Annotated in this window: 49 protein-coding genes and 1 pseudogene (2 of these 50 running past the window's edge); 25 read left to right on the forward strand and 25 right to left on the reverse strand. The window is 70.6% G+C overall.

Annotation, left to right across the window (positions count from 1 at the left end):
- Both ACSHXN_RS07680 and ACSHXN_RS07685 read right to left on the reverse strand, forming a co-directional pair.
- Positions 1–299, reverse strand: the start of a protein-coding gene (locus ACSHXN_RS07680; protein WP_356114796.1) for an IclR family transcriptional regulator. 460 nt of this gene lie to the left of the window's left edge; 299 of the gene's 759 nt are visible here — the first part of the coding sequence; it begins with the start codon at positions 297–299; the stop codon falls past the left edge of the window.
- Positions 300–392: 93 nt separating this feature from the next.
- Positions 393–860, reverse strand: a complete 468-nt coding sequence (locus tag ACSHXN_RS07685) for a MarR family winged helix-turn-helix transcriptional regulator (protein WP_355139815.1) — start codon at positions 858–860, stop codon at positions 393–395.
- A 211-nt stretch (positions 861–1,071) separates the two neighbouring features.
- On the opposite strand from ACSHXN_RS07685, the gene ACSHXN_RS07690 reads away from it, so the two are divergent.
- The 8 genes from ACSHXN_RS07690 to ACSHXN_RS07725 all read left to right on the forward strand — a co-directional run bounded on the left by ACSHXN_RS07690 (position 1,072) and on the right by ACSHXN_RS07725 (position 7,322).
- Positions 1,072–1,854, forward strand: a complete 783-nt coding sequence (locus ACSHXN_RS07690; protein WP_438302836.1) for a CoA transferase subunit A — start codon at positions 1,072–1,074, stop codon at positions 1,852–1,854.
- A complete protein-coding gene (locus ACSHXN_RS07695; RefSeq protein WP_438302837.1) occupies positions 1,854–2,498 on the forward strand; it encodes a CoA transferase subunit B in 645 nt (214 codons plus the stop codon). Before ACSHXN_RS07690 ends, ACSHXN_RS07695 begins: the two co-directional genes overlap by 1 nt.
- Positions 2,495–2,620: a hypothetical protein gene (locus tag ACSHXN_RS07700; protein ID WP_355139707.1), complete on the forward strand. Its 126-nt coding sequence runs from the start codon at positions 2,495–2,497 to the stop codon at positions 2,618–2,620. The genes ACSHXN_RS07695 and ACSHXN_RS07700 overlap by 4 nt, the downstream gene beginning before the upstream one ends.
- Positions 2,621–2,628: 8 nt before the next feature.
- A complete protein-coding gene (gene pcaH / locus ACSHXN_RS07705; RefSeq protein WP_355139709.1) occupies positions 2,629–3,402 on the forward strand; it encodes a protocatechuate 3,4-dioxygenase subunit beta in 774 nt (257 codons plus the stop codon).
- Positions 3,403–3,408: 6 nt separating this feature from the next.
- On the forward strand, positions 3,409–4,014 hold the full coding sequence (gene pcaG / locus ACSHXN_RS07710; RefSeq protein WP_355139711.1) for a protocatechuate 3,4-dioxygenase subunit alpha: 606 nt from the start codon (positions 3,409–3,411) through the stop codon (positions 4,012–4,014).
- A complete protein-coding gene (pcaB, locus tag ACSHXN_RS07715; protein WP_438302838.1) occupies positions 4,011–5,342 on the forward strand; it encodes a 3-carboxy-cis,cis-muconate cycloisomerase in 1,332 nt (443 codons plus the stop codon). The genes pcaG and pcaB overlap by 4 nt, the downstream gene beginning before the upstream one ends.
- A gap of 5 nt (positions 5,343–5,347) precedes the next feature.
- The gene (gene pcaDC / locus ACSHXN_RS07720) at positions 5,348–6,466 is read left to right on the forward strand and encodes a bifunctional 3-oxoadipate enol-lactonase/4-carboxymuconolactone decarboxylase PcaDC (RefSeq protein WP_438306439.1); all 1,119 of its coding nucleotides are present in this window, start codon (positions 5,348–5,350) and stop codon (positions 6,464–6,466) included.
- A 64-nt stretch (positions 6,467–6,530) separates the two neighbouring features.
- Positions 6,531–7,322 carry an SDR family NAD(P)-dependent oxidoreductase gene (locus ACSHXN_RS07725; protein ID WP_355139717.1) on the forward strand — a complete coding sequence of 264 codons (792 nt, stop codon included), beginning with the start codon at positions 6,531–6,533 and terminating at the stop codon, positions 7,320–7,322.
- 7 nt (positions 7,323–7,329) lie between these two features.
- On the opposite strand, the gene ACSHXN_RS07730 is transcribed toward ACSHXN_RS07725, so the two are convergent.
- On the reverse strand, positions 7,330–10,017 hold the full coding sequence (locus ACSHXN_RS07730; RefSeq protein WP_438302839.1) for an ATP-binding protein: 2,688 nt from the start codon (positions 10,015–10,017) through the stop codon (positions 7,330–7,332).
- A 656-nt stretch (positions 10,018–10,673) separates the two neighbouring features.
- Here ACSHXN_RS07730 and ACSHXN_RS07735 point away from each other — a divergent pair.
- Positions 10,674–11,726 carry a DUF2510 domain-containing protein gene (locus tag ACSHXN_RS07735; protein WP_438302840.1) on the forward strand — a complete coding sequence of 351 codons (1,053 nt, stop codon included), beginning with the start codon at positions 10,674–10,676 and terminating at the stop codon, positions 11,724–11,726.
- A 162-nt stretch (positions 11,727–11,888) separates the two neighbouring features.
- On the opposite strand, the gene ACSHXN_RS07740 is transcribed toward ACSHXN_RS07735, so the two are convergent.
- A complete protein-coding gene (locus ACSHXN_RS07740; RefSeq protein ID WP_355139723.1) occupies positions 11,889–12,503 on the reverse strand; it encodes a TetR/AcrR family transcriptional regulator in 615 nt (204 codons plus the stop codon).
- Positions 12,504–12,706: 203 nt separating this feature from the next.
- On the opposite strand from ACSHXN_RS07740, the gene ACSHXN_RS07745 reads away from it, so the two are divergent.
- Entirely contained in the window at positions 12,707–13,534 is an 828-nt protein-coding gene (locus ACSHXN_RS07745) for a phosphatase PAP2 family protein (RefSeq protein WP_355139724.1), read from the forward strand.
- Positions 13,531–14,523: a DMT family transporter gene (locus tag ACSHXN_RS07750; RefSeq protein ID WP_355139726.1), complete on the forward strand. Its 993-nt coding sequence runs from the start codon at positions 13,531–13,533 to the stop codon at positions 14,521–14,523. The genes ACSHXN_RS07745 and ACSHXN_RS07750 overlap by 4 nt, the downstream gene beginning before the upstream one ends.
- Positions 14,524–14,591: 68 nt before the next feature.
- Here ACSHXN_RS07750 and ACSHXN_RS07755 read toward each other — a convergent pair whose 3' ends face one another.
- From ACSHXN_RS07755 to ACSHXN_RS07765, 3 genes are all read right to left on the reverse strand, one after another.
- The gene (locus ACSHXN_RS07755; RefSeq protein ID WP_356111384.1) at positions 14,592–15,422 is read right to left on the reverse strand and encodes a phospholipid scramblase-related protein; all 831 of its coding nucleotides are present in this window, start codon (positions 15,420–15,422) and stop codon (positions 14,592–14,594) included.
- 85 nt (positions 15,423–15,507) lie between these two features.
- Positions 15,508–17,559, reverse strand: a complete 2,052-nt coding sequence (locus ACSHXN_RS07760) for a phosphocholine-specific phospholipase C (protein WP_355139730.1) — start codon at positions 17,557–17,559, stop codon at positions 15,508–15,510.
- An 821-nt stretch (positions 17,560–18,380) separates the two neighbouring features.
- Positions 18,381–19,040: a hypothetical protein gene (locus ACSHXN_RS07765; RefSeq protein ID WP_355139732.1), complete on the reverse strand. Its 660-nt coding sequence runs from the start codon at positions 19,038–19,040 to the stop codon at positions 18,381–18,383.
- 506 nt (positions 19,041–19,546) lie between these two features.
- On the opposite strand from ACSHXN_RS07765, the pseudogene ACSHXN_RS07770 reads away from it, so the two are divergent.
- Positions 19,547–19,978: pseudogene (locus tag ACSHXN_RS07770) on the forward strand (hypothetical protein); the annotation flags it as partial.
- A 143-nt stretch (positions 19,979–20,121) separates the two neighbouring features.
- Here ACSHXN_RS07770 and ACSHXN_RS07775 read toward each other — a convergent pair.
- From ACSHXN_RS07775 to ACSHXN_RS07825, 11 genes are all read right to left on the reverse strand, one after another.
- The gene (locus ACSHXN_RS07775) at positions 20,122–21,282 is read right to left on the reverse strand and encodes a HoxN/HupN/NixA family nickel/cobalt transporter (protein ID WP_355139734.1); all 1,161 of its coding nucleotides are present in this window, start codon (positions 21,280–21,282) and stop codon (positions 20,122–20,124) included.
- Between the two features lie 200 nt (positions 21,283–21,482).
- Entirely contained in the window at positions 21,483–23,660 is a 2,178-nt protein-coding gene (locus ACSHXN_RS07780) for a discoidin domain-containing protein (RefSeq protein ID WP_438302841.1), read from the reverse strand.
- Positions 23,661–23,719: 59 nt separating this feature from the next.
- A complete protein-coding gene (locus ACSHXN_RS07785) occupies positions 23,720–25,327 on the reverse strand; it encodes a glycoside hydrolase family 13 protein (RefSeq protein ID WP_438302842.1) in 1,608 nt (535 codons plus the stop codon).
- A gap of 36 nt (positions 25,328–25,363) precedes the next feature.
- The gene (locus ACSHXN_RS07790; RefSeq protein WP_355139740.1) at positions 25,364–26,239 is read right to left on the reverse strand and encodes a carbohydrate ABC transporter permease; all 876 of its coding nucleotides are present in this window, start codon (positions 26,237–26,239) and stop codon (positions 25,364–25,366) included.
- Positions 26,236–27,192: a carbohydrate ABC transporter permease gene (locus ACSHXN_RS07795; protein ID WP_438302843.1), complete on the reverse strand. Its 957-nt coding sequence runs from the start codon at positions 27,190–27,192 to the stop codon at positions 26,236–26,238. The genes ACSHXN_RS07790 and ACSHXN_RS07795 overlap by 4 nt, the downstream gene beginning before the upstream one ends.
- Positions 27,193–27,197: 5 nt before the next feature.
- Positions 27,198–28,544 (reverse strand): ABC transporter substrate-binding protein, encoded by a 1,347-nt coding sequence (locus ACSHXN_RS07800; RefSeq protein WP_355139744.1) that lies wholly within the window; start codon positions 28,542–28,544, stop codon positions 27,198–27,200.
- A 110-nt stretch (positions 28,545–28,654) separates the two neighbouring features.
- Positions 28,655–29,653 carry a LacI family DNA-binding transcriptional regulator gene (locus ACSHXN_RS07805; RefSeq protein WP_355139746.1) on the reverse strand — a complete coding sequence of 333 codons (999 nt, stop codon included), beginning with the start codon at positions 29,651–29,653 and terminating at the stop codon, positions 28,655–28,657.
- Between the two features lie 144 nt (positions 29,654–29,797).
- Positions 29,798–30,613, reverse strand: coding sequence for an ABC transporter permease (locus ACSHXN_RS07810; RefSeq protein ID WP_331264096.1), 816 nt, complete (start codon positions 30,611–30,613; stop codon positions 29,798–29,800).
- 15 nt (positions 30,614–30,628) lie between these two features.
- Complete coding sequence (locus tag ACSHXN_RS07815; RefSeq protein WP_355139749.1) at positions 30,629–31,519, reverse strand: ABC transporter permease; 891 nt, start codon at positions 31,517–31,519, stop codon at positions 30,629–30,631.
- 9 nt (positions 31,520–31,528) lie between these two features.
- Positions 31,529–32,728, reverse strand: a complete 1,200-nt coding sequence (locus ACSHXN_RS07820) for an ABC transporter substrate-binding protein (RefSeq protein WP_383358708.1) — start codon at positions 32,726–32,728, stop codon at positions 31,529–31,531.
- Between the two features lie 41 nt (positions 32,729–32,769).
- Positions 32,770–33,807: an ABC transporter ATP-binding protein gene (locus ACSHXN_RS07825; protein WP_355139753.1), complete on the reverse strand. Its 1,038-nt coding sequence runs from the start codon at positions 33,805–33,807 to the stop codon at positions 32,770–32,772.
- 113 nt (positions 33,808–33,920) lie between these two features.
- On the opposite strand from ACSHXN_RS07825, the gene ACSHXN_RS07830 reads away from it, so the two are divergent.
- Together ACSHXN_RS07830 and ACSHXN_RS07835 are read left to right on the forward strand one after the other, a co-directional pair.
- The gene (locus ACSHXN_RS07830; RefSeq protein WP_383358709.1) at positions 33,921–34,658 is read left to right on the forward strand and encodes a FadR/GntR family transcriptional regulator; all 738 of its coding nucleotides are present in this window, start codon (positions 33,921–33,923) and stop codon (positions 34,656–34,658) included.
- Between the two features lie 38 nt (positions 34,659–34,696).
- Positions 34,697–35,452, forward strand: a complete 756-nt coding sequence (locus ACSHXN_RS07835; RefSeq protein ID WP_355799184.1) for a cache domain-containing protein — start codon at positions 34,697–34,699, stop codon at positions 35,450–35,452.
- A 125-nt stretch (positions 35,453–35,577) separates the two neighbouring features.
- Here the strand turns inward: ACSHXN_RS07835 and ACSHXN_RS07840 are convergent, their stop codons facing one another.
- Positions 35,578–36,246, reverse strand: coding sequence for an MmyB family transcriptional regulator (locus tag ACSHXN_RS07840; RefSeq protein ID WP_438302844.1), 669 nt, complete (start codon positions 36,244–36,246; stop codon positions 35,578–35,580).
- A gap of 221 nt (positions 36,247–36,467) precedes the next feature.
- Here ACSHXN_RS07840 and ACSHXN_RS07845 point away from each other — a divergent pair, with 221 nt between their 5' ends.
- From ACSHXN_RS07845 to ACSHXN_RS07865, 5 genes are all read left to right on the forward strand, one after another.
- Positions 36,468–37,124, forward strand: a complete 657-nt coding sequence (locus ACSHXN_RS07845) for a helix-turn-helix domain-containing protein (RefSeq protein ID WP_355139761.1) — start codon at positions 36,468–36,470, stop codon at positions 37,122–37,124.
- Positions 37,125–37,156: 32 nt separating this feature from the next.
- On the forward strand, positions 37,157–37,687 hold the full coding sequence (locus ACSHXN_RS07850) for a toxin-antitoxin system, toxin component (RefSeq protein WP_355139809.1): 531 nt from the start codon (positions 37,157–37,159) through the stop codon (positions 37,685–37,687).
- A 20-nt stretch (positions 37,688–37,707) separates the two neighbouring features.
- A complete protein-coding gene (locus ACSHXN_RS07855) occupies positions 37,708–38,916 on the forward strand; it encodes an MAB_1171c family putative transporter (RefSeq protein WP_438302845.1) in 1,209 nt (402 codons plus the stop codon).
- Positions 38,900–40,387: an NAD(P)/FAD-dependent oxidoreductase gene (locus tag ACSHXN_RS07860; protein WP_355139765.1), complete on the forward strand. Its 1,488-nt coding sequence runs from the start codon at positions 38,900–38,902 to the stop codon at positions 40,385–40,387. The genes ACSHXN_RS07855 and ACSHXN_RS07860 overlap by 17 nt, the downstream gene beginning before the upstream one ends.
- Before the next feature lie 305 nt (positions 40,388–40,692).
- Positions 40,693–40,917 carry a hypothetical protein gene (locus ACSHXN_RS07865; RefSeq protein ID WP_355139767.1) on the forward strand — a complete coding sequence of 75 codons (225 nt, stop codon included), beginning with the start codon at positions 40,693–40,695 and terminating at the stop codon, positions 40,915–40,917.
- 1 nt (position 40,918) lies between these two features.
- On the opposite strand, the gene ACSHXN_RS07870 is transcribed toward ACSHXN_RS07865, so the two are convergent.
- Positions 40,919–41,602, reverse strand: coding sequence for a 4'-phosphopantetheinyl transferase family protein (locus ACSHXN_RS07870; protein WP_355139769.1), 684 nt, complete (start codon positions 41,600–41,602; stop codon positions 40,919–40,921).
- Positions 41,547–42,455 (reverse strand): metallophosphoesterase family protein, encoded by a 909-nt coding sequence (locus tag ACSHXN_RS07875; RefSeq protein WP_355139771.1) that lies wholly within the window; start codon positions 42,453–42,455, stop codon positions 41,547–41,549. Before ACSHXN_RS07875 ends, ACSHXN_RS07870 begins: the two co-directional genes overlap by 56 nt.
- A gap of 332 nt (positions 42,456–42,787) precedes the next feature.
- On the opposite strand from ACSHXN_RS07875, the gene ACSHXN_RS07880 reads away from it, so the two are divergent.
- Entirely contained in the window at positions 42,788–43,915 is a 1,128-nt protein-coding gene (locus ACSHXN_RS07880) for an ATP-grasp domain-containing protein (RefSeq protein ID WP_355139773.1), read from the forward strand.
- A gap of 193 nt (positions 43,916–44,108) precedes the next feature.
- Complete coding sequence (locus tag ACSHXN_RS07885) at positions 44,109–45,794, forward strand: carbohydrate binding domain-containing protein (protein ID WP_356111370.1); 1,686 nt, start codon at positions 44,109–44,111, stop codon at positions 45,792–45,794.
- Between the two features lie 50 nt (positions 45,795–45,844).
- Here ACSHXN_RS07885 and ACSHXN_RS07890 read toward each other — a convergent pair whose 3' ends face one another.
- From ACSHXN_RS07890 to ACSHXN_RS07905, 4 genes are read right to left on the reverse strand one after another with little or no spacing between them, the layout of a single operon-like run.
- A complete protein-coding gene (locus tag ACSHXN_RS07890; RefSeq protein ID WP_355799172.1) occupies positions 45,845–47,095 on the reverse strand; it encodes an alpha-L-fucosidase in 1,251 nt (416 codons plus the stop codon).
- A 3-nt stretch (positions 47,096–47,098) separates the two neighbouring features.
- Positions 47,099–50,152: an alpha-mannosidase gene (locus ACSHXN_RS07895; RefSeq protein ID WP_438302846.1), complete on the reverse strand. Its 3,054-nt coding sequence runs from the start codon at positions 50,150–50,152 to the stop codon at positions 47,099–47,101.
- Positions 50,153–50,189: 37 nt separating this feature from the next.
- Positions 50,190–51,530 carry a 6-phospho-beta-glucosidase gene (locus tag ACSHXN_RS07900; protein WP_355139781.1) on the reverse strand — a complete coding sequence of 447 codons (1,341 nt, stop codon included), beginning with the start codon at positions 51,528–51,530 and terminating at the stop codon, positions 50,190–50,192.
- Complete coding sequence (locus tag ACSHXN_RS07905; RefSeq protein WP_355139783.1) at positions 51,527–52,291, reverse strand: DeoR/GlpR family DNA-binding transcription regulator; 765 nt, start codon at positions 52,289–52,291, stop codon at positions 51,527–51,529. Before ACSHXN_RS07905 ends, ACSHXN_RS07900 begins: the two co-directional genes overlap by 4 nt.
- A gap of 128 nt (positions 52,292–52,419) precedes the next feature.
- Between ACSHXN_RS07905 and ACSHXN_RS07910 the strand changes: the two genes are divergently transcribed.
- The 4 genes in view from ACSHXN_RS07910 to ACSHXN_RS07925 are tightly spaced (at most 48 nt apart) and all read left to right on the forward strand, a layout consistent with a single transcriptional unit that may run on beyond the window.
- A complete protein-coding gene (locus ACSHXN_RS07910; protein ID WP_355139785.1) occupies positions 52,420–53,469 on the forward strand; it encodes a carbohydrate kinase family protein in 1,050 nt (349 codons plus the stop codon).
- Positions 53,470–53,517: 48 nt separating this feature from the next.
- On the forward strand, positions 53,518–54,804 hold the full coding sequence (locus ACSHXN_RS07915; RefSeq protein ID WP_355139787.1) for an ABC transporter substrate-binding protein: 1,287 nt from the start codon (positions 53,518–53,520) through the stop codon (positions 54,802–54,804).
- Positions 54,804–55,766, forward strand: coding sequence for a carbohydrate ABC transporter permease (locus ACSHXN_RS07920; protein ID WP_438302847.1), 963 nt, complete (start codon positions 54,804–54,806; stop codon positions 55,764–55,766). Before ACSHXN_RS07915 ends, ACSHXN_RS07920 begins: the two co-directional genes overlap by 1 nt.
- Positions 55,767–55,780: 14 nt before the next feature.
- Positions 55,781–56,522: the 5' portion of a carbohydrate ABC transporter permease gene (locus ACSHXN_RS07925; RefSeq protein WP_355139791.1), read on the forward strand. It continues 122 nt past the right edge of the window; 742 of the gene's 864 nt are visible here — the first part of the coding sequence; it begins with the start codon at positions 55,781–55,783; its stop codon lies beyond the right edge, outside the window.

The raw sequence follows: 56,522 nt of genomic DNA on the forward strand, positions 1-56,522 counted from the left end.
TCGGCGGCCAGTTCCCGCAGGATCACCCCGGCCGCGGGCGGCAGCCGCCAGGCCTGCTCGGCCAGCCGCGACCAGCGCAGCAGAGCGGGACCCGCCAGATGGCGGCCGCGTTCGTCGAGCCAGAGCAGCCCGTTGAGCCGAAGCGTCCCCAGCAGACGGAGCACGGTGGTCTTGGGAAGCCCCGACGCGGTGGCGATCTCACGGATCGACAGGGCGGGACGGCCTTCGTCGAAGAGCTGGAGGATGTCGATCGCCCGCTGCACGGTTCTCATCCCGACGCGTTCCGACTCGGCCGCCATCGCTGATCCTCTCGATCCGGGACCGCACCACGGCCCGGCTGGACCCCCTTGCACCTGCACGGTACTGCCCGGCGGTCCGCCGGGCGGACTTCGTCAGGCTTCCGCCGTGGTGAGGGGTGTCGCCGGGTTGCGCAGCCCCTCGGCGGCCTCCGAGACGCGCCGGATGAGGTCGAAGAACACGGACTGCTCCTCGGCGGAGAGAGGGGCGAGGAAGACCTGGTTCATCCGCGCCGTGCGCACGATCAGCCTGCGGTGCGTCCGCACCCCTTCGTCCGTGAGCCGCAGCAGGGAACGACGGCCGTCCTGCGGGTCGCGGACCTTGTCCAGGAGGGCCCGGCGGCTCAGCCGGCTGACCACCTCGGCGACGGTGGACCGGTCGAGACCCACACGCTCCCCCACGGTGCGCTGATCGAGCCCGGGCTCGGCGACAAGCGTGTTGAGGACCGCGAACTGCGGCGAGGTGATCTCCTCGGAGACCATCGTGTTCCACAGCAGGTAGTGCGCCTGCTGCAACCGCCGGGCCAGATGCCCCGGATGGGTGGAGAGATCCACCGCGGCCATGTGCACTCCCCTGATCGTTTTGATTCGTGCACTGAACGATAGCCGGTGATACGACGGCCGTCCCACCTCCGGTCGGAGCAGCATCATGTGTCCCATCCAGGGCCTTGACTCCTCTCTACCGACGGTGGCAGCGTGAGAGCCACCTCGCAGAAATACTCCGTGTGCTGATTAATTACGGGTCGGATCGCCAGGAAGAGATGAGGCTTCGCGGATGGACAAGGTGGTGGCCACGGCCTTGGAGGCGGTGGCCGATGTGCCGGACGGTGCGTCGCTGGCGGTCGGCGGGTTCGGGTTGAGCGGTGTTCCGAACGTGCTGATCCAGGCGCTGTTCGAGCGGGGTGTCGGCGGCCTGTCGGTCGTCTCCAACAACTGCGGGGCCATGGACTCGGGTCTCGCGGTACTGCTGGCGGCCGGACGGATCGCACGGGTCACCGGTTCCTACATCGGGGCGAACAAGGAGTTCGCACGCCAGTACCTCGCCGGGGAACTGGAGGTCGAGCTGATCCCGCAGGGCACCCTCGCCGAACGCATGCGGGCCGGCGGAGCGGGCATCCCCGCCTTCTACACCCCCGCAGGCGTGGGCACACAGGTCGCGGACGGCGGACTGCCCTGGCGCTACGACGGCAACGGCGGCATCGCCCTGGCCTCACCCCCCAAGGAAGTGCGCGCCTTCGACGGAGTGGAGTACGTACTGGAACGCGGGATCCGCACGGACTACGCACTGGTACGGGCAGCGCGCGGCGACCGCCACGGGAACCTGGTGTTCAACAGGTCCGCCCGCAACTTCAACCCCCCGGCCGCCATGGCCGGCAGGGTCACCGTCGCCGAGGTCGAAGAACTCGTCGAACCGGGCACGATCGATCCGGACGCGGTGCACCTGCCGGGCATCTTCGTCCAGCGGGTGGTGGCCCTCACCCCCGAACAGGCCCTGGACAAGAAGGTGGAACGGCGCACGGTCTCCGCGCCCTCGACACCGGGGACGGTGAACGGCTGATGGCCTGGACACGCGAGGAGATGGCCGCCCGGGCCGCGCAGGAACTCAGGGACGGTCAGTACGTCAACCTCGGCATCGGACTGCCCACCCTGATCCCCAACCACCTCCCCCGAGGAGTGGAGGTGGTCCTGGAATCGGAGAACGGCATCCTGGGCACCGGCCCCTACCCCACCGAGGACCAGGTCGACCCGGACCTGATCAACGCCGGAAAGGAGACCGTCACAGTCCTGCCCGGCGCCTCCTACTTCGACTCGGCACTGTCCTTCGGCATGATCCGCGGCGGCCACATCGACGTCGCGGTGCTGGGCGCCATGCAGGTCTCCGCCCACGGAGACCTGGCCAACTGGGCCATACCCGGAAAGCTGGTCACCGGGATCGGCGGCGCGATGGACCTCGTCCACGGAGCCCGCACCGTCATCGTCGTCATGACCCACACCGCCAAGGACGGCGCACCGAAGATCCTCAACCAGTGCTCCCTGCCGCTGACCGGCAAACGCTGCGTGAACCGCGTCATCACCGACCTCGCCGTCCTCGACATCACCCAGGACGGACTCCTCCTCGCCGAAACCGCCCCGGGCGTGAGCATCGACGAGATCAACGCCAAGACCGGCGCCGAGGTGGCTGTGGCGAAGGAGCTCGCGTGACGGGCGGCGGCGACGCCACCGGCGGGCACAAGCGCACCGCCGCCCGGCCGTCCGCCCGCCGCGACGCCGGCATCGCCTGCCCGTGCATCGGTATGGGCCGCACGCCCGCACCCGGACGCTAGGACTCCACATGGCTCTCACCCAGCACGACATCGACGTCGAGATCGCGGCCGAACACGCCGCCTACGAGAAGCGCGTGGCCGAGGGCGCGCGCGTCGAGCACCACCCACGCCGCGACTACGCCCCGTACCGCTCCTCCGTGCTGCGCCACCCCCGGCAGCCGCCGATCACGATCGACGTCGGCCAGGACCCCGAGATGGTGGAGCTGTCCTCCCCGGCCTTCGGCGAGCGCGACATCACCGAGATCGACAACGACCTCACCCGTCATCACCGGGGCGAGCCCGTCGGCGAGCGGATCACCGTCTCCGGACGGCTGCTCGACCGCGCCGGGCACCCGGTTCGCGGCCAGCTCGTCGAGATCTGGCAGGCCAACTCCGCCGGCCGCTACGCGCACCGGCGCGAGCAGCACGACGCCCCGCTGGACCCCAACTTCACGGGCGTGGGCCGTACGCTCACCGACGACAGCGGCTTCTACCGCTTCACCACCGTCCAGCCCGGGCCCTACCCCTGGCGCAACCATGTGAACGCCTGGCGCCCGGCGCACATCCACTTCTCGCTCTTCGGGAACGCCTTCACCCAGCGGCTCGTGACGCAGATGTACTTCCCGAACGACCCGCTCTTCCCGTACGACCCGATCCTGCAGTCCGTGACCGACGACGCCGCCCGGCAGCGGCTGATCGCGACGTACGACCACAGCCTCTCGGTGCCCGAGTTCTCCCTCGGTTACCACTGGGACATCGTGCTCGACGGCCCGAACGCCACCTGGATCGAGGAAGGACGCTGACCTGCCATGACGAACATCGACACGAGCAGGCCGGACGACGTGCTGCCCACCCCCTCGCACACGGTCGGCCCCTTCTACGGATACGCGCTGCCGTTCCCGGGCGGTGGTGAGATCGCGCCGCACGGCCGTCCGGACGCCATCACGCTCCAGGGATACGTCCTCGACGGCGAGGGCCGCCCGCTGCCGGACGCCCTCGTGGAACTGTGGGGACCCGATCCGCAGGGCAGGCTCCCCACCGTCGACGGCTCGATGCGGCGCGACCCGGCGACGGGTGGCCATCTGGGCCGCAACGGCGTGGAGTTCACCGGCTGGGGCCGGGTCCAGACCGATGCGAACGGCCATTGGCACGCCCGTACGCTGCGCCCCGGCGCACGCGGTCGCAGCGCCCCGTACATCAGTGTGTGCGTGTTCGCGCGGGGACTGCTCACGCACCTGTTCACCCGGATCCACCTGCCGGACGACGGGGCGGCGCTCGCCGCGGACCCGCTGCTCTCCCGGCTCGACGAGAAGCGCCGCGACACGCTGATCGCCGTGGCCGAGGGCAACGGCACGTACCGTTTCGACATCCGTCTTCAAGGCGAAGGCGAGACGGTCTTCCTGGAGTTCCAGTGACATCCGACCCCTCCGACACCGGCCTGCTCGCCCCCGGGTGGGCCGGCTCCTCCGCCGCGGACGCGACGAGCGACACCGCTTATCTGCGGGCCATGCTCGACGCGGAGGTCGCGCTGACCAGGGCTCTGGCCTCGTCGGGCCTGGCTCCCGAGGCGGCGGCCGCAGCGGTGGCCGAGGCCGCGCGCGCGGACCGCTTCGACGTGCGCTCCCTCGCCCGGCGCGCCCGGGCCGGCGGAAACCCGGTCATCCCCCTGGTCGCCGATCTGACCGAGGCGGTGGGCGCGGAGCACGGGCCCTACGTGCACCGGGGAGCGACCAGCCAGGACATCCTGGACACGGCGACGATGCTGGTCGCCGTGCGCACGCTCGACCCGGTCCTGGCCGACCTCGAGCGCACCCAGACGGCGCTGGCCCGGCTCGCCGTGCGCCACCGGGACACGGTCATGCCCGGGCGGACGCTCACCCAGCACGCCGTGCCCACCACGTTCGGGCTGAAGGCGGCCGGCTGGCGGTCGCTGATGCTGGACGCCCGGGACCGCCTGCGCACCGTCCGGGACGGGCTGCCCGCCCAACTCGGGGGTGCGGCCGGCACCCTGGCGGCGTTCACCGCGTACGGAGCGGACGATCCGCGGGCGCTCACGGCCGCGTACGCACGAGAACTCCGGCTCGCCGACCCGGTGCTGCCGTGGCACAGCCTGCGTACTCCGATCGCCGATCTCGCGGGCGGCCTCGCCCTCACGGCCGGCGCCCTCGGCAAGCTCGCCACGGACGTCCTGACCCTCAGCCGCACCGAGATCGCCGAGGTGGGCGAGGCCGCGGGCGGCGGATCCTCCGCGATGCCGCACAAGGCGAACCCCGTGCGGGCGACGCTGATCGCAGCGGCGGCCCGACGGGCGCCGCAACTGGCCGCAACACTGTACGGATCGCTGACCGCCGAGGACGAACGTCCCGCCGGGGCCTGGCACGCCGAGTGGGAGCCGCTGCGCGATCTGCTGCGGCTGGTCGGCGGCGCCGCCCGCGACGGGGCCGAACTCGCCGAGGGCCTGCGGGTGGACGAGGAGGCCATGCGCCGGCATCTGGCCCTCACTCACGGACTGATCGTCTCGGAGCGGCTGGCGGCCGAGCTGACTCCGCTGCTGGGCCGGGCCCGCGCCAAAGAACTGCTCAGCGAGATCGCCCGGCGCGCCCACACCGAGAGCCGAAGCCTCACCGAACTACTGTCCGAGGAAGCCGAGTTGAAGGAACTCGACCTCGAGGGTCCGACCGACCCGGCCCAGTACACCGGCTCTGCCGGATCCCTCACCGACCGTGCCCTGGAGCGTTCGTGACCGACATGCTGCCGCACCACCGTGCCGAGGGCGCCCCCACCGCTCCCCCGCTGCTCCTCGGGCCGTCACTCGGCACCTCCTACGCCCTGTGGGACAGGGTCGCGCCCGAACTGTCCGCCGATCACCGGGTGATCCGCTGGGATCTGCCCGGACACGGCGGTTCGGCGCCGGACCTCATCGGTCCCGGGGCGACGGTCGCCGACCTCGCGGGGCTGGTGCTGGCGCTCGCGGACGCCCTGGGCGTGGAGCGGTTCGCATACGCCGGGGTGTCACTGGGTGGTGCGGTGGGGCTGCAGCTCGCCGTGCACCACCCCGAACGGATCTCGTCGCTGGCCGTGCTCTGCTCGTCCGCGCACTTCAACGGCGCGCGGCCGTGGGAGGAGCGGGCCGCCCTGGTGCGCCGGGAGGGCCTGGCCCCGGTCGCGGCCACCGCCGAAGCCCGCTGGTTCACGGACGGGTTCACCGTGCCACGGCTCGTGCAGGACCACCGCGACGCCGACCCTGCCGCGTACGCCGCCTGCTGCGACGCACTGGCCGCCTTCGACATCCGTGACCGGCTGGCGTCGATCACCGCGCCGACGCTGCTGATCGCGGGCCGGAAGGACCCCGCGACACCACCGGCCCATCTCCGGGAGATCGCGGACGCGGTGCCCGGCGCCGCGCTGGTCGAGATTCCGGGGGCCTCGCACCTGGCGCCCGCGCAGTGCCCGAAAGCCGTCCTGACGGCGCTGCGGGCACACTTCTCGGGAGCCTCCGGATACGGCATGCAGGCGCGCCGCGAGGTCCTCGGCGACGCCCATGTGGACCGGGCGCAGACGCGTCAGACGCCCTTCACCGCCCGGTTCCAGGACTTCATCTCGCGCTACGCCTGGGGCGAGATCTGGACGGACCCCACGCTCTCGCGCCGGGAACGCAGCATGATCACACTGACCGCGCTCGTCGCCCACGGGCACCTCGACGAGCTGGCCATGCATGTCACGGCGGCCCGGCGCAACGGGCTGACACCGCAGGAGATCGGCGCGGTACTGCTGCAGACGGCCATCTACTGTGGCGTTCCGGCGGCGAACTCCGCGTTCGCGGTGGCGCAGCGGGTGCTCGCGGAGGAGGACTCACCCCAAGGGTGACCCTGCCGGTCGTAGCTTCAGCAGTGCCACTCACCCACCGCGTGACGGTGCCTAGGCTGAACGCATGTCCACTGTTCTGATCACCGGTGCCACCTCGGGTCTCGGCCGGTACGTCGCCTTCGAGCTGGTCCGCTCGGGGCACCTCGTGCTGGCCCACGGACGGGACGCGGCCCGCACCGAACGGCTCGTCGAGGAGCTGCGCACCGAGGGCGAGGCGCAGGGTTTTGTCGCGGACCTGGCCTCGCTCGCCGAGGTGCGGCGACTCGGCACGGAGGTGAGCGTGGCCCACCCCCGCCTCGACGTCCTGATCAACAACGCGGGTCTGGGCGGCGGTCCGCGCGGCTCGGATCGCGAGATCAGCGCCGACGGCCACGAACTGCGGCTCGCCGTCAACTACCTGGCGCCCGTTGTGCTCACCCGTGCACTGCTGCCGGTCCTACGGGCGAGCGCCCCCGCCCGGATCGTCAATGTGGGCTCCGCGGGCCAGGAGCCGCTGGACTTCGACGACCCGGAGCTGACACGCGGTTACAGCGGCCTGTCGGCGTACTGCCGCAGCAAGTTCGCCCTGGCCGCGTACACGTTCACACTGGCCGAGGAGCTGCGCGGCAGCGGTGTCTCGGTCAACGTCCTGCACCCGGCGACCTACATGGACACCGCGATGGTCCGTGAGGGCGGCATCACCCCGTGGAACAGCGTCGCCGACGGCGCACCCGGGGTGCTGGCCCTGGCGACCCGGGACGCGGGCACCGGCGGCTACTTCGACGGTACCCGTCCGGCACGGGCCCATGAGCGTGCGTACGACAGGCAGACGCGGAAGCGTCTGGAGAGCGTGACCGGTCAGCTGCTCGCACTGTGACGGGCGGTCAGCGCAGTCCCCTGCCGTGGTCCAGCACCTCCTGCGCCCGCGCCGCCAGCCCATCGGCGCCGCACGACCGCGCCAGTGTCAGTCCACGGTTGAGCTCGGCCACCGACTTCGCGGCGATCCCGTACTCGACCCGGGCCGCCGCGTGCTCGTAGGCGCAGGGTGAGGACTCCAGATAGGTCACCGCCTGGGCGTGCAGCGCCACCGAGCGCGGGCCCGTCTCCAGGGCGGCGGCGACCCTGAGTGCCTCGCCGATCGCCGTGTCGGTGCCGAGGAGCTCCGCCTGCTGCCGTGCTGTCGCGGCCAGTTCGGCCGCGCGGTGCGGGTCGTCGGAGACCAGCGCACGGGCGAGGTCGCCCGCCCAGGGGGCCAGCACCGGATTGCGGCCACGTCCGGCGCAGGCCTTCTCGGCGGCCTCCAGTTCGTTGACGCCTTCCTTGGTCCGGCCCACGGCGATCAGCAGCCGGCCGCGCACGGAGCGGGTGTCGGGCAGCACGATCGTGGACGGGTAGGGCGGGGCGAAGCCGTAGCGCTCCGCGATCGACCAGGCCTCGTCCACATGTCCGCGGGCGAGCAGCGTGTCGACGAGCCCACAGGTCGACGACCAGTACAGGGGCAGTCCGCGGCCGACGCGCTCGGCGAGGCGCAGTGACTCGCGCAGGGACGCCTCCGCGTCCCGCAGACGGCCCCGCCTGCGATGGGCGAGCCCGACATAGGCATGGGCCAGGGAGAGGTGACCGCCGCTCCAGCCGGCCGTCTCGTAGGCGCGCAGGGCCTCGGTGAACAGGCTCTCGGCACGGTCGAGGCGGTCCGTGTAGGCATAGGCGCTGCCCAGCATCAGGAGCGGTTCGATGCCCCAGGCGCTGTCGGTCCAGCCGAGTCCGGGGGCCAGCCGGCCGTTGACGAGGGCGCGGTCGCACACCTCCACGACCTCCTCGGCGCTCTCGCCGTGGGTCATCGCGTCGAAGCCGCGCAGGATGAGCAGGGCGCGCTCGGAGTTGTCCCGCCCGGTGCAGGTGGCGGCGAGTTCGGCCAGTTCCCGGGAGCGGGCCGGGGAGTCCTCCTCCGCCGCGTGGATGCCCTCCCACATGTAGTGCACCGCCTGCAGGCGCAGGCGTGCGGGGCCGTGCTCGAGCCGGGCGGCCTCCTCGTCGACGGTGCGAATGGCCTCGTCCAGCTGGTCGTTGTGCAGCAGCGCCTGGGACAGCCGGTAGACGGCGCTCACCCGGTCGTCGCCCTCCAGGCCCGGCATGGCGAGTGCCGCCTGGAGGTACTCGATGGTGGTGGAGGGCGAGGTCAGCAGTGTGGCGCAGCCCAGTTCGTAGAGCACATGAGGGTGGACCTCGGGCAGCGGAGGCTCCAGCAGCGCCCGCTCGAGACAGCGGCGGGCGGCCTCGGGGGCGCCGACCGCGAGGTGCTCGCGCGCGGCCTCGCGCATCTGCTCGACGAGTACCTCGTCGTCGTCCGGATGGACCTCGAGGAGGTGGCGGGAGGCGGCCGCCGCACCGAGCCCCGAGTCGGTGACGACCTGTGCGGCGATGCCGTGCATCGCGGTGCGCAGTCCGTCGGGGATCGACCGGTACACGGCGCTGGCGATCAGCGGGTGCACGAACTCCAGCTCGCCGCCGTCCGCCTGGCGGTTGGCCGCATCCGGCTCGGTCAGGATGCGGGCCGCGCCGAGGAGTTCGGCGCAGCGCACCGCCTCCGCGGGACGCATCGTGGCGAGGCGGGCCACCAGGTCCACGGTGATGCCGGTGCCGAGGATGGCCGCGGCCCAGGCGAACCGGGTGGCCTCGATGCCGAGGCCTTCGAGCCGGGCCACCAGGCCGTGGCCGCGGGCCGAGCGGTTCAGGCCGCGCAGTTCGGCGGCGGACGACTCGACCGGTTCGAGCTGGCTGTCCTGCACCTTGGCGAGGAGTTCGACCGTCTCGTAGGGGTTGCCCCCGGTCACCGCCCACACCTCGCGGCAGAACGGGGCGTCGGCGTGCCCGCCGACGGTGGCCCGGGTGAGTCCCGCGGCCGCATCGGGGGTGAGCGCCGTCAGGGTGGTGAGCGGGAGGCGGGCGGCCGCGGCGATCGTCTCCAGATGGCGTTCGCTCTCGCCGGAGACCTCTCCCGGGCGGCGGGCGACGACAACGAGGACACGCAGTTCGTCGAGGCGCTCGCAGAAGGCAGCGAGCCAGTGGAGGGTCTCCTGGTCGGCCCAGTGCGCGTCGTCGATGAGCAGGACCAGCGGCCATTCCCGCTTGGCGAGCCGGGAGACGGCCGCGACCAGCCCGTCGCACACGCCCTGCGGGTCGGCCTGGCGCTCACCGGGGTCGGTTATCCCGAGGGCGGGGCCAGCGACCTCGTACCAGTCGCCCAGGTACTCGCGCGCCTCCTCCGGCATCAGGGAGACGAGCGCGGGCTGCAGCAACTGCCGTACGACATTGAACGGGACGGACGTGACGGTCTCGCCGCCGCGCGCCGACCACACTGTGCACCCGCGGCGTTCGGCGATGCGGCGTGTCTCGGCGAGGAGCGCGGTCTTGCCGATGCCGGCCTCCCCGCCGAACATCAACAGGCTCCCCATCTCCGTCGGCGAGGAATCGTCGCGCAGGGCGTCGATCGCCTCGGTGACGACGGCGAGTTCCGCGTCGCGTTCCCACAGGGAAGCCGAGGGGGCCCCGCCGGGCCCTGCCTCCGTCATCCCGGTACCTCCCCAGATCGCCCAAACGACGTACAGGCATCGAGCCTAGTCTCCCGCGGGCCCCGACGGAGCCAGGTCGTGACACCTGTTGCCGTGACGGGTGACGCGGGGTGTCCGGCGGCGACGCAGATGGCCGTCGACCAGGTCCGATGAAAGTTATTGACAGTAAAGCCCGTTGGAAATGAAGCAAACCTTCCCACGGGGTCACGGCATCCGAAAGGCCCGTGCACGATCGTCTTCGCCCGCGAGCCGGCCACGCGCGCGGCAGGGCAGGGGCATTCCCGAACGGCCCTGGTCTCCGGTGAGTCGAGCAGCTCGGCCGAGGGCGTCGGAATCGTTGTCCGCGACCGGTCCGCCGGCGTGATCGGGGCCCGGTTCCGCACCTCCGAGGACTGCGGCGCGGCCCCGGGAGGCGGGATGCGTCCGCCCTCTTCGCACTCGCGTTCTCCCTCGGGCGTCCGGAATCGGGCCCCCGGCCGGCCGCTCGACCGGACCGGGGACCGTACGGCGCGGCGGCATTCGATCGGGCGACGCCGGCGTTCAGGATGGGAAGGGCACGCTCGCCGCGCTCGTGCCGCAGTCCGGCGGCCCGCCGGTTCGCGGCGGACGGGGGACGCTCTCATCCGTCTTTCACGCATGCCTCATACGGTGGGTCCATGACGCAGGTGACTCCTCCCGGGTGGTACCCCGACCCGGGGCAGACAAGTGACGCGCCCGCCACCGAGCGCTGGTGGGACGGATCGGCATGGACGGACCGGACCCGCCTCGCGGAGCCGCCCGCCGCGTGGGGTCCGCCGACGGTCGTCGCCCAGCCGGGCGCCCCGTTCGGCGCCGGGCCGTATCCGGGCGCCGCACCCGCCCCCGCACGGCGCGGCGTGCGCACCGCGGTGGCCGTCGCGGCGGCGATCCTGGTCCTCGCGGGAGTCGGTGGCGGCGTGTACGCGCTCACTGCGCACGACGGCGGCAGCGGCAACACGGCGAGCTCCGAGGGCCCGGGCGGACAGAGCGACCGCGGCGGCCCCTTCGGCGGCCAGGGAGGTCCCTTCGGGGACCAGGGTGGATCCGGTGGTTCGGGCGGTTCCGGGGGCTCCGGGGGCTCCGGGGGCTCCGGGGGCTCCGGGGGCTCCGGCGGGCAGACGCCCGCACCCGGCGAGTCCGGCGGGCCGCGGATCGAGGACGGATACGCGCTCGACCCGTTCAACGGCATCAGCATCCCGGTGCCGGACGGCTGGAGCGGCGGGATGATCGACGGAGGCGCGACCGTCCAGTCCAAGGGCGAGTACAAGTGCCCCGGTGACCCGTCGAAGACGTGCAGTACCGGAGGGGCGTACTCGGCGTCCGCCGACGCACAGGGGCTGGCGGCCGCCACGGCCGAGGCCGCGGCGAAGCAGGACATCGCCAAGAACGCCGAGGAGTCCTACGGCGGCAAGTCCTACGGCGGGATCACCTCGCACCAGGTGCTGGCCTCCAAGGCGGTGACCGTGGCCGGTCAGCAGGGCTACATGGTCCGCTGGAAGGCGATCACCAAGAACGGCGCGGACGGCTACGTCGAGTCCCTGGTCTTCCCCTCGCCGGCCGACGCCAAGCATCTGGTCGTCGTCCGTTTCGGCATAGACGTGGGGGCGAACGCACCCGCGCCCTCCGTTCTCGACCAGATCGCCAAGGGCATCAAGTCCGCCTCGGCGAGCGGCAACGGGCAGAACGCCTGAGCCGCTCGGCCTCCCCGCCCGGCCGGATGCCGAGCGGCCGGGTGGGGTTCCCCTCCGCTCAAGGGGAACCCCACCCGGCCGGGGTGGTGCGCCGCCCCCGTCCCCACGGTGCGGCGCGAACAGGCCGTCGTCCGGTCATCCCGCGGACGACGACCTGGGTCTTCAGGTCAGTCCGAGCCCCGGGAGCATCACCGCGTCCACGAAGCGTGTGAGATATTCCTCGTCCGCGTGCCGCCCCTCGAGGATCGGACGCAGTCGCAGCAGGCCCAGCAGCTGCGCGGGGATGTACTCCAGCGCCGGATGGCCGGCCGGCACCTCCCCGCGTTCCACACCGCGCCTGACGATCTCCTGCAGGGCCCTGACCTCGGGCTCCACGAGGGTTTCCCGCAGCGCCTGGGCGAGTTCCCGGTCCTGCATGACGGCGGGACCGAGGGCCTGGAACAGCGCGCTGTCGCGACGCGACCACTCCGCGGCTGCCTGCGCCGCGGCACGCAGGTCCCCGGCGAAGGAGCCGGTGTCGATGCCCGAGATCCGCACGCAGCGGGTGGCTCTGAGGGCGGCCGCCACGAACTGGGGCTTCGTCTTCCACTGCCGGTACAGCGTCGACTTGCTGCACCGGGTGCTGGCGGCCACGCCCTCCATGGTGACGGCCTCGTAGCCGCAACGGCGGATCTGCTCGAGAACGGCGTCGAAGAACTCCCGCTCCCGTTCGGGCGTGATCTTGGAACGGCGCGAGGCGGCAACCATGTCCGGTGCATCCGCTGCCTGCGACGTCATGACGTGGCTCCTCGGTCGTGGCCCCGGCCCGTGGGCCGCTTCACACCAGTATATCGATACGCCAGTGTACCGGTACGGGAGCGTATCGGTACACTGGCGTATCGATGAGCCTTGGACAGGACCCACTCGTCTGTCGAGTGGACCCTTTCCTGGGCTCACCACGCACCACCCCACGCACGTACCGTCAGCAAAGGGGCCGGGGGATGCATTCCCGTACCGAGCCTGAAGGAGACGGAGCCGCCGCGATACGGCGGCCTCCCCTCATCCGCGAGCTCCTGTTGGTCGCAGGACTCTTCCTCGTCTACAAGTTCGGCCGTCAGTTGGCGAACGGCCACACGGCCGAGGCCTTCCACAACGCGCACCGGGTCTGGCACTGGGAGCGCTCCCTCCATCTCCCGGGCGAGAGCGACGTGCAGTCCGTGCTGCTGCACGGCGACACCCTCGTCCGCGCCGCGAACACCTATTACGTCCTCATCCACTTCACGGCCACCGCGGTCTTCCTGGCCTGGCTCTACCTGCGGCGCCCGGGTCACTACCTGTGGGCCCGCCGCATCCTCGCCCTGCTGACCGGGGCGGCGCTGGCACTGCACCTCACGTTTCCGCTCGCCCCTCCGCGGATGCTCGACGTGGCCGATCTGGTGGACACCGGTCAGGCGTACGGGCCGACCGTGTACGGGGCGACGCCGGCGACCGACTCGATGGCCAACCAGTTCGCCGCCATGCCCTCACTGCACTTCGGCTGGGCGCTGATGGTCGCGATCGGACTGATCGCGGCGACCCGGTCCCGCTGGCGATGGCTGTGGCTGCTGCATCCGCTGCTCACCCTGGTGGTGATCGTCGGCACGGCGAACCACTACTGGCTGGACGCCGTCGTCGCCGCCCTGCTGCTCTGCCTCGCGCTGAACGTGGTCCACGCCCCGTCGCCGACCTCGCGGGGAACGACCGGAGCGGTGCCGCGTCCCGTGCCGTCGCCGCGGCGGGTCGGGCCCACGAGGGCCGACGGCCCCGGCCTGGTGGGAGCCGGCCGATGAGCGCCACGGTCCTCGCCGTTGTCCTGTCCCTTTTCTCCGCCGTCGCGTACGCGGCCGCCGCCGTCGCCCAGGAGCGGCTCGCCGCGCGCACCTCAGGCGCCGGTGTGCTGCGGCTGCTGCGGCACTCCGCCTGGTGGTGGTCGGTCGTGCTGAACGCCTCCGCCGCGCTGCTGCACGTCGCCGCCCTCAAGTTCGGTCCGCTGACGCTGGTCCAGCCGCTGGGCGCGCTCACGCTGGTGGCGGCGGTGCCGCTGGGCGCGCGGGCCGCGGGCCGCAGGGTCAGTGCGATGGAGTGGCGGGGCACGGCGCTCACTCTGATGGGTCTCTCGGCACTGCTGGTGACGGCGTCCGGGCCCGAACCCGACGACCTGCTGAGCCCGCCGCAGGCGCTGGCCGTGGCGGGCACCACCGCCGCCCTGATCGGTCTGCTGACCCTGCCGGGCTCCCGGAGCCGCCCCGTCGGCGGGACCGCCGCCGGCTCCCGTACCGGGCTTCGGCACGCGACCGCGTCGGGCTTCGCCTCCGGCGTCGCCTCGGCGCTCACCCAGACGGTGACGGTGGCGGCGACGGACCGCTCGGGATCGCTGCTCAGCCCGCAGGTCGTCGTGGTCGCGCTGCTGGTGGCGGCGTTCGCGACAGGCGGTCTGCTGCTGTCGCAGACGGCGTACCGGGGTGGTCTCGGCGGACCGCTCGCCCTGGTGACCCTCGCCAACCCCGTGGCCGCGGCGGTGATCGGGCTCTCCCTGCTGGGCGAACGCCTCCAGGGCGGAGTGGCGGGCGTGCTCCTCGCACTGGCCGGCGCGGCGCTCGCCTCGTGGGGTGTGGTGGCGCTGTCGCGGTCGACACCCGACCCCGTCGTGGCGCCTCCGGACGAGGACCATCCGGTGGCGGCGGTGCTCGCCCTGGAATCCCTGGTGGTCCCCTACGAAGGCCCCCTGGTACCGAAGCAACCCGCGCCCGCGCCGCCGGAGCACCTGACGGCGATGTGAGACGAACGGCGGCCGGAGCGTGTGTGCACGCTCCGGCCGCCGTTGTGGTCCGTTACCGCCCGGGAGGCTCAGCCGAACCCGCGGGAGTCCTGCTTCAGTGCCGTGTCCACGGTCAGCGCGGTGGCCACGACCAGGCTCAGCAGGGGCTCGGGCAGCTGGTAGTGGATCTGCAGGACGTAGTTGTCCGCGGTCGTGAACATCGTCTTCGCCAAGCCCTCCCAGGTCTTCGTGATCCGGGCGACCTCGTTCTCGGCGTGGTCGACGATCGCGAAGTTCCAGGCGCGCCAGTTCTCCGCCTTGATCGCGCCGACCTGCTGGCCGTTCGCGTTCATCGCGAAGTTGATCTTTCCGATCATGTTCTGCTGGACGATCTCACCCACGGGCTGTCCGTCCGGACGCTCCACGACCACCCGGGACTTCAGGAACTTCGCGGGCCGGATCAGCACGAGCTGCGGCTGCCCGTGGGCGTCCCTGATCTCCAGCTTGTGCGTCAGGAACTGGTCGACACTGGAGACGAAGCGCAGGGCCTTCTTCAGCACGCTCTGCCCGATCTCGGTGACCGAGCCGATCTGGTTGCCGTTCTGGTCGAAGACGCTGTACTCGTTCGTCAGCTCGATCAGTTTGGCCTTCTGGTTCACCACCAGCACCGGTTCGGTGAACAGCGTGCCGCCGCCGGAGCCGCTCGCGGCGACTCCGGCCTGCTGCTGCACCTGACGCTGTACGCGCGGGTCCGGCGCCGCGGCCTGCTGCTGCTGCGCGTACGCCTGCTGCGGCACCTGGCCCTGGCCCTCGGCCTGGGTGTGCTGGGTCCACTGGGCGCCGTCCCAGTACCGCAGGGTCCGGGGCGCGCCGTGCGGGTCCGGGTACCAGCCCGCAGGAGTGTTCGATTGCGTGGTCACCGGGGCACACTACCCCGAGCACGCCGGTACCCGGCGAGCCCCCCGCAACACCGGACCCATGCCGCGTACGGCATCCGCCCCATGCCTACTTCGCGGCGATCGCGGGATCGCTCACGCCCGGCTGCCCGTTCTCGACGTGACCGGCGAGACGGCGCAGGAAGGAAGGGTCGGCGTCGGACGTGACGGTCAGGTCGTACCAGCGCCGGCTCGCCTTCAGGCCGACGGTGTACTTCACGGTGCCGTGGGAGCGCACCGTGAACGTCTTCGCCTTGCCGCCGTATCCGTCCCCGACCTTCAGCTTCACCGTGCGGGAGCCCTTGTTCACCAGGGTCAGCTCGACGTCGTCGCCGGTGTACCGCGCGCTGACCTCGGGACCCTCCTGCTTGCCGGGGCCCTTGAAGACGCGCAGGAAGCCGTTCGGCCCGTGCACGGTCAGGTCGTAGGACCCTCCGGAGTACGCGGAGTTCCACGTGTCCGACAGCGTCTTGCCGGCTGCGGTGGTGTAGGTCCAGGGGCCGTCGGTGCGGTTGCCGGAGGTGACGAGGAACGCGGCACCCGCGTGCGCACCGGAGGCGAACGTCAGCGTGAACGTTCCGGCGCCGGGGTCCGAGGATCCCGTCACGACGGGCGCGTACCCGAGCGGCCGGGTGGGCCGCTGGCCGCGCTCCTGCTTGGGCAGGGCCGAGTCGGCGGGCGGGGTCGGCACGAAGTCGGGGTGGCGGTCGCGGTCCGGCGGCTCGTAGCCGTCCGTGGCCGGCAGCGACACCGGCTTGGTGTCCTTGCGCGAGAAGTCGAACGCCGAGGTCAGGTCACCGCAGACGGCACGCCGCCAGGGTGAGATGTTCGGCTCGTGGACGCCGAAACGGCTTTCCATGAACCGGATCACGGACGTGTGGTCGAACGTCTCGGAGCAGACGTAACCGCCCTTGCTCCACGGCGAGACGACAAGCATCGGCACGCGCTGGCCGAGTCCGTAGGGACCGGCGACATGGGAGGCATCGCCCGCGAGGACGTCCGGGCCGGGGTCGACCGTGGACTTGCCCTGCGCCGCGGAGGCCGGCGGGAACGGCGGGACCAGGTGGTCGAAGAAGCCGTCGTTCTCGTCGTACGTGATGAACAGAGCCGTCTTGGCCCACACCTGCGGGTCGGAGGTGAGCGCGTCGAGGACCTGGGAGACGTACCAGGCGCCGTAGTTCGCGGGCCAGTTGGGGTGCTCGGTGAAGGCCTCGGGGGCGACGACCCAGGAGATCTGCGGCAGCTTGCCGCCCTTGACGTCCGCCTTGAGCCGGTCGAAGAAGCCCTCGCCCTTGCGGGCGTCGGTGCCGGTACGGGCCTTGTCGTACAGCGGGTCGCCCGGCTCGGCGTTGCGGTACTGGTTGAAGTACAGCAGCGAGTTGTCGCCGTAGTTGCCCCGGTAGGCGTCCTCGATCCAGCCCCAGCCACCGGCCGCGTCCAGGCCGTCACCGACGTCCTGGTAGATCTTCCAGGAGACCCCCGCCTTCTCCAGGCGCTCGGGGTAGGTGGTCCAGCCGTAACCCGCCTCGTCGTTGCCGAGGACCGGGCCGCCGCCCTTGCCGTCGTTGCCCGTGTAACCCGTCCACATGTAGTAGCGGTTCGGGTCGGTGGAGCCGATGAACGAGCAGTGGTACGCGTCGCAGATGGTGAAGGCGTCGGCGAGCGCGTAGTGGAAGGGTATGTCCTCACGCTTCAGGTACGCCATCGTCGTCGAGGACTTGGCGGGCACCCACTTGTCGTACTTGCCCCCGTTGAAGGCGGCGTGGCCGTCGTTCCAGCCGTGCGGGAGGTCCTGGATGAAGGCAAGGCCCAGGTCGTCGGCGTCGGGCCGGAAGGGGAGGATGTCCTTCGACCCGTCCGACTGGTGCCACACCGACTTGCCGTTCGGCAGCGTCACCGGTCGCGGGTCGCCGAAGCCGCGAACGCCTCGGAGCGTGCCGAAGTAGTGGTCGAAGGAGCGGTTCTCCTGCATCAGGACGACGATGTGCTCGACGTCCTCGATCGTGCCGGAGCGGTGGTGCGCGGGAAGGGCCGCCGCGCGCTCGATGCTGTTGGACAGCGCGGTGAACGCGGCGGTACCGCCTGCGAGTTGGAGGAATCGGCGCCGGTTGACTTCGGACATGACTGAACGACCTCTCATCCTGGTGCGGATGGCCGGAACATGAGGAAACGTGTGCGCAGCGAGTGTTCCAAGGGCAACAAACGTCAAGGAAGGGTTCGATGGCGCGCATGTGAAAGTCGCCGGTACAAGTGGTGTTCCTGTGCGCAGCGCAGGCCACAGCAGTAGCCGTTCGCCGCAGGTCACAGAGTTGAATGCGCCCGCGGGAACGACGACTTGTCCGGAGAGGTTGCCGCCGCGCCCCGCCCACGGACGGCACGGTCCTGTACTACGTCGACCTGGACACCCCCCATGCGCTCCGCGTGTTCGTGGAGCTGCGGGATCGCGCGAGCCGGCGTACGACGGAAAGCCCTCCGGGCGCCGTCCGTCGAGCCGCCGACGACGGCGGACGCGTCGTCAGATGTCATGGCGCGGAAGCCGTCGACGACACTGCGGGGGCTGCGGATCGCAGCGCGCCCCGGGCGCTCTCGCGGCGGCCGGTGATACGAGGCGGCGGCAGATCGCCGACCGTCCGGCCCGGCGTTTCGCGGCCCGGTCGTTTCCGCCGGGTGACGAGGGGTCGGCCGGCGCCTCACCTCCGTTGCCGGTGGCCGGAGCGGTCGACGGACTGCACTCCCCGAAATACGGCCGGAAGGTCAAGGAGAACGCGTACCTGACGTGGGCGGGAGAGGCGAGCGCGGAACTCGGCTCCTACGGCGTGGGGGCGACACCCGTGCCCGGTGCGACGGCGCGGCCGTTCCCGTCGCGAGGATCGAGCGACGCCCCGCGCTCACTCAGGATGTCCAGGCCCTGCCGCGGCACTCAGGCGGCCTCGTGGGCACCGTTCAGGCGCTGACCGCCTCGGTCCGGATGTCCTCGCGGACATGGCCCATCAGCTCGTCCAGGTCACCGACGGCGGGGTCGAGCTCCTCGGCCCGCGGCGCCGCCTTCTGGAGCCATGCCGCCGTGGCGAGGGCCAACTCGACGGCCTCTTTCCGCCTGCCGTCGCCGAGCAGCTCCTCGATCTTGAAGGAGATCCCCGCAAGGGTCTCGTCGTCCGTCTCCGGCACCAGGCTGTCCCTGAGGCCCGCCGGATAGGGCGTCCGCTGCCGGGACTCCCGGAGCGCGGTGACGACCGCGGTGTTCTCGCTGAACTGGTCGAGGAGGCCCATGAGGACGTACAGCCGCGCCACGAGCCGCGGCAGACCCGGGTGCCGGTCCAGCCAGGTCATCAGCTGGGTCTGTCCGCCGAGGTGCTCGATCAGCTCCGACATCGCCGAGGCGAGCGTGTTGGGCAGGACCCAGTGGAACGGCACCAGCCGCGCCACCTGGTCGGCGAGTTCCGACTCGTCCTGCCGGTCGGTCGAACCGGCGATGAAATCGCTGACCAGTACACGGTCCAGTCCGAAGCCGGGAGGCGCGGTCCTGTCGGTCGAGGAGTGGGACGAGTCGTGGCGCAGGCGCAGGACCTCGTCGGCGATCCTGCTCAGCAGTTTCTCGTGCATGCGTCCTCCCGGCGCGCCGTACGTTCCTCGTCGTTCCCGGTGGGTGTCCGCTCCCGGCGGCATGCCGTGGGGCGTGCGATCGACGGATGGAATGTCCCGAAACCTCCCTCAACACTGTGCCCCACCGACGCCCGGCGTGCGCGCCCGCCGGTCCGGGCGGGCTACGAAGGTCCCGGTCCGTCGGCAGTCGCGCGCGCCGGTGAGCGCCCGCTCACCGGCTGTCCGGACGGCCGTGTCCCGCTCCGCCCCGCCGTCGGCGCCCGCCTGCGGCCGGGCCGCGGTCATCCGGAACCCGGCCGCGGGCCGTGGCACGGGGCAGCACGTTCTCCGCCCGCGGTCGGTGCCGCGCCGTGGCCGGACGGTCCGCTCCACCATCCGCATGCCGGACACACCGACCGCAGCCCGTGCCGCCCCGCAGGGTGGCCCCCGCAGCGGTGAGCGGGAACGACCGCCGTCATACGCACGAGGCCCGACGAACACGCCGGCGAGTTGAAGGAGGCCCTGCCCTGACAGCACGCCCGGTGCCGGCCGGTCCCGTCGCCTGCCTCCTCCCGGCCAGGGCCGCCCCGGGCGCGCCCGGGGGCTTCGAGCCGCCGACCCTGCTGGACCGGCTGCTGACGGTGTACGTCGAGATGCTCGCCGATCTGCGCGCCGCCGGCGCCGAGTGGGTGCACGCTCGACGAGCCCGCACTCGTCCAGGACCGCGCTCCGGCCGAGCAGAACGCCGCCGCCCGCGCCCTTCGTGAACTGAGGCCGACGCACACCGCGCCCAGCCGTACGCCGAGCGCGCGACCGCCCAACGTGCCCATCTCGGCCTGCCGTTGCTGCCGACCACCACGATCGGCTCGTTCCCGCAGACCGGCGCACCGCGCACCGCACGTGCCGATCCGCGCGCGTGCCGCACCGACACGGCCGGCTACGAGGAGCGGATCAGGGCCGGCCCCGGGAGGTGCCCTGCTCGGCGAGTCGGCCAAGCTCCGCCTGCGCGACGACGGCACGCGCTGCGGGTCGGCCGCGTCCACCGGGTGGAGACGGTGGCGGAGGCTATCCGCAAGAACCCTGCGCCGGGCCGCGGCCGGCCCTATTCGGCGCCTTCCTCGGCCGGGGCGGGCCCCGCCAGGCCCGCGGTCCACTTCTCCTCGATACGGCCGACCTTCCACACCAGCAGGGCGACGGCCCAGGTGGCGAAGAACAGACCGACGATGACGTAGCCGATGACGTTCAGATCCAGGCCCGAGACCCAGTCCCAGAAGGCGCCGTGCAGACCCGCCTGGTCGGCGATCAGGCCGAGCAGTTCGACGGTGCCGATGATCAGTGCGACCGCGACGGACAGTCCGGTGATGGTGAGGTTGTAGTAGACCTTGCGGACCGGCTTGGAGAACGCCCAGCCGTAGGCGAAGTTCATGAACGAGCCGTCGATCGTGTCGAGCAGCGCCATGCCCGCCGCGAACAGGACCGGCAGGCACAGGATCGCGTACCAGGGCAGCCCGGACGCGGCGCCCGACCCGGCGAGCACGAGGAGCGCGATCTCGGTCGCCGTGTCGAAACCGAGGCCGAAGAGCAGGCCCAGGGGGTACATCTGCCAGGGTCTGGTGATGGACTTCATCAGCCGGCCCAGCAGACGGTTCATGAAGCCGCGGCTGTTGAGCTGCTCCTCCAGCGCGGCCTCGTCGAAGTGCCCGGACCGCATCCGCCGGAAGACCTTCCAGATCCCGGCCAGGACGAGCAGGTTGATGATCGCGATGACGTACAGGAAGGTGCCGGAGACGGTCGTACCGATCCAGCCGGTGACACCGTGCAGTTCGGATCCGTCGTTCTCGACCGGCCCGGCCAGCTCCCTCACACCCATGGACAGCAGGAAGGCCAGTGCGAAGACGACGCTGGAGTGCCCGAGGGAGAACCAGAAGCCGACCGACAGCGGGCGCTGCCCCTCACCCATCAGCTTGCGGGTCGTGTTGTCGATCGCGGCGATGTGGTCGGCGTCGAACGCGTGCCGCATACCGAGCGTGTAGGCGGTGACGCCGATGCCCACACCGAAGGTCTTGGTACCCAGGCTGTAGTGCTCGGGGGCGACGATCGCCACCAGCGTGAACCAGCCGATGACGTGCAACGCCACGATGAAGGCGGCCATCCCGCCCAGACGCGTCCATTCCCTGCGGGTCATCGACGTGCGTACGCGGCGCCACAGGATGCCCCGCCCGGCGGCCGGGCGGGCGGGAGCGGAACCAGGAGCGGTGGTCATGGGGGCGCGAGCCTTACTTCTCGGTGATCGACTGCTTTCAGTCGCACCCTCCAGGTTTCTGCGAATAAGTTGCAACAACAACATCAGGGCAGCAAAGCTCGCGCCAGACTTCGGTCAACGCCTCCTCAAGGACGCACACCCGGGTCGCTCCGCGCTTCGCCACCCTGCGGACCCGGACGGCGAAGCGCGGAGCGAGGGGATCACGAGGTCGAGTAGGCCTCCACCTCACTGAACTGGCCTGCGGGCCAGCCGGTGTTGGCCGTGACGGTCAGCCTCAGATAGCGCAGATCGGTGCCGGCGGGCAGGGTGACCGTGGCCGTGTTGCCGGTCGCCGGATCGAAGCGGTAGCCCTGCGGGCCCGCCACCGTCGAGTAGTTCGAGCCATCGGTGCTGCCGAGCACCGCGACGGTCTGGGTGCGGGCGCCCCACGCCGAGGACGGCGGCAGCTTCAGCACCAGCCGGCGCACGGCCCCGGCCGAGCCGAGATCCACCGTCCAGGACTGCGGGAAGGCGTTGTTGGCGGACTCCCAGTAGCTGTTGGCGTCCCCGTCCACCGCCTTGCCGGGGGTGTAGACGTCCTGGGATCCGGTCGCGGTGGCGGGGCGGCCCTTGGCCAGGTTGCGGTTCGGGTCCTGGGGCGGATTGCCCTGACCGGGCTGGGGCCAGGTCGAGCAGTCCGACCATGTGCTGTTCCAGCCGGAGTTGCCGCCTGCGTCGGTGAGCGCGAAGCTGCCGGAGCCGGACGGATAGGGGCAGTTGTAGATCCCGGCGGAACCGACACCGGAGGCGGTCACATTGCGGAAGACGGCCGCGCCCTGGGCCTCGGCCTGGATGACCACCGTGCCGGTGTTGCGCACGGTCGCGCCGTCCACGGTGACGTTCCTGACCGGGTACCCCTGCCCGCCGCCCGAGACGAACTCGAAGGCGCTGTAGGGGCTGTCGGTGATCGTCGTGTCGGTGATGGCGACCGTGGCGTTGATGGCGCTGTCGTAGGAGTCGACGCGCAGGGCGCTCATGGGGTGGTTCCAGTTGGGGTTCATGGCGCCGGTGCGGACGAGGGTGTTGCCATCGACCGTGATCGTGCCCGCCAGCGGGTTGAAGGGGTCGAGGAACTTCTGGTTGGAGATGGCGATACCGCTGCCGAGGGCGTTGGTGTCGGAGATCAGGTTGTTCCTCACGGCGATGTCGGTGCCACCGTAGATCGCGATGCCGTTGGCGAGGTTCGGCTGGGAGATGGTGTTGTTCTCGAAGCTGCTGTTGCTGTCCGGCGCGTACAGCGACCACATGGCCAGTGAGTCGTCGCCCTGGTTGCGCAGGAAGTTGTTGCGCACACGGACGCCCTTGGCGCTGCCGTTGAGGTTCAGGCCGTCCGCGGTGGTGTCCAGGATACGGTTGTTCTCGACGACGAGATTGTCGTTGTTGCCGGTCAGCCAGAGGCCCACCTTCAGGTGCTGGATCCACATGCCGGAGACCGACGAGTTCGGTCCGAGCGAGCCGTTGACGAAGTTGTCGGGGCTGGAGTCGACACGCTCGGTGACCTCGCCGACGACCGCGAAGTCCTTGATGTGGACGCCCCCGGACGAGCCGGACTGGTCGATGAAGCGGGAGGTGTGCACGACGGAGTACCAGCTGCCCGCACCCTGCAGGGTCACGTTCTGCACGCCGCCCAGCGACGAGGTCAGCCGGTAGTCGCCCGGCGGGATCCAGACCACTCCCCCCTGGGCTGCGGCGATGGCGTCCCGGAAGGCCTGGGTGGAGTCGCCCTGCCCGCTGGGGTCGGCACCCTTGGAGGTGACGGAGACCGATCCGGCCGGCTGGGCGGCGGCGGCCGCGACCTGTTCGAAGTCGGCGACGTCGACCGTGACCTGGGTGCCCGTCGACTCGAAGGCGATCCTGTCACCCGCTTGCACGTTCTGCCCGAGCAACAGCCGTGCGTTGTCGTAGAAGTGGTGGGTCTTCGAGCCGGGGATCCACCCGGTATCGATGTAGGAGTACTTGGAGGTGACCGCGAGGGTCCTGGACAGTCTCGTTCCGTTGACGTACACGTTCAGCGTGCCGGACTGACCATCGGGGACGCTGTAGGCGACGTTCACCGCGTTGGCCGCGCGCGGCACGGTGAACTCGACCCGCTGCCCGGCGCCGAGCCGCACGGCCTGGCGCCCGGACGCCTCGGAGGCGAGGGTGGCCTGGGTGTAGTCCGGGCCGATCCTGGTGCCGGTGGTGGCCGCCGACTCCGCCTCGACGGAGGTGAAGGGCAAAGTGGCGCCCGCGGCCGCGTGGGCCGCCGGGGCGAGCGAGACGAGCATGCCCGCGGCGAGGGCGACGGCCGCCCCCATTGCTGGCATGCGCCTGACATGTCTACGCGTGCTGCTGTGCATGTGCTGATCCCTTCATGGTGGGGGTACGGGGATAGCAGGGTGTGGTGCGGCACAGCGGCTCAGGCGCGCAGCCAGGCCGCCGTGTCCTGGGGCAGCCGGCCCTGGTCGTCCAGCGGACCGCTGGCGATGAGGACGCGGCTGTGCGGGGGAAGGTCGGCGGGCGTCGCGGCGAGGTTCACCAGGCAGTTCACGCCGTCGGCCCGGGTGAAGGCGAGAACGCCCTCGGGGGCGGGCAGCCAGGTCAGCGGGCCGTCCCCGAACACGGGGCGCAACCGGATCGCCTCCCGGTAGAGGGCGAGCATCGAGCCGCGGTCCCGGTGCTGGAGGTCGGCGGCGTACGCCGCCCAGTCGGTCGGCTGCGGCAGCCACGGCTCGTCCCGGGAGCCGAACCCGGCGTACGGGGCGTCGGCGGCCCAGGGCAGCGGGACCCGGCAGCCGTCGCGGCCGGGATCGGTGCCGCCCGAACGGAGGTACATCGGGTCCTGGATGCGGTCCGCGGGGACGTCGACCTCGGGCAGCCCCAGTTCCTCGCCCTGGTAGACGTAGACCGCGCCGGGCAGGGCCAGGGACAGCAGTGCGGCGGCCCGCGCCCGGCGGGTACCGAGCGCGAGGTCGGTGGGGGTGCCGAAGGCCTTGGTGGAGAAGTCGAAGCCGGTGTCCGTCCGTCCGTAGCGGGTGACCGTGCGGGTCACGTCGTGGTTGCACAGCACCCAGGTGGCCGGGGCGCCCACCGGGGCGTGCTCCGCGAGCGTCGTGTCGATCGACGTGCGCAGCCGCGCCGCGTCCCAGGGGCAGGACAGGAAGGAGAAGTTGAAGGCCGTGTGCAGTTCGTCGGGGCGGAGGTAGCGGGCGAAGCGCTCGGCGTCCGGCAGCCACACCTCGCCCACGAAGATTCCGTCGTAGTCGTCGGCCACGGCCCGCCAGGACCGGTAGATGTCGTGGAGTTCGTCGCGGTCCACGAGCGGGTTGGGGTCCCGGCCCTCGACGAAGTCCGGCAGTGCGGGATCCTTGGCGAGCAGGGCCGCCGAGTCGATGCGCACGCCCGCGACGCCGCGCTCGAACCAGAAGCGCAGGATGTCCTCGTGCTCCTGGCGGACGGCCGGGTGGGCCCAGTTGAGGTCCGGCTGCTCCGGCGTGAACAGGTGCAGGTACCAGTCGCCGTCGGGCAGCCGGGTCCACACGGGCTCGGTGGAGCCGGCGAACTGGGACGGCCAGTCGTTGGGCGGCAGCTCGCCGTCCGCGCCGCGTCCGCGCCGGAAGTGGAAGAGTTCGCGCTCCGGGCTGCCGGGTCCCGCGGCGAGGGCCGCCTGGAACCACGCGTGCTGGTCGGACACGTGGTTGGGCACGATGTCCACGATGGTGCGCAGGCCCAGCTCCCGCGCTTCGGCGATCAGTTTCTCCGCCTCGGCGAGCGTGCCGAAGGCGGGGTCGATGGCGCGGTAGTCGGCGACGTCGTAGCCGCCGTCCTTCATCGGTGACAGGTACCAGGGGTTGAACCACAGGGCGTCCACGCCGAGTTCGGCGAGGTACGGCAGCCTGGCGCGGACGCCCGCGAGGTCTCCAGTGCCGTCCCCGTCGCCGTCCGCAAAGCTGCGGACGTACACCTGGTAGATGACGGCGGAGCGCCACCAGTCCATGTCTTTCCGGGCAGGGGTGGGCTGTCCCACTGTGCTTGCCTTTCTGTCTCGGGGAGGAGGGCGGTGTCAGCCCTTCGTGCTGCCCGCGCTGATTCCGGCGATGATGTGCCGCTGGAAGACGAGGAACAGCGCGACCATGGGAATGCTGGCGATCACCATCGCGGCCACGAGCACGGTCAGCTGGATGTTCTGCGACAGCTGCACCAGGGCCACGCTGATCGGCTGCTTGTCGGTGTCGGAGAAGACCATCAGCGGCCACAGGAAGTCCTGCCACACCGCGACCAGCGCGAAGATCGAGACCACGCCGAGGACGGGTCGCGACATGGGCAGCACGATCGACCACAGGATGCGCAGCGGGCCGGCGCCGTCGATCTCCGCGGCCTCCAGGACGTCCCGTGGGATCTGGTCGAAGAACCGTTTGAGCAGGTAGAGGTTGAAGGCGTTGGCGACCGCCGGCAGCCAGATCGCGAGGGGGTCGTTCAGCAGGCTGGTGTGGAGCAGCGGCAGGTCCGCCACCGTCAGGTACTTGGGCACCACCAGCGCCTGGACCGGGACCATCAGGGTGGCGAGGATGCCGCCGAGGATCACCTTGCCGAAGGCGGGCCGCAGTTTGGACAGCGCATAGGCGGCGGCCGTGCAGAACACCAGCTGGAACAGCCAGGCGCCGGCGGCCTGGACGACCGTGTTCCACAGATGCTGCGGCAGCTGCATCAGGTCCCAGGCGTCGGTGTAGCCGCCCAGGTTCCAGTGCCGTGGGATCAGTGTGGGCGGGGTCTCGGCCACCTCGTCGGGCGACTTCATCGCGCCCGTCGTCATCCAGTACACGGGGAACAGGAAGGCGAGCGTGAACAGCGCGACGACGCCGGTGAACACGGTCCAGTACACCGCCCTGCCGCGCGGGCGGGCCAGGGCGGCCGGCGACACCAGGGTCCGGGTGCTCATGCGTCCTCCTCTCCGGAGCGGGTCAGCCGCAGGTAGAGGGCGGAGAAGAGGCCGAGCAGCACCAGCAGCATGACGCTCAGCGCACAGGCGCCGCCGAAGTCGTTGTAGAGGAAGGCGTACTTGTAGATCAGATAGAGCACGGTGACCGTGGCGTTCTCCGGGCCGCCGCCGGTGATCACGAACGGCTCGGTGAAGACCTGCATCGTCGCGATGATCTGCAGCAGCATCAGCATGAGGATGACGAACCGGGTCTGCGGGATCGTCACGTGCCGGATGCGCTGGAGGAGGTTCGCCCCGTCCAGTTCCGCGGCCTCGTACAGCTCGCCGGGGATGGACTGGAGCGCGGCCAGGTAGATCAGGACGGTGCCGCCCATGTTGGCCCAGGTCGCCACGAGCACCAGCGAGACCAGGGCGGTGTCGGCACCGTTGGTCCAGTTCGAGGTGGGCAGGTGCAGGAAGCGGAGCGCCTCGTTGGCGAGGCCGGCTCCCGGATCGTAGAACCACTTCCACAGCAGGGCGCTGACCACCGGCGGAATCATCACCGGCAGGTAGACCACGACCCGGAAGAGCGCCTTGGCGTGGCGCAGTTCGTTCAGGACGAGGGCCAGGACGAAGGGGACCGCGAAACCGATCAGCAGGGCCAGCAGCGTAAAGGTGAGGGTGTTGCGCCAGGCGGCGCCGAACTCCGGATCGTGCAGCACACGGGAGAAGTTGGCGGTGCCGACCCACTCGGGCGAGGAGCCCGGCGTGTACTTCTGGAAGGCGATCACGACCGCGCGGATCGCCGGGTACCAGGAGAACAGGGCGAAGCAGATCAGCCCGCCGAGGAGGAAGCCGTACGCGCGGGCCTGGTCCACGAGGCGGCGCCGCCTCCGGCCCCCTACCGGAGGCGGCGCCGGTACCGGGTGTACGGGGACCGCCGGGGCCGTCCTCCGTGCAGCCGTCTTGGTCATCGCCGTCAGCCCCGGGCCAGGATGCCGTCGATCTTGCCGGAGGCGTCCTTGAGGAGCTGGTCGATGTCGGCGTCCTTCTTGGTGAGGACGGCCGAGACGGCACCGTCGAGGACGGAGTAGATCTGCTGGGCGTTCGGCGGCTCGATCTTCATCTGGAGCGCCTGGTTGCCGTCGAGGAAGGACTGGTAGTTGTCGACCGGCACATTGGCGTTGGCCTTCTTGACCTCCTGGTCCTTGGCGTCGGCGGCGCCGGTGAACAGCCGTGGCTCCGGGAGACCGACCGGGGCGTTGTTCTGCTTGGCACGCGTGTAGTCGCCGAGGAAGCCCTTGCCGGGGGTGAGGAACATGTGGTCGAGCCACTTCAGTCCGGCCCGGATCTGCTCCGGGGTGGCCTTCTTGTTGAACATGTAGCCGTCCCCGCCGATCAGCGTGCCCTTGCCGCCGGGCATGGGGGCGATCGCGAGATCCTGGTAGTTGCCGCCCTTCTCCTTCACCAGGATCGGGATGTTGTCGGGGGCGGAGAGGTACATGCCGAGCTTCCCCGAACCCATCAGCTGCTGCACGTCGTTGATGACGAGGAGCTGCTTGCTGCCCATGGAGTTGTCGGTCCAGCGCATGTCGTGCAGGTTCTGCAGCACCGCGTGGCCCTCGGGGGTGTCGACGCTGGCCTTCTTGCCGTCGGCGCTGACGACGTCCCCGCCCTGCGAGTACAGCTCGGCGGTGAAGTGCCAGCCGCCCTGGTTCTGTGCGCTGTAGTCGGCGTAGCCCACGGTCCCGTTGCCGAGCGCGGCTATCTTCTTGGCGTCGGCGCGGACCTCCTCCCAGGTGGCCGGGGGCTTCTCGGGGTCGAGGCCGGCCCGCTCGAAGAGCTTCTTGTTGTAGATCAGCCCCATCGAGTACCCGGTGCGCGGGATGCCGTAGACCTTGCCGTCGACGGTGTAGATGTCCCGCAGCTGCTGCTGCAGGGTGTCGTAGCTCTTCAACTCCTTGACGTACGAGGTGATGTCGGCCGCCTGCCCGGTGTCGACGACGTGCTTGACGTCCGTGAAGTACGTGTAGAACACGTCCTCCATCTGGCCACCCGCGAGCTTGGCGTCGAAGGTCTTGGGGTCCTCGCAGGGGAACGCGTCATGGGCGACGACGTCGATGTCCGTGTTCTTCTTCTCGAAGGACGCGATGTCGTCCTCGAAGAACTTGCGGTCCACCTTGGCGCTCTTGGGCGGCTCGCAGTTGACCGTGATACGCGTCTTGCCGCTCGCCGAGTCGCCGTCTGATCCGCATGCGGACGCGGCGAGGGCGAGCGAACAGACGCTGAGCGCGGCGAGGGTACGTCGGATCCCGGTGCTTCTCATCGGTGGACCCCTTCGGGCAGGAGCGGTGGGCGCCGCACACTCAAGCACCGACAGCAGCAAGCCGCAAGATGTCGCGCAGAATCTGAAATTATTTGACAGTACACCGGATCTCAGTAACGCGGTGCTTGCGCAGTCGACCCCCTGACCACCAACTCGGGCTCGAACAGCAGCTCGTCAGCCGGGACGGAACTGCCCCCGATCTGCACGTTCAGCAATTCGACGGCGGCCTTCCCCATCGACTCGATCGGCTGCCGGACCGTGGTGAGAGGCGGTTCCGTGCAGTTCATCAGTGCCGAGTCGTCGTAGCCCACGACCGAGATCCGGGACGGGACGTCGAGGCCCCGGCGGCGGGCAGCCCGCACCACACCCAGCGCCAGCGGGTCGCTGGCGCAGATGAAGCCGGTGACCCCCCGGTCGATGAGCTTGGTCGCCGCCGCGTGTCCACCCTCGATGGAGAAGATGGTCCGGGCGACGAACTCGTCGGGCAGTTCCCCGGCGATCGCCCGTGCCGCCGCGAGTTTGCGCGCCGAGGGGACGTGGTCCCCGGGCCCGAGCACCAGCCCGATCCGCTCGTGCCCCAGCGAGGCGAGGTGGCGCCATGCCTGCTCGACGGCCACGGCGTCGTCGCAGGAGACGCCGGGGAAACCCAGGTGCTCGATCGCCGCGTTGACCAGCACCACCGGGATGTTCCGGTCCGCGAGCAGCCGGTAGTGGTCGTGCGGCGCGTCGGCCTGCGCGTACAGACCGCCGGCGAAGACGACGCCGGAGACCTGTTGTTGCAGCAGCAGCGCCACGTAGTCCGCCTCGGAGACGCCGCCCTTAGTCTGGGTGCACAGCACGGGAGTCAGCCCGAGTTGCGCCAGCGCACCCCCGATGACCTCGGCGAACGCCGGGAAGATGGGATTCTGCAGCTCCGGCAGGACGAGCCCGACCAGCCGGGACCGCTCCCCGCGCAACTGCGTGGGCCGCTCGTAGCCGAGTACGTCGAGTGCGGAGAGCACCGACTGCCGGGTGGCCTCGGAGACACCGGGCTTGCCGTTGAGCACCCGGCTGACCGTGGCCTCACTGACCCCGACCTTCTTCGCCACTTCAGCAAGTCGTCGCGTCATGCGCGCAAGAATAGCGCAAGAAATGCAAGCTGTTTGCGTTCAGGTGACATCCGGCATCCGCCGATCCGGCGACGGGCATCCCCGGCCGGGGCCGCGAGTGGCGGCCGGGGGACCGCGGCGCGGAACGCGCCGCACGTCGTCCGGCTAGATCCGGCTCTCCGTCGCCGTGTCCGCCGACAGGCGCTGGGCGATGTAGATCGGGATCACCGACAGCAGCACGAGCACCGCCGCCACCACGTTCACCACCGGGGCCTGTTGCGGCCTGGTCATGTTGTTGAAGATCCAGATCGGGAGGGTCTCGATGCCGGGTCCGGCCGTGAACGTGGTCACCACGATCTCGTCGAAGGACAGCGCGAAGGCCAGCAGCGCACCCGCGAACAGCGCCGAGCGCACCAGCGGGAAGGTGACGTCGACAAAGGCCCGGAACGAGTCGGCACCCAGGTCCATCGCCGCCTCCTCGTACGTGCCGGAGGTACGGCGCAGCCGCGCGACCACGTTGTTGAACACGACGACGATGCAGAACGTCGCGTGTCCGACGATCACGGTGAACAGCCCGAGGCCGACGCCGAGCGGCTCCAGCACCGTACCGAAGGCCGAGTTGAGCGCGATGCCGGTGACGATGCCGGGCAGTGCGATGGGCAGCACGACGACGAAGGAGAGCGCGTCGCGCCCGAAGAACCGGTGCCTGGCCACCGCGAACGCGATCAGCGTGCCGAGCACCAGCGCGATCGCCGTGGCCCCGAGACCCGCCTTCACCGAGACCCAGAGCGCGTTGCGGGCACCGGCGTTCTCCCAGGCCACCGACCACCAGTGGGCGGTCCAGCCGGGTGGCGGCCAACTCGCGCTGCGGTCGGGGTTGAAGGAGTTGACCAGGACGAGCGCGAGCGGAACGTAGATGACCGCGAAGCCTATTCCGGCGGCGATGCGCAGCGCGATACGCGCCGGGCGGGACAGTTGCATGACGAGGGACCTCTTCTAGAGGCTGCTGAGCGCGCCGGTGCGGCGCATCGCCAGCAGGTACAGCACGATGACCACCACCGGAACCGTGCCCAGGGCGGCGGCCATGGGCAGGTTGAGTTCGATGTTGGAGTAGACGAGGTTTCCGATCAGCTGGGTCTTGCCGCCGACGATCTGGACCGTGATGTAGTCGCCGAGGCTGAGGGAGAAGGTGAAGACCGAGCCGGCGGCGACCGAGGGCAGCACCATCGGCAGGACGACCGAGCGGAAGGTGCGCCCGGGCCGCGCTCCCAGATCGGCCGACGCGTCCATCAGGCCCGCGGGCAGTTGCTCGAGCGCCGTGTGGATCGGCAGGATCATGTACGGCAGCCAGAGGTAGGTGAGCGTCATGACCGTGGCCGGGAGGCCGAAGCCCGGACCGCCGAGGCCCAGCGGCTTCAGCATCCAGTCGGCGAGCCCGCCCTCGGACAGGATCAGCCGCCACGCGTACACCTTCACCAGATAACTCGCCCACAGCGGCGTGAGGATGGCCACCACCAGCAGAGGCCGCCACCTGGGCCGGGCGACCCGCGCGGTGTAGAAGGCCACCGGGAAGGCGATCACCGCGCACAGGACGGTGACGGCGAGGGCCACGCCGACGCTGCGCAGGATGACCTGCCGGAAGACGGGCGTGGTGAACAGCTCGTGGAAGTTGTCCGTCGACCAGACCTTCACCACCTCGGAGGTGAAGGAGTTCGTCGTCCAGAACGCCGAGATGAACAGGATGGCCAGCGAGCCGAGATACAGCACGGCCAGCCACAGCAGCGGGGCGGTCAGCAGCAGGGACAGCCGCAGCCGCGGGCGGCGGTGCAGCAGCCCGGCGAGCCGCCGGACGGGGGACCGTCCGGCGGCAGGCAGGGTGGCGGTCATGTGGTGCCCTCAGCCCTTGATCTCGGTCCAGGCCTGGACCCACTTGGCGTACGGGACGCACTTGACGTCCGTACGGCCGTCGAGGCACTGCTCGATCGGCGTGTTCCAGAAGGCGACGTTCTTCCAGTAGGCCGTGTCGGCGGCGTGGAAGGTGGTGCAGAAGCTCTTGTCGCTGGTCTCGTCGCACGCCTTGGCGTTGGACGGCGCCTCACCGAAGTACTCGGCGACCTGGGCGTTGACCTTCGGCGAGATGATCCAGTCCATCCACTTGTAGCCGCAGTTGGGGTGCTTGGCCTTGGCGGAGAGCATCCAGGTGTCGGACCAGCCGGTCGCACCCTCCTTGGGCACGAACGCCTTGACCTTGGCGCCCTCGCCCTGCGTGAGGTTGGCGATGACCTGCCAGGTGGTGCCGATCACGGAGTCGCCGCTCTTGAATGCGGAGACCTCCTTGAGGTAGTCGCCCCAGTACTCGCCCACGTTCGCGTTCTGCTTCTTCAGCAGATCGACCGCCGCGTCGAACTGCTTCTGGTCCAGCGCGTAGGGGTCCTTGATCTTCAACTCGGGCTTGGTGGCCTTCAGATACAGCGCCGCGTCGGCGATGTAGATCGGCGAGTCGTACGCGGTGACGTGGCCCTTGTACTTCGCCGCGTCGTCGAAGACGGCGGACCAGGAGGTCGGCGCGGGCTTGACCTTGTCGGTGTTGTACATGAGCAGGTTGGCGCCGCGGCCGTGCGGGATGCCGTACGCCTTGCCGCCCACGGAGTTCCAGGCCTGCAGCTTCAGGTCGCCGAAGACGTCCTTGTAGTTCGGTACGAGGTCGGTGTTCACCGGCGCCGCGTCACCGGAGGCGATCAGCCGCAGGGAGGCGTCGCCGGAGGCGGAGACGGCGTCGTACTCGCCGGTCTTCATCAGCTTGACCATCTCGTCGGAGCTGGCGGCGACCTTGGAGTGAACCTGGCAGCCGGTCTGCTTCTCGAAGTCGCTGACCCAGTCGACCTTGGGGTCGTTGGAGCCGTCCTCGACATAGCCGGCCCAGGCGATCAGATTGACCTGCCCCTCGGTCTTGCCGAGCTTGGTCGGCGCCTTCAGGTCCGGCGGATTGAGGCCCGTGGACGAGGAGGAGCCGCCCGAGTCGGACGAGCCGCAGGCGGTGGCCGCGATCAGCACCGCGGCGGCGGCGACGGCCTTGAGGGTGGGAGTGAGACGCACGACGTTCTCCATACGTGACGGTGGGGGTGGCGTGGAGCGGGTCAGCGGTCGGCGGGGACCTGCACGGCGTGGCGGCGGTGCCACTGGAGGCGCACCCGGGCGCCCCGGTAGGCCGCGACGTCCTCTGAGGAGGTCTCCAGGTTCTGCTGGAGCGCGGTGAGGCGGCCGCCCGCGTCGAGGTCGACGAGGAAACGGGTGACGTCTCCCACGTAGACCACTTCGGCGACGGTGCCGGTGGCGGTGGAGTGCTCCGGCTCGTCCGCGATGGCGGACTCCTTGAGGACCCGGATCTTCTCGGGCCTGATGCTGTACGTGCCGGCCGTGCCGGTGACCCGTTCGGCCGCCTCGTCCTGGAGCAGGTTCGACGTGCCCACGAAGGAGGCGACGAACGCGGTCGCGGGGCGCTCGTAGATCTCGGCGGGCGTGCCGACCTGCTCGATACGGCCCTGGTTGAAGACGGCGATGCGGTCGCTCATCGTCAGGGCCTCCTCCTGGTCGTGGGTGACGAACACGAAGGTGATCCCGACCTCGCGCTGGAGCGCCTTGAGTTCGACCTGCATCTGCTCGCGCAGCTTCAGGTCGAGCGCGCCGAGCGGCTCGTCGAGCAGCAGCAGACGGGGGCGGCCGACGAGGGCGCGGGCGAGTGCGACCCGCTGCCGCTGGCCGCCGGAGAGCTGACCGGGGCGCCGCTTGCCGAACCCTTCGAGACGCACGTCGGCCAGTGCCTCACGGGCCCGCTGGAGCCGCTCCGCCTTGGGCACCTTGCGCACCTTCAGGCCGTACGCGACGTTCTGCTCCACGGTCATGTGGGGGAAGAGCGCGTAGTCCTGGAAGACGGTGTGCACATCGCGCTCGAACGGCGCGAGTCCGGTGACCTCCTGGCCCGCGAGTCGGATGGTCCCGGAGGTGGGGCTCTCGAAGCCCGCGATCATGCGCAGGACGGTGGTCTTGCCGGAGCCGGACGGACCGAGCATCGAGAAGAACTCGCCGTCGGATATCTCCAGATCCACCCCGGCCACGGCGGTGGTGTCGCCGAACTCCTTGCGGAGCCCGTGCAGCCGGATCGCGCTTCCCTCCATGGACGGGAACCTTTCTGGTGCACTCTTACGTTGAGTGTAAAGATATGAAGTCATAGTTCAAAGCTCAAGCCCCTCTTAAGGTAAAGGTTGAGTCAACGCACAAGGTGGTGACCGTGAAGCACAACAGAGGCGACGGAGCCCGGAGAGCCGTGTTCACTCCGGTGGACACCAGGGCGCGCGTCGAGACGGTCGCCCGCCGGCTCGGCGATGCCATCGAGCTCGGTCTGCTCGCCGACGGGGAACAGCTGCCCGGCGAGAGCGAGCTCGCGGGACAGCTCGGCGTGTCCACCGTGACCCTGCGGGAGGCGCTGATGGCGCTGCGGCAGCAGGGTCTGGTCACCACCCGGCGCGGACGCGGCGGCGGCAGCTTCGTCTCGCTGCCCGCCGACCCCGCCGAGGAGCGGATCAGGGCGCGGCTGGCGGGCTGGGGCACGGAGGAGCTGCGGGACCTGGGGGACCACTGGGCGGCCGTGTCCGGGGCCGCCGCCCGGCTCGCGGCCCAGCGCACCGAGCCGGACGACCTCCAGCAACTGCACCGGACCCTCGAGGAGTTCGCGGGGGCCGAGGACGCCGCCGCACGCAGCCGGGTGTACGGCCGGTTCCATGTCGAGCTGGCCGCCGCCGCGCAGTCCGCCCGGCTCACCCGGGAACAGGTGGCGCTCCAGACGGAGGTCGGGGCTCTGCTGTGCCTGGTACTCGGCGACGACGCCTATCGCGAAGAGGTGGCGGACCGTCACCGCTCCGTAATCTCCGCCGTGCAGGATGGGGCCCACGATTCGGCCAGGGAGCTGGTCGAGCGGTGCGTCCAGGAATCGACGGCACGGCTCATCGCGCTGCGCCTCACCCTGTAACGCGCCGGCTTCCGGTCCGTGTGCAGGGGAGGGCGCCGATGCGCAGGAGCCCCGGTCCGCTCGCCCCGCCCGAGACGGACGTGACGGCGCGGACGGCTTCCGCCCTGGAGGCGGTCTTCGACGCCGTGGTGCAGACCGGCACCGACGCCGCCGCGCTGCTCGCGCGGGTGGCCGGACAGGGGCGGCGGCCCGCGTCCGTGGATCTGGCGGGACTGCGCCCCGGACTCCATGCCCGCCTCGCCCGCGAGGAGTTGGTGTCCGGTGCGGGGTTCGTGGCCGCGCCGGGTCTGCTGAGCGATGTGCCGGCGTGGCTCGAGTGGTGGCAGACCGGATCGGACGGCGACGTGAGGCCGCTGCTGCTCGACCTGGACCCGGCGCGCTCGGCGTACTCCGACTACACGCACTGGGACTGGTTCGCGCTGCCCCGGGACACCGGGCGGCGTGCGGTGGCGGGACCGTACGTGGACTACCTCTGCTCGGACGAGTACAGCCTCACCCTGTCGGCGCCCGTGCGCCTCGCGGGACGGTTCGCGGGGGTGGCCGCCGCCGACGTGTATCTGCGGCACTTCGAGGCGGCCGTGCTGCCGCTGCTGCGCCGTCTGCCGGAGCCCGCCCATCTGGTCAACGCCCGTGGCCGGGTGGCCGCGTCGGCCGACACCGCGCATCTGGCCGGTTCGCTCACCAAGGGCCCCGACTTCGCCGCCGTACTGGAGCGGGGTCGTCCCGGCAGCTGGCGGGACCTGCGGCTGGTCCCGTGCGACGGTGTTCCGCTCGTGCTCGTCGTGGGCCGCTGAGCAGGTACCGCGCCCGGGAACGGGAACGAGCCCCGGCGCCGTCGGCGACCTGAACGCCGACGGTGCCGGGACCCCGCGGAGGTGCGGCGCACGGTCCGCATGCCCCGGTGGACGGGACCGGGACATCAGCCCCGCGGGGACGGCACCACGCTGAGGTGGCTCCCGGTGCGCCCGGCACGGCGCGACCCGGGGGCGGAGGGCACCGGACCGCGCGCCTCGCGCAGTACCAGGGTCAACCGCGAGTACCCCATGTCCTGAAGGGTCTTCGGAGTCTCCCCCACCACCCGGCAGTCCCGGCCCCACCGCGGGTCGGGGTGCAGCAGCGGACGCACCGCCCCGTCGTGCTCCACTGCCTCCGGCCCGACCGCGCGGATCCAGTGCGGCAGTCCCTGCCGGTAGGCGGCCTCCATGATCGGGTCCTGGGCGATGTCACGGCGGATGGCCTGGAGTTGGTGGTCGTGGCCGTGCCGCTCCACGGCCGCGGCGAAGTGCGCCAGCATCGGCAGGCACCAACTCGACTCGTGCTCACCGAGGATCGTGCCCGCGTCCGGGTGGAACAGCACGAAACGCAGGAAGTTGTCTCCCGGCATGGCCGTCGGATGCGGTGCCACCGACCGGAAGAGCGTCTCGAACGCGGCGTTCGCGAGAACGACGTCCCAGCGGTGGTCGAAGACGACCGACGGGAAGGGGACGGCTTCCAGAAGCGTGGCATAGTCGTGCAGATACGCCCGTGCTCGTGGACTCTCGGGGACGGGCCGCGGCTGCGACCGCTGCCCTCCTGCCTGATACGCCATCGGGAGGTCACCCCTCTTGCCCTTGCGCCCTTCACGCGGCGCCCCGATCCTGGTGCCCCGAGTCCATGCGTGTCAACTATCGTGGCATTTGGCGTCTGTTGACGGCCGAATCTCGCCACAGTTGTGGCGAGACCTGGATGTGAGTTCGAGAAAACAGCTAACCTCCGGATGGTTCCGCACCACCAAGACAACGATGTGAGCGAGACGTAGGAGACCTGTCGGTGACGGATGGCTTCGAGGTTCCGGGCGCCACGGCGACGGGTCTGCTGCCGGCCGTCGTCGCCCGTGTCACCGCCCTCGCCGACCGGCTGGGCGTGCCGCACACGGAGGTCTTCGACGTCCCCCGTCTGTCGGCCGCGTCCGGCGTGGCCGAGCCGGTGGTGAAGGCCCTGCTGGGCGGGGTGCCCGCCGGGGAGCCGGATCTCCAGGCGCGGTTCCTCCAGCGGCTGGACCTGCTGCGGCGCACCCGGCTCAAACCCAACGGACGCAAATACACCCAGCAGGAGATCGCCGACGGAGCGGGGATGTCGCGCCAGCAGGCCGGCGCGCTCATCAACGGCGACCGGCGCCCCACCATGGAGCACTGCGACGCCATTCAGCGTTTCTTCAAGGTGCATGCCGGGTTTCTCTCGGCCGAGGACCCGGAGGCGCTCGTGAACACCCTCCAGCGCTGCGAACAGGAGCTCCTCCAGCAACTCGCGGACCGCGAGCGTGAGGCGGCCGCCGCCACCGAGGACCCTTTGGAGCAGCTGCTCCAGGACCACGGTGTCCGCGGCATCGCCTGGCGGGCGGCCCAGCTGCCCACCGACCAGCACCGGGACAAGGTCGCGGAGTGGCTGGACATGCTCCTGGAGAGCGTCAAGCGGCCCGAGTCCTGATCCGGGGGAGAACTGTGGGCATCGGAAGGGAAATGCGCCGCCTGTGCGGCGAGTTGGTCACGGAGCTGTCGCTCCCGGCGCCGGCGGAGCCGGCCGACCTCTGTGCCGCGCTGTGCGACGGCATGAGCAGACGCCGCGGCCGTCCCGTCCAGTTCCGCACCGCGGCCTTCCCGCCGGGCACGGCCAGCGGGCTCTGGCTCGACATGGCCGACCAGGATCTCGTCGTGGTCGAGGAGCGCACCGCCCCCGACCATCAACTGGTGATCCTGGGTCACGAGCTGTGGCACATGAACGCCGGTCACCACGGCCACCACGTGGAGGGCGCCGTGGTCGCGACGCGGCTGCTCAGCGACACCGCGGACCTGCAGGCGACCGTCCTGAGGGTCGCCGCACGTACGCACTTCGACGTCACCGACGAGAAGGACGCGGAGAGCTTCGGACTGCTGCTGGCCAGCAAGTGCCGGACGTGGCTGGCCGGTTCGGCGCTGCGCGGTCCCGTCCAGCGCGACGGCCTCGCCGGGCGGATAGAGGCGTCGCTGGGGTATCGCGGGCCGCAGGGCTGAGGGACGAAGACAACGAGATCATGGACGGGTCCAGTTACTACATTCCGGCCGCCGCGATGGGCGTGGCGCTCTCCGTCAAGGCGCCCGCGCTCATCCGCTCCTGGCGCGACCCGCTGCTGCGGTCGGTGTGCGCGCTGCTCTCGCTGGCCGGCCTCGTGTTCTTCTTCGCGGCGCCGCCGACGATCGCGAAGGTCAACGACGTCACGGGCATCACCAACGTCTCGGCACCCTTGGTGTACTGCCTGCTGAGCGCCTTCAGCGCCTCCTGTCTGGTGCTCGTCGTCAACTGGCGTGGTGGTCCTCCCGAGGAGACCCGCCGCACCACGCGGCGGATCGCCGCCGGATACGGCGTCGTGGTGATCGCCCTGATCACGCTGTTCCTGCTCGGGGACGCGCCGGTGGAGCGGCTGGTCGACTTCGACACGTACTACGCCCGCACCCCGTACATGCGGGAGATGATCGTGCTCTACCTGGTGGCGCTCACCGTCGCCGGAGTCGCGATGAACTTCATGTGCGGCCGCTGGGCCCTCCAGGTGCGCGGCTGGCTGCGCGCGGGACTGCTGATCATCGTCATCGGTTATCTGTTCAACCTGGCCTATCTGACGACCAAGTTCACCGCCGTCGTCGCCCGCTGGAACGGTCACGACCTGGACTATCTGAGCAGCGACGCGGCACCTGTACTGGCCTCCGCCGGGGCTCAGATCAGCGCGGTGGGCTTCTGCCTCCCGCTGGCCTGCCGGCGCGTCGGCGACAGCTGGAGCTCGTGGTCGACGTACCGCCGGCTCGGACCGCTGTGGCGTGAGCTGCGACCGGTCTCCGCCCACGCGGCGCGCGGGGTGCGTATCGCCTGGTGGTCGCCCGTCGCACTGCAGGTGACACAGCGGGAGTCCGACATTCACGACGGCATGCTCGGCCTGTATCCCTACTTCGACACCGGGGTGCGCTCGCGCGCCTACGACGCCGCCGTGGCCGCGGGCTCCGACCCCGCCCAGGCGCAGGCCGAGGCCGACGCGGCGATGGTGACGGTTGCGGTGCGGGCGAGGGCCGCCGATCCGGACGGCACGGTGATCAGTTCGGCAGGGGCGGGCAACGCCCTCGCCGCATCCCCCGAGGGTCCCCGGGACCTCGTGCGGATGTCGATCGCTCTGCGTCACTCACTCGTCGTCGCGGCCGCCCGGGAGCCGGCCGGGACCAGGCCAGGAAGCGACTTCCATGAGCGAACCCGCTAGCACCCCCACGGGTGCGGCACCCCGTAGAGCCGTCGTCATCGGCGGCGGCATGGCCGGCATGCTGGCCGCCGCGGCACTGAGCTCGTACGCCGACGTCACCGTCGTCGAACGGGACGTGCTGCCCGAGGGCCCCGAGCCGCGCAGGGGACTGCCGCAGGCCCGGCACGTGCACGTGATCTGGTCCGGGGGCGCCCGCGCCATGGAGGACCTGCTGCCGGGGGTGACCGACGCCTGGCTGGCAGCGGGCGCGCGGCGCATCCCCCTGCCGACCGGGCTCGTGTCGATGCAGCCGCGAGGCTGGTTCCGGCGCTGGCCGGAGATGCAGTTCATGATCGCGTGCAGCCGTGATCTGCTCGACTGGGTCGTCCGCGAGCGCATCGCCAAGAACGACCGCGTGACCGTGCTGCAACGGACCGAACTGCTGTCACTCGAAGGCGACGAGTCACGGGTGACGGGCGTGCGCATGCGGACGGCCGACGGAGAGGAGCACGTACTCGCGGCCGACCTGGTCGTGGACGCGTCCGGGCGCGGTTCCCGGGCCTCGCTCTGGCTGGAGGCACTCGGCGTGCCCGAGGCGCCGCTGGAGGAGGTGGACTCCGGACTCGTCTACGCCAGCCGGATCTTCCGGGCGCCGCCGGGTACCGAGGAGTTCCCGTTGGTCAACGTCCAGTCGGATGCGACGATTCCGGTGCCCGGACGGACCACGACCATCGAGCCCATCGAGGGCGGACGGTGGCTGGTGACGCTCTCCGGCACCCGTGGCGGGGAACCGCCGTCCTCCGCCGAGGAGTTCGAGACGTTCGCCCGCGAGAGCGTCCGGCATCCGGTGGTGGGTGAGCTGATCGCCCACGCGGAGCCGCTGTCGGATCCGGCCGTCACCCGCAGCACGGTCAACCGCCGGCGGTTCTACGAGCGGATCAAGGGCTGGCCGGAGGGGTTCCTGGCGCTCGGCGACTCGGTGGCCACGTACAACCCGGTGTACGGACACGGGCTGTCCGTGGCGGCCCAGGGCGCGCTGGCGCTGAGTGAACTGCTGGCCGTGCACGGGCTGACGGCGCCGGGACTGGCGCGGCGTGCGCAGCGGGCGGTGGCCCGTCCGGTGGCGACCGCCTGGGAGTTCGCGACCAGCACCGACATCCACTATCCGGATGCGCTCGGCAAGCCCCCGAGCCTCGCGAACCGCCTCCTGGGCGCGTACGTCAATCGACTGATGCTCACGGCGACCGGGCGCCCTCTGGTGGCCCGCGCGTTCTTCGACGTGATCACCCTGTCCAAACCCGTGGGCGAACTGCTGCGACCGGCGGTGGCGATCGCCGTACTGCGCGGCCCGCGCCGTCCGCGGCTGACGGAACCGCCGCTCACCCCGGCCGAGTGGGCGGCGGTCACGGGTGTCGCGAGGAGTGGGCAGACGGCAGAGCCCTCCGTACCCGACGACGGTGCACGCACCGCCGACGCGACCGGCCGGCCCTGACCGCACGGCCCCGCGCGGCCGCTCGCCCGGGTGATGTGCTGACGCACAGTCAGACGGGCGAGCGGGCGCCGGCCCTGTGTCCGCGTGGTGCCCGGCACGGAGTGCGAGTCGGGGTCGGCGAGCGGATTCACGCCCGCCGAGCGGGCGAACCCGCGGCTGCGGAAACGGGATTGTCAGTGGCGGACGGCAAGCTGGAGGTGCGCCACCCGGTACGCGCGGCGACGGGCCGCTCGTCCGGGGGTGCGAGCCGTGCAGATGCCGCCGCGCGACGACCGTCGCCCGGCCGACCCGGGGAGAGCCGACCGATGCCGACCGCCGTACTGACAGACCGTGAGCGCGCCGCCGTGCAGGCCTATCTGCGCCTCCTCCACACCGTGCGAGCCGCTTTCGACGGACCGGCGGACCCGTGCCGACCACCCGTGGTCCCGACCGCCGCCCTCGCCGAGGCGGACCGGGCGCTTGCCGCGGCCGGACTCACGGGCACGGATGAGGAGTTCTTCCGGCTGCTCGGCGACTGGTGTCCGCCGTGAATCAGGCGCGGGGCACGACGACGGCCGTTGCGGCGAGCCCGTGACCCGTGGTCCAGCGTCCGTCGAAGGCCTCAATGCGACGGCCGTCGACCACCGGTCCCGGGACCAGCAGCCGCGCCCGGAAGCCGCCGGAGACGTCGAAGGCGCCGCCCGGATCGATCTCTATGTCGGCCTCCAGGAAGTCGAGCCACAACCCGGTCAGCGGGAACCACGCCTTGTAGACGGACTCCTTCGCACTGAACAGCAGCCGGTCCCAGTGGACGGACGGGCGGCTGCGGGCGAGGTCCCTCAGCCGCGTCCGCTCGGCGGGCAGTGCCGTCACGTCCAGCACGCCCTCGGGCAGCCGGTCGTGGGGCTCGGCGTCGATGCCCAGCGAGACCAGTTCTCCGGCCCGGGCGAGCGCGGCGGCGCAGTAGCCGTCGCAGTGGGTCATGCTGCCGATCAGGCCGTCCGGCCAGCGCGGTGCGCCGCGCTCGCCGGGCAGAACGGGCTGGGGCGGCACACCGAGCTTCTCCATGGCGTGCCGCGCGCAGGCCCGGACGGCCGTGAACTCCCGCCGCCGCTTGTCGACGGCTCGGGCGACGACGGCCTCTTCCTCGGGGTGGAGGACGGCGCCGTCGGCGACGGCGTCACCGTCGAAGGCCTCCACCACCACGACCGATCCCGGGAGCAGATCCTCGAACACCTTCTCGAACCTCCATCGGCAGAATGCGGCGCAGTCTCCCGGGCGGCTCCGGGCGGGGGCCCCATTCACGGGGGTAGCCGACCGACACCTCTTCGAAGCGGACGCCCTCGTGGTGGGTGGTCCGCGGGATGTGGAGATGGCCGTACACCATGCAGGCGACCCGGAAGCGGTGATGCCAGTCGGCGGTGAGGTCGGTGCCGCACCACATGGCGAACTCGGGATAGCGCAGGATGTCCGTGGGGTGCCGGTCCAGCGGGTAGTGGTTCACCAGCACCGTGGAGAGGTCGCCGGGGATCTCCTCGAGCCTGCGCTCGGTCTCGGCGACGCGGACCCGGCACCACGCCTCGCGGCTCGGGTAGGGGTCGGGATGCAGCAGGAACTCGTCGGTGCACACGATCCCGGTGCCGTGCGCGTACTCGAGTCCCTGCTCCTTGGTCGTGCAACCCTGCGGCAGGAACGAGTAGTCGTAGAGCAGGAAGAGCGGTGCGACGGCCACCGGGCCGCCCGGTCCTTCCCAGACCGGGTAGGGGTCCTCGGGGGTGATCACACCCAGTTCCCGGCAGACGGCCACGAGGTGGTCGTACCGCTCCACGCCGCGCAGGGTCAGGGAGTCGTTCTTGTGGGTCCACAGCTCGTGGTTGCCGGGTGCCCAGATCACCTTGCGGAAACGGCCGGCGAGCAGTTCGAGGGCCCAGCGGACGTCGGCGACGGTCTCGGCCACATCACCGGCCACCAGCAGCCAGTCCTCACCGGAGGCGGGGTGCATGCGCTCGACGAGGGCCCGGTTCTCGGGATACCCGATGTGCAGATCACTGATGGCGAGCAGCTGTCCACGGCCGTCCGTCGGCTCCACCCTCGCCCCTTTCGAGCACCGAATGGGAACACGAGAACACATGGGACCACCGAGGGACAAGGACGACCCGCGGCAGGTACCCGACTGCCTCGGGAAACACCCTGCGGCCGGTACACATGTGCCGCGCGGAACCCTTCCTGTCGCCGCGGCGAACGGCTGGGGAAATCCGTAACACGCGCGTAGCGATGAGGGGGTCCGAAGGGCCTATGATCGCCCCAACACACTCGCCTCGGACGCCTTTCCGCGTACGGCGGTTCGGTGTACCCCTCCCTCGACCCCTGGCCGGGCACGGCCTGCTCCGCCGTGCCCGCACACCCTGAAAGGCGGCCTGCATGGTCTCTCGCGTACGCGTCTGGCTCAACCGCACGTACGCGGAGAACGTGTTCTTCATGGATCAGCTGCGGCGAAATCCCAGCGACCGGGCCGTCGAGATCCACGCCACGCACGGCGACCCCGACTCCCCCATCCTCGCCGCGGCGGACACCGCCGACCTCGAACCCGAAGGCCTGTCCCCGGCCGGATACGTCGAGTACGCCCTCGATCAGTGCATACGCCGCGGTATCGACGTGTTCGTGCCCCGTCTGCACCAGGACGCGATCGTCGCCCACCGCGCTGAGTTCGAGGCGCTCGGCACGGCCCTGCTGGCACCGCCCGCTGAGGCGGTGGCGGTCTTCCAGGACAAGGCGACGGCTTATCAGGCCGCCGAGTCCATCGGGGTGCCGGTTCCGCCCTGGTGGCGGGTCCGCGACGAGGAGCAACTCCTCACGGCGGTGGAGAAGTTGGAGGCAGGCGGGCACCGGGCGTGCTTCAAGCCGGCGGCGGGCGCGGGCGGCGTGGGCTTCCGCGTCATCACACGCACCCCCTTCTCGCTCGCGCACCTCAGCGGGTTCCCGAGCGCCTATGTCCCGCTGGACCTGGTCGTCCAGGCGGTGCGCGAGGCCGTCGAGCCGGTCGACTGGCTGGTGATGCCGCGACTGGAGGAGCCGGAGGTGTCGGTGGACTGCCTGACCGGCCCCGACAACCGCATCCGGATGGCGGTGGGCCGCACCAAGATGGGCCGCCGCCGGGGCTTCACGCTCCACGAGCAGTGGCTGGAGCCGGCCAGGCGACTGGCGGAGGGCTTCGGGCTGCACCATCTGTCCAACATCCAGTTCCGGATGTACGGCGACGAGCCGGTACTCCTGGACGTCAACACGCGCCCGGCGGGCGGACTCCACCAGTTGTCGCTGTGCGGCGTCAACGCCCCCTGGGCAGCAGTGCGGTTGGCCCTCGGCGAGGACCCGGGAGAGGTGGTGCCCCCCTTCCTGGGGACGGACTACACGGTGGTGTCGGGACCGCGGCCGCTGCGCGCCCTCTCCGTGCCGCAGCACAGGACGGACGAGATGGAGCAGACACCCGTGCTACCGACGGCCCCGGTCGGCACGGTCGAGGTCGACGCCGCGCAGGCGCTCCCTCTGTAGCGCGGCTGCCGGACGCGGGCCGCCCACGGCCGCCGCGCGGCGCGGCAGAGCGGCGTCGCCCCCGCGGCCCGCACCGGTCTGGACCAATCCACACCGACACCCTTGACAGCGGGATTGGTCCACACCAACTTGGTTGCGCACCCCCTGCACTCTTCTGCACTCCCGAACCCCCCATCATCTTCAGGGAGATCGCGTGCGCACACTCCTCGGACGTTCCAGACGTGCCTTCTTCGCACTCGTCGGTTCCGCCGCGCTGGCCCTGGCCGGCGCGGTCGCCCTCCCCGGAACCGCCCAGGCGGCCAACATCCTTTCCAACCCCGGCTTCGAGTCCGGCAGCCTCTCACCCTGGTCCTGCACCGGAAACCTGGGCTCCGTCGTCTCCAGCCCCGTCCACGGGGGCTCCAAGGCCCTCGCGGGCGCGGTGAGTTCGAGCGACAACGCCCAGTGCAGCCAGACCGTCGCCGTCCAGCCGAACACGACGTACTCGCTCAGCGGATGGGTCCGCGGCAGTTACGTCTACCTCGGTGTGAACGGCGGTGCCTCGACCTGGACTTCCTCACCGTCGGCCTACAGCCGGCTCTCCGTCTCCTTCACCACCGGCGCCTCGCAGACCAGCGCCACGATCTATGTGCACGGCTGGTACGCGCAGGGCACGTACTACGCCGACGACATCAGCCTGGACGGACCCGGTGGCGGCGGGGGCTCGGACACGCAGGCGCCGACCGCGCCGACCGGGCTCACGTCCACCGGCAAGACCTCCTCCAGCGTGTCCCTGTCGTGGTCGGCCTCCTCGGACAACGTCGGGGTGACGGGGTACGACGTCTACAGCGGCTCGAACCAGGTCCTGAGCGTCTCCGGCACCTCGGCCACGGTCAGCGGGCTCTCCCCCAGCACCTCCTACACCTTCACCGTCAAGGCCCGCGACGCGGCCGGCAACGTCTCGGCGGCCTCCAACGCGGTGGCCGTCACGACGAACGCGGGCAGCGGCGGCGGCTCCGGCTTCAAGCAGGCGGCACCGTATCTGTTCGAGGGCTGGGGCGATCCGCCGAGCCCGAGCACGGTGATGAGCGCGACCGGCGTCAAGTGGTTCACGATGGCGTTCATGCTCGACTCGGGCGGCTGCAACCCCGCCTGGGACGGCAACCGTCCACTGACGGGCGGCGTCGACCAGACGGCCATCAACCAGATCCGCTCCGCCGGCGGTGACATCGTCCCGTCGTTCGGCGGCTGGCAGGGCAGCAAGCTCGGCGCCAACTGCTCGTCCGCGAGCGCGCTCGCCGGGGCCCTGCAGAAGGTGATCGACGCCTACAGCCTCAAGGCGATCGACATGGACATCGAGAACACCGACGAGTTCGAGAACGAGGCCGTCCAGGCCAGGATCCTGACAGCCCTGAAGACCGTCAAGACCAACAACCCCGGCCTGAAGACCATCGTCACCTTCGGTACCTCGACGACCGGTCCGTCGTACTACGGCAACCGTCTGATCGAGCAGGCGAAGTCGCTGAACGCCGACATCGACGTCTTCACCATCATGCCGTTCGACTTCGGCGGCGGCTCCGACATGTACGGCAACACGGTGAACGCGGCCGAGGGCCTGAAGGCCAAGCTGAAGTCGACCTTCGGCTGGGACGACGCCACGGCCTACGCGCACATCGGCATCTCCGGTATGAACGGCCTGTCCGACCAGCAGGAGAACACCACCCCGGCGATCTGGACCCAGATCCGCGACTGGGCGAACGGGCACCACATCGCCCGGCTGGCCTTCTGGGCCGTCAACCGCGACCGGCCCTGCCCCGGCGGCGGCGTGGTCAGCAACTGCTCGGGCATCAGCCAGAGCAACTGGCAGTTCACGTCCATCACGGCCGGATTCACCGGCTGAGCGACGGTGTGGGGGGTGCCCGGCCCGGGCCCCCCCACGTCCTGGTCGACTCAGAGACGGCCGGAACCGCGGTACAGCTCCAGTTCGCCGTCCAGTTCCACGGCGAGCACCGTGGCGTGCGGGTCCAGGTCGGCCGCGGACGGCGGCTCGATCCACAACACCCCGGGGGTCTCGTGCAGTCCACCGGTGACCCGGTGCGCCAGTTCGGTGCCGCTGCCGAGCACGCTGACCCTGCGCACCGAGCCGAGCAGCCCGCGCACGTTGATCTCCGCGCGCGGGGCGTCGAAGAGCATCAGATACAGCGTCCGGCGGTCCGCCGAGAGGGTGCTCGGGCCGTAGTGGTGCCCGGCGGGCAGCCCCCGCAGGGTCCCGTACACGGCGTCCTCGTGCCTGCGGATCCAGTCGCCCAGTCCTTCGAGACGCCGGGCCTGCTCGTCCGGGATCGTGCCGTCCTCCCGGGGGCCGACGCTGAGCAGCAGATTGCCGCCGCCGCCGATCGTCTCGGTGAAGTACCGGATCAGCTGGTCCACGGACTTGTGGTTGTGGTCGTGATGCTGGTGGCCCCAGGAGTCGTTGATCGTCAGACACAGCTCCCAGGGGCCCTCCGGCGGTACGACGGGAGCGCCCTGTTCGGGTGTCGCGTAGTCGCCCTCGCCGAGCATCCGCGCGTTGAGGACGACCCGCGGCACCTCGGAGCGGATCAGCGCGGCGAGCTCGCGGATGCGCCACTGCTCCTCGCTGCGCTCCCATTCTCCGTCGAACCACATCAGGTCGGGCCGGTAACGGCTCGTGAGCTCGCGGACCTGGCCGTCCCGGTAGGCGATGTACCGCTCCCAGGCGTCCAGGTCCTCGTCGTCCGCCGCGACCTCGGAGTACCGGTTGTCCTCCTGTTCCGGTGGACGCCCCGGCCTGCGTGTCGAGGCGTAGTCCGGGTGGCTCCAGTCGGAGTGCGAGTAGTACAGGCCGACCTTGAGGTCCTGCTCCCGCAGGGCGTCGGCATAACCGGCGATCAGGTCGCGGCCGACGCCGAGGCCGCCGTGCGCGCTGTCCCACAGGGCGACACCGTCGTGGTGCCGGCTCGTGAGCACGGCGTACCTGGCTCCCGCACGGGCGAACAACGCCGCCCATGCGCGGGGGTCGTAGCGCGACGCCGTGAAGCGGTCGAGCTGGGACATGTACCGCTCGTAGGGGACGATGTCGTCGTAGAACGACCAGGACTCCTGGACGCCGTCGACGGCGTATATCCCCCAGTGGATGAAGATCCCCAACTTGGCGTCGGTGAACCAGGGTTGCATGGGCACAGGTCAGCTCACCCCGGCGCGCTGCAGCCGCAGCGTCAGGATCTGGAAGGGCCGCAGCGCGACGCGGACACCGCCGTCGGCGTCCCGTTCGGCGTCCTCCAGCGGCCGTTCCAGCAGATCGGTCACCTGGGCTCCGGCGAGCGCGAACCCGGTGCGCAGCACACCCTGCGCCCTGCCGCCCCGGGACTCGTACAACCGCACCACCACATCGCCGGAGGCGTCGTCGGCGAGCTTCACCGCCTCGACGGTCACGCCGTCGCCGTCCACGGAGACGACCGGTTCCGGCGCGCCCGCCGAGTCCGCGACCCGCAGCGGCAGGTTGAGGGCGTATCCCTCGGCCACCGCGTCCTCGATGCTCGCGCCCGGCAGGAGCGAGTACGTGAAGCGGTGCCTGCCCTGGTCGGCCTCCGGGTCCGGAACGCGCGGGGCACGCACCAGGCTGAGGCGCACCGTGGTCGTCGTACCGCCGTCGTCACGGACCGTGCGGGTGACGTCGTGGCCGTAGGTGGAGTCGTTGACGACCGCCACGCCGTAGCCGGGCTCGCCGATGTGCACCCAGCGGTGGCCCGAGACCTCGAAACGGGCCGCCTCCCAGGTGGTGTTGGTGTGGGTGGGCCGCTGGATGTGGCCGAACTGGATCTCCGCCGAGGAGTGGGCTGCCCGGATGTCCACCGGGAAGGCCGCCTTGAGGATCTTCTCGGTCTCGTGCCAGTCGATCTCGGTCTCGAAGTCGACGCGCGGGCTGCCGGCGCGCAGGGTGATCGTCTGTGTGATCCTCGAGCCCTTGCCGAAGGTCCGCTCGACGCGGATCGCGCCGAGGAGCGGGTCGTTCTCGACCACCGTGACCGAGTCCGCTTCGAGCAGGTCCGTGTACCGGTTCCGGTAGTGCTTGTCGATGTCCCAGGCGTCCCAGTAGTTGGGCAGGTCCGTGTGCAGCCGGAGCAGGTTGCCCGGGTCGGCGAGCACTTCACGGTCGGCGCGCAGGTCACGGACGGAGGACAGCGTCCCGTCCTCGGCCACCTCGACCCGGACCAGGCCGTTGCCGAGGACGTGGCCGTCGGCCGTCACGGCCGCGGGAGCCGAGCCGCCGGTGAGAGCCGCGCTCGCGCCCGCCGGGACCTCCACGTACGCCGTCCCGCCCTCGGGTGTGCGGATCACCTCGGCGCGGGCGTACGGGCTCGTGTTGAAGACCCGGGGCCCGCCGTCGCCCAGCGCGGCGACCGCCTCGGCCGTCAGCTCCTCCAGCTCCGCCGCCACGCGGGCGTACTCGGCCTCGGCCTCGCGGTGCACCCAGGCGATCGACGATCCGGGCAGGATGTCGTGGAACTGGTGCAGCAGGACCGTCTTCCACAGCCGGTCGAGCTTCTCGTACGGGTACGACCAGTCCGGCGCGTGCAGCGCCGCCGTGGTCGCCCACAGCTCGGCCTCGCGCAGCAGGTGCTCGGAGCGGCGGTTGCCCTGCTTGGTGCGGGCCTGGGTGGTGTAGGTGGCGCGGTGCAGCTCGAGGTACAGCTCGCCGACCCACACCGGAGCGTCGGGATACTCCTCCCGCGCGGCCTCGAAGAAGGCGTCGGGGTGTTCGACGACGACCTTCGCGGACCCCTCGAGGTCCTTCAGCCGCCGGGCGCGTTCCATGATCTCGCGGGTGGGGCCGCCACCGCCGTCACCCCAGCCGAAGGGCGCGAGGGAGCGCGTGGCGCTGCCCTTCTCCTGGTAGTTGCGTACCGCGCGGGCCATCTCCTCGCCGCTGAAGCAGGCGTTGTAGGTGTCGACCGGCGGGAAGTGCGTGAAGATACGCGTACCGTCGATGCCCTCCCACCAGAAGGTGTGGTGCGGGAACTTGTTGGTCTGGTTCCAGGAGATCTTCTGGGTGAGGAACCACTCGTTGCCGGCGAGTTTGGCCAGCTGCGGGTAGGCCCCGGTGTAGCCGAAGGAGTCGGGCAGCCAGACGCCCTTGGTCTCGACGCCGAAATGCTCGATGAAGAACCGCTTGCCGTGGACGAGCTGGCGGGCCATCGCCTCGCCGCCGGGCAGGTTCCCGTCGGCCTCGACCCACATGCCGCCGACCGGGGCCCACTGGCCCTTCTTCACGGACTCCTGGATACGGGCCCATACGCGCGGGTAGTTGTCGCGGACCCACTCGTACTGCTGGGCCTGCGAGCAGGCGAAGACGAACTCCTCGTACTCGTCGGCGAGTGAGGTGACGTTCGAGAAGGTGCGGGCGGTCTTGCGCTTGGTCTCCCGGATCGGCCACAGCCAGGCCGAGTCGATGTGCGCGTGGCCGACGCCGGAGACGGTGTGGGCGCTGGCGTGTGCGGGCCTGGCCAGCACCGGCCCGAGCACCGCGCGGACGGCGGCCGCGGAGCCGGAGACGTCGTCGAGGTCGAGGGCGTCCATCGCCCGGTCGAGCGCGTGCAGGATCTCGTGCCGACGCGGGTCGTGCTCGCCGAGCTCCGCCATCAGCTCGCGCAGCACCTGGAGGTCCAGGTCGAGGTGCCACACGTCCTCGTCGAGGACGGCCACGTCGGCGCGCCTGAAGGTGTAGAGCGGCTTGTCGCCAGCCGTGAGCACATCACCGAGCGGGGTCGGGCGCGCGAAGCCGCCCGCGAGGATGTCCGGGTTGGAGGCGGCCTCGACGAGGTAGTGGATCTCCTCGCCGCCCACCGCCGGATCGGCGATCGGGACGTACTGGTTGAGCGGGTTGACGGCCTTGAGCGGTGTCCCGTCGGTCAGGTGGACGAGGGCCTCGGCCTGGTTCCCCGGCCAGTCGCCCACGAAGCCGAGGTCGATGACCGCCTCGACCCGCTTGCCCGCCCAGTCGTCGGGCACCCGGCCGCTCATCCGGAACCAGGTGGTGCCCCAGGGCGGGCCCCAGGGGGTGTCCATCGTGAAGGGGGCGTACGGGGCGGCTGCGGCCTCCGTGAAGGGGACCGGCTCGCCCGGCGCCTGCCATGCCGCCACCTCGAGCGGTACGGAGGCGGCGTAGATCGCGGGTTTGATGCGCTGGCTGTGGACGCGCTCGACGCGCTCCTCGATCCGACGGCGTTCGTCGTGCATGAAGGGTCTCCAGGGGAAGGGAGGTGTGCGGAAGCGCTCAGCTGAGATAGGCCAGGCCGGGGTGGACCGACGTGTAGCCGTCGACCAGCCTGCGGGCCACGTTCACGGAGTCGACGAGCGGATGGAAGGCGAACGCCTTCACCGCCGTCGCGCGGGAACCGGACTCAGCCGCGGCGAGCACCTCGCGCTCGACCGCCTTCACCGCGCAGACGAGTCCCGTCGCGTGGCCGGGGAGCGGGTCGACCGCGACCGGGTGCGCGCCGTTGGCGTCCACCAGGCAGGGCACCTCGATGACCGCGTCGGCGTCCAGTACGGAGAGGGTGCCGCGGTTGCGCACGTTGAGGATCAGCGTCGTGCGCTCGTCGCGGGCGATGGCCCGCATCAGGGCGAGGGCCACCTTCTCGTAGCCGCCGGAGAGGTCGTCGGCGTCGCGCTCGCCCGCGCCCGCCGTCTGCCGGTTCTCCGCCATGTAGGTGGCCTCGCGCTCGGCGCGTGTACGGTCCCAGGTCCGCAGGGCCGAGGCGTCCGGGTTCTTCAGCTCCTCGTAGAACCGCGCCTGCTGGTCGCGCAGGAAGGCGCCGCGGGTCTTCTCGGCCTCGCGGTAGGCGCGCACGGCCTCGCGGTTGAAGTAGTAGTAGTGCAGGTACTCGTTCGGGATCGCGCCCAGGGACTGCAGCCAGTCCGGGCCGAACAGCTTGCCCTCCTCGAACGAGCCGAGCAGCGCCGGGTCGGCGAGCAGTCGCGGCAGTTCGTCGCGGCCGGCGACGCGCAGGCCGCGCACCCACCCCAGGTGGTTGAGCCCGACGTAGTCGATGAAGGCCTCGCGCGGGTTCGCGACGCCGAGTACTCGGGCGATACGGCGGCCGAGGCCGACCGGGGAGTCACAGATGCCGATGACGCGGTCGCCCAGGTGGCGGGACATCGCCTCGGTGACCATGCCCGCCGGGTTGGTGAAGTTGATGACCCAGGCGTCGGGAGCCAGCCGGGCCACCCGTCGCGCGATGTCGACGGCGACGGGCACCGTCCGCAGCCCGTACGCGATGCCGCCCGCGCCGACCGTCTCCTGGCCGAGGACGCCCTCCGCGAGCGCCACCCGCTCGTCGTCGGCACGTCCCTGGAGTCCGCCGACCCGGATCGCGGAGAAGACGAAGTCCGCGCCGCGCAGCGCCTCGTCGAGATCGGTGGTGGCGGTCACCTCGGGGGCGTCCGGTACACCCGCGGCCTGTTCCGCCAGCACCCGGGTCACGGCCGACAGCCGCTCCGCATCGAGGTCGTGCAGCACGACACGGGTGACACGACCGTCGGCGCGGTCCCCGAGGAGCGCCCCGTACACGAGCGGCACCCGGAATCCGCCGCCGCCCAGAATCGTCAGTTTCACGCTTGCACCTTTCCCGTCACGATCAGCTCGACGCCCGCCTCGTCCAGGGAGGACCGGGTCGCCGGCTCGACCGGCGCGTTCGTCACCACCACGTCCAGGTCCCCGGCGTCGCAGACCTTCGCCATGCCCGTGCCCGGGAACTTGGCCGCGTCCGCGAGCAGCACGATCCTGTCGCTCGACTTGATCATCGCGCGCTTGACCGGCACCTCGACCACCGTCGTGTCCATGACCTGGCCACCCGGCCGTACCCCGCTGGTGCCGAGGAAGAGCCAGTCGGCGTGCAGCTGGCGCAGGTTGTCCTCGGTGAGGAATCCGACCAGGGAGCGGTATTCACGGCGGACCATGCCGCCGAGCAGCACCAGTTCGATGCCCTCGTCGTCGGCCAGCTCCTCGTAGACCACCAGGTTGCTGGTGATCACGGTCAGCCGCCGTCCGTGCAGCTGCCGGGCCAGCCGGAAGGCGGTGGTGCCGATGTCGAGGAGCACGGACTCGCCGTCCCGGATCATCCCGGCCGCTCCGACCGCTATGGAGTCCTTCTCGGGCACGCGCATTTCGGCGACCTCGGCGAAGGGCTGATCCCCCTCGTCGACGACCGCGCCTCCGTGCACCCGCGTCAGCAGTCCGTCGTCCTCCAGCTTGACCAGGTCGCGCCTGATCGTCGCGGGGCTCACGCCCAGTTGCTCGGAGAGATCGGTCACAGCCGCGGGGCCACCGGAGCGCAGGGCCCGCAGGATGAGTTGGTGTCGTCGTTCTGCCAGCACGCCGTGAACACTACTCGTCATCTTCAATCATTTCTATGCTCAGTTCTGCTCGACTATTGACCAATCTCGACGAGGGGCGCACGATTCCGTGCACCGAATTTGAACAGTTCTGACGAGAGGACGTTCGTGTGCACGACGACCGGCCCGATGTGCTGCTGACCGGGCTGCTCTTCTACGACCTCGTCCTCACCGGACTGGGCGGCCCCCCGGCCGCCGGCGAGGAGATCTGGACCGAGGGCATGGGCAGCAGCCCCGGCGGGATCGCGAACCTCGCCGTCGCGGCCGCGCGCTTCGGTCTGAGGACCTCGCTCGCCACGGTCATCGGCGACGACTTCTACGGCGCGTACTGCCGGGACGTCCTCGCCGGCCAGGAGGGGATCGACCTCTCGCTCTCCCGGACGGCGCGGGACTGGCCCACGCCCGTCACCGTCTCGCTCGCGCTCCCCCGGACCGGCGGGGACCCGGCCGTGCCCGACCGCGCCCTGGTCACCCACGGCCAGGAGCCCCCGTACTCGCAGGACGAACTCATGGGCGAGGTGCCGCAGGCACGCACCGCCCTGGTCCACCTGGAGGCGGAGCCCCGCGGCTGGCTGGCCAAGGCGGCCGCGAACGGCACGCAGATCTACGCGGACGTCGGCTGGGACCCCACCCGGCAGTGGTCCCCCGACCTGCTCGGCCAGCTCTCCCTGTGCCACGCGTTCCTGCCGAACGAGACCGAGGCCATGGCGTACACGCGCACCGACAGCGCGGTCGCGGCACTCGGCGCACTCGCGGATCTGGTGCCGGTCGCCGTCGTCACCCGCGGCGGTGCGGGCGCGGTCGCGGTGGACCAGACGACGGGCGAGTACGCGGACGTGCCCGCCCTCGACACCGATGTGCTGGACCCCACCGGGGCCGGCGACGTCTTCGGCGCGAGCTTCGTCGCGGCCTCCCTCGGTGGCTGGCCGCTGGAGGAGCGACTGCGGTTCGCGTCACTCGCCGCCGGTCTGTCCGTACGGCATCACGGTGGCGCCCTGGCCGCGCCCGGCTGGTACGGCGTCGACCGGTGGTGGCGCTCGGTGACCGACCCCGGTCTGCGGGAGGCCTACGGCTTCCTCACCGACCGCCTCCCGGCCGACCCCGGCCCACCCGTCCACCACGCACCCGTCACGCCGCCCGATCCAGCGCGGCGGCACTGACACCCCTCGTATACGACACCCGAACAGACCCGAAAGGCGGTGGGAGCAGTGCCGCTCTCACGAAGAGGCCTGCTGCGCGCGGGCCTGGCCGGTACGGCCGCCACGGCGCTCGGCGGCCTGGCGTCCGGCTGTGCCGTTCCGACCGGTTCGACCGGCCGGAACATGGTCCTGTGGTACTGGGACGGGGGCCTCGGCGACACGGTCCTCGACAAGGCCAGAGCCCGCTACGGCGGCTCGGTCGACCTCCAGGCCATCAAGATCGGCGGCTACTACCGGTCCAAGCTGATCACCACGATGGCCGGTCGTGCCCATGTCCCCGACATCGCGGGGCTCAAGGGCGAGGACATGGCGTCCTATCTGCCCAACGCCGACCAGTTCGTGGACCTGCGGACACTGGGCGCGGAGAAGTACAGGAGCCAGTACCTGCCCTGGAAATGGGACCAGGGCATCGCCGACGACGGCACGATGGTCGGTTTCCCGATCGACTGCGGTCCCGTCGCGCACTTCTACCAGTACGCCGTCTTCCAGAAGGCGGGACTGCCCTACGAACCGGAGGACGTCTCCAGGGAGTTGAACACCTGGGAGAAGTTCTTCGGGGCGGGTGAGCGACTCAGGAAGAAGATCCCGGGAACCTACCTGCTCAGCGACGTCAACGTGGTCTTCGAGAACGCGGTGCAGCAGGGCAGCAAGCGCTACGTGGACAAGGACCGCCACTTCATCGGCGACCAGCAGCATGTGCGCACCGCCTGGGACCTGGCCGTGGAGGCGAAGCGGCGGGGGATCGTCTCGGACCTCGTCACGGGCACCCCGGACCAGTTGTCGGCCGTTCAGGACGGAAAGCTGCCGAGTCAGCTCGGCGCCTCCTGGGCCACCAACGACCTCAAGAGCGGCGTACCGAAGACCAAGGGCAGATGGCGGGTGGCCGACATGCCCGTGCGGCCCTCGAACAACGGCGGCTCGTTCCTGTCGATCACCAAGGCCTGCCGGGAGCCCGAACGGGCCTTCGAGATCATCGCCTGGCTTCTCGACCCCGCCAACCAGGCCCAGGGCTTCGTCGACGCGGGGCTCTTCCCCTCCACGCCCGCCTCGTACGGGCTCGGGCAACTGCGCGAGCCCGACCCCTTCTTCGGCGGCCAGGTCACGATGGACGTCTTCGGGCCCGCCGCCCAGAAGATCGCGGTCGCCTACAACAGCCCGTACGACGTGGCGCTCGGGCAGCCCGTCAAGGACGAGATCAAGAACGTCGGCGTCCTCGGCAAGGACCCGAAGAAGGCCTGGAGCGACGCCATGAGCAAATGCCGGCGAATAGCGGAGCACCTGGGGGTGAGCCACTGATGGCCACCGTCCCCGCACTGGAGAGGCCCCCGGCGGCCGTGGCGGACACGCCCGTCACACAGCCGAGGAGGGGCTTCAGGAAGTACTGGCATCTCTACGCCGCCATCTCCCCCTTCTACCTCCTCTTCCTCGCCTTCGGCCTGGTCCCCGTCGGCTTCTCGCTCTACGTCTCCCTGCACCGCTGGGACGGCCTCGGCTCCATGGAGTGGGCGGGCCTCTCCCAGTACCAGTACCTGCTCGGCGACAGCGACTTCTGGAGCTCGGTCGGCAACACCGTCCTGATCTGGGCGCTGGCCACCTTCCCGATGATCTTCCTGGCCATGGTGACGGCCGTGATGCTCAACTCGGCGGTCCGCTTCAAGAACGTCTACCGCTTCGCCTACTTCCTGCCGAACGTCACCTCGGTGGTGGCGATCGCGATCGTCTTCGGCTCGGTGTTCTCCACCAACTTCGGCCTTGTCAACGCCCTGTTGCAGGCGGTCGGCCTGGACCAGGTGGCGTGGCTGAACACACCGTGGGGTATCAAGATCGCCATCGCGACCCTGATGACCTGGCAGTGGACCGGCTACAACGCGATCATCTTCCTCGCGGGTCTGCAGACCATTCCGGGCCAGCTGTACGAGGCGGCACGCATGGACGGTGCGGGGCCCGTGCAGACGTTCTTCCGGGTCACGCTGCCGCTGATGCGCCCCGTCCTGCTGTTCGTGCTCGTCATCTCGACCGTCACCGGTCTGCAGAGCTTCTCCGAACCTCAGGTGCTGCTGCAGAACACGGCGAACGAGTCGACCTTCTCGGGCGGGCCCGGACACGCCGGCCGCACGATGGTCCTCTACTTCTTCCAGCAGACCTTCGACAACAACGACTTCGGCTACGGCGCCGCCGTGGCGTGGGGCATCTTCCTCGTCGTCATCCTCTTCTCGATCATCAACTGGCGTCTGGTGCAGCGCCGGGGCGAAGACTAGGGAGTCCGGTCACCATGGCATCCATACACAGCACACGGCGACCGAAGGCCATCCGGGGCACCCGGAGCCGGGGCATCGCACTCCACGCGGTCCTTGTGATCGGACTGCTGCTGTCGGCGTTCCCGTTCTACTGGGCCGTGATCATGTCGACGCACACGTCGTCGGAGATCTTCTCGTATCCGCCCAAGCTCCTGCCGGGGCCGCACTTCCTCGAGAACGTCCGCCAACTCTTCGACAACATCGACTTCTTCGGCTCGATGTTCAACTCCCTGCTGGTGGCGGGCTCGGTGACCGTCCTGGTCCTGTTCTTCGACTCGCTGGCGGCCTTCGTCTTCGCCAAGTTCGACTTCCCGGGCCGCAGGGTGCTGTTCGCCACTCTGATGGTCATTTTCATGGTGCCGGCGCAGCTCGCCGCCATCCCGCAGTTCGTGATCATGGCGAAACTCGGCTGGATCGGCACGATGACGTCGCTGATCGTCCCGGCCTCGGCCAACGCCTTCGGCATCTTCTGGATGCGCCAGTACATGAAGGGCGCCATCCACGACGAACTGCTCGACGCCTCGCGCATCGACGGCGCGAACTTCCTGCGCCAGTACTGGCACGTGGCGCTCCCGGTCGTCCGTCCGGGCCTGGCCTTCCTCGGCATCTTCACCTTCATGGGCCAGTGGAACGACTACGCCTGGCCGCTGATCGCCCTCACCAACCCGGACAACGTGACGCTTCAGGTCGCTCTGTCCCAGCTCAACGGCACCCACG

Origin of the sequence: Streptomyces sp. HUAS TT11 (assembly GCF_051553595.1) — a bacterium.
GTDB lineage: Bacteria > Actinomycetota > Actinomycetes > Streptomycetales > Streptomycetaceae > Streptomyces.

What these genes read in the sequence shown, in the direction of transcription:
- ACSHXN_RS07685 (WP_355139815.1), bottom strand. Translation starts at nt 860, where the DNA reads ATGGCCGCGGTGGATCTCTCCACCCATCCGGGGCATCTGGCCCGGCGG.
- ACSHXN_RS07690 (WP_438302836.1), top strand. Translation starts at nt 1,072, where the DNA reads ATGGACAAGGTGGTGGCCACGGCCTTGGAGGCGGTGGCCGATGTGCCG.
- ACSHXN_RS07695 (WP_438302837.1), top strand. Translation starts at nt 1,854, where the DNA reads ATGGCCTGGACACGCGAGGAGATGGCCGCCCGGGCCGCGCAGGAACTC.
- pcaH (WP_355139709.1), top strand. Translation starts at nt 2,629, where the DNA reads ATGGCTCTCACCCAGCACGACATCGACGTCGAGATCGCGGCCGAACAC.
- pcaG (WP_355139711.1), top strand. Translation starts at nt 3,409, where the DNA reads ATGACGAACATCGACACGAGCAGGCCGGACGACGTGCTGCCCACCCCC.
- pcaDC (WP_438306439.1), top strand. Translation starts at nt 5,348, where the DNA reads ATGCTGCCGCACCACCGTGCCGAGGGCGCCCCCACCGCTCCCCCGCTG.
- ACSHXN_RS07725 (WP_355139717.1), top strand. Translation starts at nt 6,531, where the DNA reads ATGTCCACTGTTCTGATCACCGGTGCCACCTCGGGTCTCGGCCGGTAC.
- ACSHXN_RS07730 (WP_438302839.1), bottom strand. Translation starts at nt 10,017, where the DNA reads ATGACGGAGGCAGGGCCCGGCGGGGCCCCCTCGGCTTCCCTGTGGGAA.
- ACSHXN_RS07735 (WP_438302840.1), top strand. Translation starts at nt 10,674, where the DNA reads ATGACGCAGGTGACTCCTCCCGGGTGGTACCCCGACCCGGGGCAGACA.
- ACSHXN_RS07740 (WP_355139723.1), bottom strand. Translation starts at nt 12,503, where the DNA reads ATGACGTCGCAGGCAGCGGATGCACCGGACATGGTTGCCGCCTCGCGC.
- ACSHXN_RS07745 (WP_355139724.1), top strand. Translation starts at nt 12,707, where the DNA reads ATGCATTCCCGTACCGAGCCTGAAGGAGACGGAGCCGCCGCGATACGG.
- ACSHXN_RS07750 (WP_355139726.1), top strand. Translation starts at nt 13,531, where the DNA reads ATGAGCGCCACGGTCCTCGCCGTTGTCCTGTCCCTTTTCTCCGCCGTC.
- ACSHXN_RS07760 (WP_355139730.1), bottom strand. Translation starts at nt 17,559, where the DNA reads ATGTCCGAAGTCAACCGGCGCCGATTCCTCCAACTCGCAGGCGGTACC.
- ACSHXN_RS07765 (WP_355139732.1), bottom strand. Translation starts at nt 19,040, where the DNA reads ATGCACGAGAAACTGCTGAGCAGGATCGCCGACGAGGTCCTGCGCCTG.
- ACSHXN_RS07775 (WP_355139734.1), bottom strand. Translation starts at nt 21,282, where the DNA reads ATGACCACCGCTCCTGGTTCCGCTCCCGCCCGCCCGGCCGCCGGGCGG.
- ACSHXN_RS07780 (WP_438302841.1), bottom strand. Translation starts at nt 23,660, where the DNA reads ATGCACAGCAGCACGCGTAGACATGTCAGGCGCATGCCAGCAATGGGG.
- ACSHXN_RS07790 (WP_355139740.1), bottom strand. Translation starts at nt 26,239, where the DNA reads ATGAGCACCCGGACCCTGGTGTCGCCGGCCGCCCTGGCCCGCCCGCGC.
- ACSHXN_RS07795 (WP_438302843.1), bottom strand. Translation starts at nt 27,192, where the DNA reads ATGACCAAGACGGCTGCACGGAGGACGGCCCCGGCGGTCCCCGTACAC.
- ACSHXN_RS07800 (WP_355139744.1), bottom strand. Translation starts at nt 28,544, where the DNA reads ATGAGAAGCACCGGGATCCGACGTACCCTCGCCGCGCTCAGCGTCTGT.
- ACSHXN_RS07805 (WP_355139746.1), bottom strand. Translation starts at nt 29,653, where the DNA reads ATGACGCGACGACTTGCTGAAGTGGCGAAGAAGGTCGGGGTCAGTGAG.
- ACSHXN_RS07810 (WP_331264096.1), bottom strand. Translation starts at nt 30,613, where the DNA reads ATGCAACTGTCCCGCCCGGCGCGTATCGCGCTGCGCATCGCCGCCGGA.
- ACSHXN_RS07815 (WP_355139749.1), bottom strand. Translation starts at nt 31,519, where the DNA reads ATGACCGCCACCCTGCCTGCCGCCGGACGGTCCCCCGTCCGGCGGCTC.
- ACSHXN_RS07825 (WP_355139753.1), bottom strand. Translation starts at nt 33,807, where the DNA reads ATGGAGGGAAGCGCGATCCGGCTGCACGGGCTCCGCAAGGAGTTCGGC.
- ACSHXN_RS07835 (WP_355799184.1), top strand. Translation starts at nt 34,697, where the DNA reads ATGCGCAGGAGCCCCGGTCCGCTCGCCCCGCCCGAGACGGACGTGACG.
- ACSHXN_RS07840 (WP_438302844.1), bottom strand. Translation starts at nt 36,246, where the DNA reads ATGGCGTATCAGGCAGGAGGGCAGCGGTCGCAGCCGCGGCCCGTCCCC.
- ACSHXN_RS07850 (WP_355139809.1), top strand. Translation starts at nt 37,157, where the DNA reads ATGCGCCGCCTGTGCGGCGAGTTGGTCACGGAGCTGTCGCTCCCGGCG.
- ACSHXN_RS07855 (WP_438302845.1), top strand. Translation starts at nt 37,708, where the DNA reads ATGGACGGGTCCAGTTACTACATTCCGGCCGCCGCGATGGGCGTGGCG.
- ACSHXN_RS07860 (WP_355139765.1), top strand. Translation starts at nt 38,900, where the DNA reads ATGAGCGAACCCGCTAGCACCCCCACGGGTGCGGCACCCCGTAGAGCC.
- ACSHXN_RS07865 (WP_355139767.1), top strand. Translation starts at nt 40,693, where the DNA reads ATGCCGACCGCCGTACTGACAGACCGTGAGCGCGCCGCCGTGCAGGCC.
- ACSHXN_RS07880 (WP_355139773.1), top strand. Translation starts at nt 42,788, where the DNA reads ATGGTCTCTCGCGTACGCGTCTGGCTCAACCGCACGTACGCGGAGAAC.
- ACSHXN_RS07895 (WP_438302846.1), bottom strand. Translation starts at nt 50,152, where the DNA reads ATGCACGACGAACGCCGTCGGATCGAGGAGCGCGTCGAGCGCGTCCAC.
- ACSHXN_RS07920 (WP_438302847.1), top strand. Translation starts at nt 54,804, where the DNA reads ATGGCCACCGTCCCCGCACTGGAGAGGCCCCCGGCGGCCGTGGCGGAC.